This window comes from Modicisalibacter tunisiensis (assembly GCF_020148005.1).
GTDB lineage: Bacteria > Pseudomonadota > Gammaproteobacteria > Pseudomonadales > Halomonadaceae > Modicisalibacter > Modicisalibacter tunisiensis.
Window position 1 is genome coordinate 198,363 of record NZ_JAGXFD010000001.1, and the last position, 56,182, is coordinate 254,544.

Below are 56,182 nucleotides of genomic sequence, written 5' to 3' on the forward strand. Positions count from 1 at the left end.
AACCTGCTCCCGGATGAATTGCTGTAGAAGCTCTCTGGCTGCCAGCAGAGGATAACTCCTATAGCTCATTTGATCATCCGGGACCCGACAGCTAGGCGGTTTATCGACTACGTGAAAGCGTTGGTGATCGGGATGTCGGTCTCAAAGTAGGTCAGCATCTCTTCACGCCAGCCACTGACGGCGCTGACGAGATCCTTCCAAACCTCCTTCTGCCCCTGAGGGATGTTGTCAATCCAGGTGGCGAGAGCCTGTTCGGCACCACGCCGATTGGTACAGTCCCAGATATGGTAGAAGCGCTCCTTGTGCTCGTAAGCCGCCAAGAGCTGGGGGGAATGCTCCTGTCCAGGTCTCCATGATGAGCCGTTCGCGGTCTGAAACGTCGTGAGCGCGCTTCAGCAGGATTTTCCGGTCACCTTTGAGGGTCCGGCGCTGATTGGGCTTCAACTCCTTCCTTAGGCCTTTGCGGATCTTCTCTAAGGCCTCGTTGGCCATGCGCACGACGTGGAACTTATCGACCACGATACGGGCCTGTGGCAGCACCGTCTGGAAGGCGCGGCGGTAGGGCTTCCACATGTCCATGCTGACGATCTCGACCTGGTGGCGGTTGGCCATGCTCATGAGGCGTCTTGTCACCCTCTCTTGCTGACGACCGGGTAGCAGGTCCAGCAGGGTGCGCTCTTCCAGATTGGTTAGGATGCAGCAGAGCCCTTGGCAGCAGTCGTGCATCAGGAACGTACAGCTGGCTCATGAAGGCGTGCCGCCTTATCAAGGCCCAGGACGCGCCTATTCCGGAAGTCAAGCATGCGATAGCGAAGACGCTAGGCGATTCAGCGGCGGCGGCTGCCTGGTTGATGTCGTATTTCCGCCCAAATAAAGAGGGCGACACCGAGGAAGATCCATACGTCCGCTAGGTTGAACGATGGCCAGTGCCACTGGGCATAGTGAAAATCGAGAAAATCCTCTACGTAGCCTAACCGCAAGCGATCTGCGACATTGCCCAACGCGCCGCCGAGGATCGCACTGAGGGCGAGCCGATAACTCAGTACGCGTGGTGAACGCCAAAGCCAGTACACCAGTAATATCGAGATAACCAGGGCCAGTCCGATGAAAAGCGGCTGCTGCCAACCGCCGACATCCGCGAGAAAGCTGAAGGCCGCCCCCGTATTGTGGCGGTGGACCCAATTGAAGAAGGGTGCGGCAGGCACGCTTTCACCATGCGCTAGCATGGTGCTGGCAAGGTACTTGCTCGCCTGATCGACAAACAGTAACAGGAGCGAGAGCCACAGCCAGCGCATCGCCTTTCCCGGCTCGTGGGCTTTCTCTGCGAGCCGACTGCCATAAGTAGACATATCCCCTTCCTCCTGACCCAATCTAGAATTTGCTCGCTGCTAAATAACAAGCGTCATGTACCCAACCGATGATGCCGACGAATTCGACGGAGCAGGAGCAGGCCGAGTCCGAGTGCGGTCAGGCCAAGGACAGGCCAATCCCGCCAGCGCACATAAGGGGACGCGCCAGTTCGCGGTGTCACTTCGGCGCTGAGGGTGGCCACTTCGAACTGCGGAGCACGCTTGAGCACTTTGCCCTCATGATTGATGGCTGCTGTGATACCGGTGTTCGTGGCTCGAAGAAGGTCACGTCCGGTTTCGATGGCACGCATGCGTGCCATCTGGAAATGCTGGAGGGGGCCGAGCGAGCTGCCGAACCAGGCATCGTTGCTGACATTCACCAGTAACTGCGCTTCGGGCAGAAGCTCAGTGACTTCGGCACCAAAGACCGCCTCGTAGCAGATGAGTGCCCCTACGGGCACCCCTGCTGCATTCAGGACGTGCGCTTCCCGTCCCGGTGTGAAGTCGGACATGGGCGCCCCGAGCACGTCGAGGGCCGACCCCAAAAGATCCCGAAACGGAACATATTCACCGAAGGGCACCAGGTGGCGTTTGTAGTAGAAGCCTGAGGGATCGGAGAGGCTTACCACGGCGTTGTAGGTACGGCCCTCCGCCTCGCGTACCGGGACGCCAATCATTAACGATGTGCCTGCCTGATCGGCTAACGCCTCAAGCTCAGCAAGATACTCTTTGGCCTGGTCATGCCACATCGGGATTGCCGCTTCTGGCCAGATCACGATGTCGGCCCCGAGATGCTGCGCGGTAAGCGCCTGATAGCGCTCAAGTGTGATGTCCCGGTAGCTCGGGTCCCATTTCTTGTCTTGCGCGATGTTTCCTTGCAATAGGACGACATCGATTGGGTCAGCGGCTGGCTGCGTCCATTCACGATCCAGCAGTTGCAAGCCGGCGAGGGTAGCGACTAACACGGCACCGACTACCGCAGCACGGCGCAGGCTTGGCCCCAGGATAACCCAGGCAAGCCCGCCAGCGAGCAGCGCCACCAGAAAACTCACGCCAAGTACGCCAAAGACGGGGGCGATGGTGGCAAATGTGGTGTCGGTTTGGCTGTAGCCAATGAAGAGCCAGGGAAAGCCGGTCAAGAACCAGGTGCGCATCCATTCACTCAGCACCCATGCCGCCGGTAGTCCTAGCCAGAGCGTCATTGCGTCCATCTCAGGGCGCAGGCGGCGCACGAGATACACGACGCCCCATGGAAAGAGGGCGAGCAGCGAGACAAAGGCCGCCGTGGCTAACACCGCCACCACGGGGCCATTGCCGTACTGGCTGATGCTGATAAAGACCCAGGAGATTCCTACGCCGAAGTAACCAAGGCCAAAGAGGTAGGCCGACCATAGAGCTTGACGTCTTGAGGGCTGCGAGGTCAGGGCAAAAAATGCTGCCAGAGCAATTACCGCCAGCCATGCCCAGCCCACAGGGGCAAAGGCAAGCGGCATGGCGCCTCCGGCAAGCAGGGCCATCACCCCTGTTAGAAGCGACTTGTGGCGCACGCCAATGTATAGGCCAGAGGGTAGCGCGTATTTATCACCCGCCATTCTCGCCTCCGAATCCAGGATCAACCCTGTGGCTCATGCTTTCTTGCTCCGCTTAATCAAGCTGCGTCAATTCATTCGGCCGGCTGGCCAGGGTGGCAAAGTGAATGTTTCTGGACTCGACTAGGTGCGCCGTAAGCTGGGAGCTGCTTCGTATTCGGCCAGCACGACAGTGGCTGTGTTGGGGAGCAGTACGTTAGCTTTGCGATACCACCCCTTCCAAGCCCGCTGATACCAGAACGAACAGGACGAAGCCGCCTATGAAAGCCAGCGGTGAGATGTGCGTATCGTCACCGCTCTCGTGAGCCTCGGAGACCATATCTTCGATGGCAGCGACCGTGAGAAGGCCTGCCGTGAACGTCAGTGCCGCTAGCTTAAATGCCTCCGGCTGGTTCCTGAGTACGAAGTAAGCAAAGACGGCTGCCGAGAGTACGGGAACCGCTAAGGAGGCAGAGATCAGCAAGCGCTTGCTGCGGGGAATCCCTTTGTCTTTCATGTTGGCGATCATCGCGAACCCCTCAGGGCCATCCGCGAGCACCTGACCCGCCGCCAGGATTATCGCGACCGACGGTGAGACCGCCGACCCCGCCCCGATCAGGAGGCCATCGCTGAACAGGTCGATGGACACGGCGATATAGATCATCCAGACACTCGTCTGACCGCCTTCTCCCTGCTGACCTTGCCGCTTCTGGAGACTCTCAACGAGCTTCTCGATGCCTACGTAAGCAATGCCACCCAGCGCGAAAGCGAGGGCGATTACCCAGGCTGAAAGGCCCTCCAGCACGCGTGGCATGATTTCCACCGCCACTACCGCAATAACGAGGCCGGCGGCGCCATGAAGGGCGTAATTGAGACGGCGCCCGGTAGTTCGGGAGGCCTCCGCAGCGAGCCCACCACTGAAGTTTCCCAACGCGGGAAGCAGCGCCAGGCCGAGTACCAGCCAGATACTATCCATCATCTTCCTGGCTCCGGACCTCGCGCTACTCGTCGGCGTTCAGGCCTAGCGCATCGATCGTAAAGTCGCTTCGATCGAGAATTCTAATCGCGATAGCTACGCGCTGCGCAGCTTCACGCCTTGAGCGCCAGAATGCGCCTGGCACCGTTGAGCACAATGACCCCCGCGATGCTGCCGATAATCAGATCCGGATAATTGGATCCGGTCCACGCCACCAGGGCGCCTGCGGCGATGACGCCCATGTTGATCACCACGTCGTTGGCCGAGAATATCCAGCTTGCCTTCATATGCGCACCGCCCTCGCGATGCTTGGATATCATCAGCAGGCAGGTGGTATTGGCAATCAGTGCGACGAATGCAATCGCCATCATCATCAGCGATTCAGGCTCACTACCGAAAACAAAGCGTCGCACCACCTCGACGAGTACGCCGATAGCCAAAATCAGTTGCAGTACCCCTGCCAGATGCGCGGCACGCACCTGCATCTTCGCACTGTGCCCTACGGCATACAGGGCGAGCCCGTACACGGCCGCATCGGCAAAATTGTCCAGGGATTCTCCAATCAGGCCGGTGGAGTGCGCGATCAGGCCGGTCGTCATTTCCACCACGAACAGGACGGCATTGATACCGAGTAACCAACGCAGGGTGCCGGACTCTTGCGCGGCAGAAGCCGCCGAGCTCTCAGCGGCCCTGATTGTCTCTGGGTCGGCAATGACGGTTTCCTGAAGAGAGGCGCCTAGCCCCAAGGTCGCTAGTTTCGCGGTAATGGGCTCAGCCTCGCCGTCATGCACGACCTCCAACCGACGGTTCGACAAGTCGAAGGACAGCGTTCGAATCTCATCAAAGCCGTTCAGCGCCAAGCGGATCATCCGTTCTTCTGAGGGGCAATCCATCTTCGGCACGGCATACACGCTGACCCATTCCCCTGACGCTTCGGAAGAGACCGGCATATCGGTATCCGCTGCAGGCGTTGCATCGCAGCCACATGGGCCATCACAGGATTTACTCACGATACGGCTCCAGTTAACCAACATAGATTGCTAGTATTAAAAACCATATAGCCACCATAAGGTCAATGGGACAGATGATTCGTTGAGGAGAAAGCCTGATGCGCATTGGTCAGTTAGCACAGATAGCGGGTGTCGACCCCCAGACGATCCGCTTCTACGAGCAGCGGGGCCTGTTGCCATTGCCAGACCGGCAGGAGAATGGTTACCGTATCTACACGAAGCGGCATATCGAGCAGCTTGCCTTTATCCGTCGCTGCCGAATCCTGGACCTGTCACTGGCAGAGATTCGCGAGCTACAGAGCTATCAGGACGGCCCTCACCAGCCTTGTACCGCCGTCAACGCCATGCTCGATGACCACATCTCTCATGTGCGGTCGCAGATAACCGCACTGCAGACGCTTGAGAAACAGCTCGTTGCCCTGAGGGCGAGTTGCAATGATGGACGAGAAATCAGTGCCTGCGGCATCCTGGCGGGTATCAGCGAGGAGAGCAAACAACAACTATGTAGGGCTGGCTCAGGCAATAAGCGCTGAGCAGAGACACGCCGGACCTTGCAGCGACATTGTGAATGCATGGTGTGTTGGTCGCGGCGACTCATTGCGCTTCTCGGCATGCGAGCTTGGGTTACTGCTGCAACCGCAGTATCGCCCTGTCAGACGTTTCGCTTCCGCCATGCTTCGCTATTCCCGCTTATCCCAGCGTCGCCAGGGAGGGAAACAGGCCGATCATGAAGCTGGAGAGCCGTGTCATGGTGCCCGAGACGATGGCGATGCCCATGAGAATCAGGATTATACCGGCGACCGGCCGGGTGTAGGCGCTCCACCTGCCAAGCTTTTTGCTATGGCGGCTGAGGCTGTTGACGCAGAGCGTACTCGCCAGAAAGGGCAACGCCAACCCGGCGGAGTACACGCTCAGATAGATCATTCCATGCTGTGCACTGGCGGCATTGGAGGTAGCCATCAGAATCGCACCGAGGATGGGGCCGATACAGGGCGTCCAGCCAATGGCGAACGATACGCCGAAGGCCGTGGCCGACAGCGGCGATCCGCCCTGAAAACGAGGATTGAATTGTAAGGTACGCTGAAAGATCGGGACGTTGAACAGGCCGGTCATGAAGACCCCTAGCAGGATGACCACCGAGCCTGTGATCCAGTTGAGCTCCTGACGGTAGCCTCGCAGGAGCTGACTGAGTGAGCTGGCACCTAGCCCCAGGATGATGAATACCAGTGTGAAGCCAGTCACAAAGAAAACGCTCAGTATCAGCGCCTCGATTTTCTTGTCCCGTTTGTTGACGCTGCCGCCCGTGACGACGGAAAGGTAGCCCGGCAAGAGCGGCAACGTGCAGGGCGAGAAGAAGGAGATCAAGCCACCTGCAAACGCGCCAATCAGACCGATAGAAGAGAGAGATTCCAAGGGCTATCGCTTCCTGAGGTAGTGAGGGCCATGAGTCGGCCGGCTGAGTCCAGCCCTTGATTCTAAAACCCTAATCTGGCCCTAAGGCAAGCACATCGTTTGATTAGCTACACGCCAGACTGCTGGGCTGTAGCCTTTTCAAAAGAGGCTTGACCTTATGGTGGGTATAAGGATTAGCGTTTAAGCTGCATCTTCCAAATATCTAACCTGAGGATAGCGTGATGGCATTGCAACTTGGAGAGACAGCCCCCGATTTCACGGTCGAATCAACGGAAGGCACCGTCAGCTTCCACGAATGGCTTGGTGATAGCTGGGCCGTGCTATTTTCTCACCCGGCCGACTATACGCCTGTCTGCACGACAGAGCTTGGCGCGTTTGCCAAGCGCAAAAGTGAGTTCGACAAGCGTGGCGCCAAGCTGATCGGTGTGTCCGTCGATCCGCTGGATTCGCATACCGGCTGGGCCAAGGATATCGAGACCACCCAGGGTGCGGCGCTGAACTACCCGTTGCTGGCCGACGACGATCAGGTGGTCGCTGAGCTGTACGGGATGATTCATCCCAAAGCCGATCCCAAGGTGACGGTACGCACCGTTTTCATCATCGACCCCAGCAAGAAGATACGCCTGATGCTGACCTATCCGCCGAGTACCGGGCGCAACGTCGACGAGATCCTACGGGTTATCGACTCGCTTCAGCTGACCGACACGCACAAGGTGGCGACCCCCGTGGATTGGCAGAGCGGTGAGGACGTCATTATCTCCCCTTCACTATCGAGTGATGAAGCCAAAGAGCGCTTTCCCGAAGGCTGGGACGAGAAGACACCGTATCTGCGTGTTGTGCGACAGCCTAAATAACTAGCGGAATCCTTTGGCAGCCCGGGTAAGCCGGGCTGCCCGTTGTCTCGCTGAGGTAAGGTTTTGAGGAAGCGCATGGATGGCTAAGTTCCTGACTAGTTAAGGCGGGTATCCGGATTAAGTGGTAGATGGAGCCCCTTGCTCCTTCGAACCCTTAACTCTTCCAGAAGGTTGATAGATCGACGCCGTAGTTTTTCTCAGGCTCGGGAAGACCCATGCTGTAGGTCATGGTGGCCTTGCCCAGGAAGGGGGATTCCTTGGTCTGCGGCACCTTCTTCTTGTGCTTGGTGGTGTAGAGCATCCGGGCCCGCATCACCTCGAATGAGTAGCCACGGCCATCGCGGTTCTTATCCTTGGCCAGCCGGTTGATTGACTCCGTGAAGGCGTTGGTGATCGGGATGTCGGTCTCGAAGTAGGTCAGCATCTCCTCATGCCAGCCACTGATAGCACTGACGAGATCTTTCCAGACCTCCTTTTGCCCCTGTGGGATGTCGTCAATCCAGGCAGTCAGCGCCTTCTCGGCGTCACGCCGGGTTGTGGCGTCCCAGATGTGGAAGAACCGCTCCTTGTGCTCGTAGGCCGCCAAGAGCTGGGGGAATGCCCCTGTCCAGGTCTCCATGATGAGCCGTTCGCGATCTGAGACATCGTGAGCGCGCTTCAGCAGGATCTTCCGGTCACCCTTGAGGGTTCGGCGCTGGTTGGACGTCAGCTTTTTCCTGAGCCCCTTGCGGACCTTTTCCAAGGCCTCGTTGGCCATTCGCACGACGTGGAACTTATCGACCCTGGATTCATAGAATAACCGCAGCACTTTGGACCGCACGGTGGAGGGAGGAGGGCCAGCGCCGGTACCCTCCCTGCTTTACCGACCAAAGTGAAGCAGAGCATGGGATACCGACAGCTGACCCAGACCCAACGATACCAGATCCACGCCCGCTATGACTTGGGCATCAGCCAGCGCCAGATCGGCAGGGAACTGAGCATCCACAGCAGCACAATCAGCCGTGAGCTGCGCCGCAACGCCACTGCCAGCGGCTACGACCCCGAACAGGCCCAGGCCCGTAGTGATCACCGGCGGCGCACCGCCTGGAAGTGGACGAAGCGCTTGCCCAGCATGATCACCGCCGTTGCCGACCGGCTGCGTGAGGAGTGGAGCCCGGAGCAGATCAGCGGCTTCATGGCGCCCTTGGTCGGCATAGGCGTGAGTCACCAATGGATCTACTCCTTGATCTGGGATGACAAGGCCCGTGGTGGTGATCTCTGGCAATACCTCCGTCAGCCCAAGCGTCGCAGCAAGCACCGTGCCCAGGCCAAGAGCGCAGGGCTCGGCAAGATCCCCAACCGCGTGGGAATCGAACACCGTCCAACGGCGGTCAATGACCGGCGCTTCATCGGCCACTGGGAGGGCGACACCGTGATCCAGGGCCACAAACAATCGGGCTTAGTCACGCTGGTTGAGCGCCGCAGCGGCTATCTGCTGGCGGCGCGGCTGCCGAAAATTTCAGCGAAGCTGACGAAAGCCGCCATGATCCGCCTGCTGAAGCCTCGCCGGGGCGCTGTCCAGACCATCACGCTGGACAATGGCTCGGAATTCGCCGACCACGAAGCCGTGGCCAAGGCAGTGACAGCAGCGACGTACTTCTGTGATGCCTACTGCTCCGGTCAGCGGGGGACCAATGAGAACACGAATGGCCTGATACGGCAGTACTTCCCCAAGGGAACGGACTTCCGTCAGGTCACCGATGCCGAGCTGCGCAGGGTGGTCAGAAAACTGAATGACCGTCCACGAAAACGGCTCGGCTATCTGACACCGGCACAGGTGTTCCTGGGAGAATACTCAGGAGCCCTGGATACCGCAGGTGCTGCGCTTATTGATTGAATTCAGGGACCACAATGCGAGCCTGCGGCAGCACCGCCTGGACAGCACGGCGGTAGGGTTTCCACATATCCATGCTGACGATCTCGACCTGGTGGCGCTCGGTCATGCTCATGAGGCGCCTCGTCACCGCGTCCTGCTGGCGACCGGGCAGCAGGTCCAGTAGGGTACGCTCCTCCAGGTTGGTCAGGATGCAGCGGTAGCGGCGGTTCAGGTACAGCTCGTCGATCCCCAGGCAGCGGGGTGTCTCGAAGCGATGCCAGGCTGCCAGGAACTCAGCCTTCTTCTTGAATATCTCGCGGACAGTCTTCTCGTCGAGGCCCGTGGTATCAGCCACGTAGGCGTAGGGGTGATTGAAGGCTTCCTTCTCGACGTGGTTGTAAAGCCTCCGCGTCATGCGGTGATCGTCTACCATTTCCGGAAGAGCTGGCCGGAACGTCCTTCCACACGCCCGGCAGGTGTAGCGGCGACGGACCACCCAGAGGGTGACCCGCCTTCCGTGGATGGGTAGGTCGCGATAGGCCACATCGCGCTTGCCGAACCTGACAAACTCACTCTCAACGCCGCATTCCTCGCAAGCTAGAGGCTCAGGAGCTTCGACCTGGTAGTGGAGATCATGCTCTTCCATCTTGGTGGCTAGGACGTGGTACTCGGGAAGGTGCAGGATGTTGTCAGGCAAGCTGGTCATGCAAACTTTCCTTGTCGACATGGTCCATAGATGATTGCGACTCTTTGACCGCGTTGTTTTCTACGAACTGAAGGTGATTTACTCCCTTGGGTCTTCTGCTTCTCTGAGCCCTTCATGCAATGACGCAATTAGCGGGCAAGTGATATTGCCTTGTTGTGCATGGCATCGGTCGACCATTTCGCTCAGCACCTTCTCAATTCTTTCAAGCCTGTCGATCTTCTCGCGAACGTCCCCTAACTTGTGCTCTGCGAGAGCACTGGCTTCTTGACAGTGGGCGCCATCTTCCAGCCGAAGTAGGTCACTGATCTCATCCAGACTAAAGCCCAGCTGCTGCGCCGTTTTCACGAACGTCAACCTGTCGATATCGGCGGCACTATAGCGTCGAATACCTCCGGGAGGTCGTTCGGGCTCCGATAATAGCCCTCGTCGCTGGTAATAGCGGATTGTCTCGACATTGACGCCGGCCGCCTTGGCCAGGCCGCCAATGGTCATGGTGTCCGCCACTTTATCTGCATGTCTCTTCATGATGCTTGACTCCGTACCAAGCTACGGAAGTAACCTTATCGTAGCTCCCCCCATCCCGAAAGGAGAATCGTCAATGCGGACACCTAAAACGGGGCGAGGGCCCCTGGCCGCCGGAGGAGTCGCGGCCCTCCTGGCCTCGGCGTGTTGCCTCGGCCCGCTGGTTCTGATCACGCTGGGCGTTTCCGGCGCCTGGATCAGCAATCTGGCGTCGCTGGAGCCCTATCGCCCGCTCTTTATCGGCGTCGCGCTGGTGGCGATGTTCTTCGCCTGGCGTCGCGTCTTTCGGCCAGTGGAAAAGTGCCAGCCGGGAGAGGTGTGTGCCGTGCCACGGGTCAGGACGGGCTACAAGGCGATCTTCTGGCTCGTATCGCTGCTGGTGCTAATCGCCCTGGTATTCCCCTACGTCTTGCCCTTGTTCTATTAAAAGGAGATCTACCATGAAAGCTCGTTTCGCCTTCATCGCGCTACTCGCCCTGCTCAGCACGCCCGCCTTAGCGGCCTTGCAGACCGTGAAGCTGTCGGTGCCGGGCATGACCTGTGCCGCCTGCCCGATCACCGTCAAGGCCGCCCTCAACAAGGTGGACGGCGTCTCGCAAGTCGACGTGAGCTACGCGGATCTCGAGGCCGTGGTCACCTTTGACGACGCCCGAACGTCGGTGGAGGCATTGACCGAGGCCACCACCAACGCTGGGTATCCATCAACCCCGACATCCTCGCAAGCGGATCGAGAGTGATCATGAAGAATCCCAAGACCCTGCTGCGCGTGAGCGTGATCGGCACCGTCCTGGTGGCATTGTGCTGCTTTACGCCGATCCTGGTGATCCTGCTTGGCACGGTGGGCCTGGCGGCGCTGACGGGCTATCTCGACGTTGTGTTATTGCCGGCCCTGGCCTTCTTCATCGGCCTGACCATTTATGCGATTTGGCGTAAGAAGCAGTTCGACGCCTGTTGTGACAACGGCTCTATCAAATCAAGGAATACGCCCCCTGAGTGACATCAAGCAGCTGCACATCGCGGTCATCGGGTGAGTTGTTTACGAGCTTGTCCGTCACGGTGAAGGAATAAGCGTGAAAGATTCGCAGAAATTTATAAGCGTCGTGCTTGGCACCGGGTTGATGGTGCTGTGTTGCGCCGGGCCAATCGCCCTGGTGCTATTCGGTACGGCGGGCCTGGCCGCGTTGGCAGGCTATCTCGATTACCTGCTGTTTGCCGTCCTGGCCATCGTCATCGGCTTACCTCTCTACGCGCGATACCACAAGCGGAAGCAGGATGCCGGCTTTACTAATGAAGACTCGGAGAAACGTGATGATTGAACTCAACGTGAGCGGCATGACCTGTGACCGCTGTGCGGATCATGTCAGGGAAGCCTTGGAGAAGCTGCCCGGCGTGCAGTCGGTGGAGGTATCCTATCCTCAGAGGACGGCATCGGTAGCCGTTGATCCGGGGACACCGGCCTCGGCGTTGACGTTTGCCGTGACCCGACTTGGCTACCAAGCTCGACTGGCCAACAGTGGGCCCACTTCCCCGGCAGGCGCATCGGTGTCCAAGGGCCGTGATGAAGACGCCCCGCACATCGCGGTGATCGGCAGCGGCGGCGCCGCCATGGCGGCGGCCCTGAAGGCCGCCGAGCGCGGCGCCCGGATCACCCTGATCGAACGCGGCACCGTCGGCGGTACCTGTGTCAATACAGGCTGTGTGCCTTCGAAGATCATGATTCGCGCGGCCCATATTGCCCACTTGCGTACGGAAAGTCCCTTCGATGCAGGCCTGAGCGCCCAGGCGCCGGTGGTGGATCGGGCCAAGCTGCTCGAGCAGCAGCAGCGACGTGTCGAGGAACTGCGTGACGCCAAGTACGAGGGGATTCTGCGCGACCACCCGGCCATCACTGTCCTGCACGGCGAGGCCCGGTTTATCGATGCCCATAGCCTGATGGTCAAGCTGAACGAGGGCGGCGAGCAGGTCGTCCACTTCGACCGCGCCTTCATCGGTACTGGCGCCCGACCGGCAGTACCGCCGATCCCGGGTCTTGCCGACACCCCCTACCTGACCTCTACCAGTGCTCTGGCCCTGGACACTCTTCCCGAGCGGCTGATTGTGATCGGCGCCTCGGTGGTGGCCCTGGAACTGGCCCAGGCCTTCGCCAGGCTGGGCAGCCGGGTCACGGTGCTGGCCCGCAGCCGCCTGCTCTCCCAGGAAGACCCGGCGGTAGGGGATGCGGTGGAGGCGGCGTTTCGCCGCGAGGGCATCGAGGTCCTCAAGCAGACCCAGGCGAGCCGTGTGGACTACACCGACAATGAATTCATTGTCGACACCAACGCCGGCACCTTGCGGGCGGATCAACTGCTGGTGGCCACCGGACGGACACCCAATACCGAGGCCCTGAACCTGGCGAGCCTCGGCGTGGAAACCGCACATGGGGCTATTCTGGTCGATGAGCATCTGCACACCACGGTGCCGGGGCTCTATGCCGCCGGTGACTGCACCGATCAGCCGGAGTTCGTCTATGTCGCCGCCGCCGGGGGCAGCCGGGCTGCCGTCAACATGACCGGGGGCGAAGCCACCCTGGACCTGAGCGCCATGCCGGCGGTGATCTTCACCGACCCCCAGGTGGCCACCGTCGGCCTGACGGAAGCCGAGGCCATCGAGCAAGGCTTCAGCGTCGATACCCGTGAGCTGGACCTGGAAAACGTGCCGCGTGCGCTGGTGAATTTCGACACCGGTGGTTTCATCAAGCTGGTGGCCGAACGCGACTCGGGCCGGTTGCTGGGGGTGCAGGCGGTGGCGGGGGAAGCCGGTGAGCTGATCCAGACGGCGGTGATGGCGCTACGCGCACGCATGACCGTACACGACATCGCCAATGAGCTGTTTCCCTACCTGACCATGGTGGAAGGGCTCAAGCTCTGTGCCCAGACTTTCACCAAGGATGTGACGCAGTTGTCCTGCTGTGCCGGGTGAACGATATGAGCGCGACCGTGGTGCCACTGGGCGGCGGCACCACGGGTTTTGGGCATGGACACCACAGGGAGCCCTGTCACGATGAACACGACACTACCAGATTGCGGGATGATGGGGGCGATGGGCTGGATAATGCCAGTGATCGGAATTGCCCTACTATTGCTACTGGTCCTGGGCATCGCCTGTTTGGTGAAGTATCTGCTCTCTAGCAAGTGAGCGTACTCAGCGAGCCATCAACCAGCTAATCCGTTGTGGGTTGAGTTTGTCGGCCACCTTTCGCTCTCGCATACCAACCAGATAATCCGGATACCCGGAAATCCATACCGGCGACGTCTCGGACGGCTCGGGCGAGTTGCCTGCCACAGTCTGGTCGGCGACGCCCATCTTCGCCAACGACACGCTGTACATCGGCACGCCGTTCTACCGCATCCTGGCGCTCGACCCGGCCACCGGCGAGCAGAAGTGGAGCTTCGACACCCAGTCCAAGCTCGAGGCCATGACCCAGCCCGCGCTCAAGAACCGCGGCGTCGCCTACTGGCAGGCGGAGGACCCGGTCGCCGGCGAACCGTGCCAGAAGATCGTCTACATCGGCACCATGGATGCGCGCCTGTTCGCCGTGGACGCGGACACCGGCAAGGCCTGTCAGTCGTTCGCCGACAATGGCGTACTCGACATCAACCAGTGGAACGACACCCACGCCAAGTGGCCGCTGTCGGTGCTGCAGCCGCCGACCGTGGTCGGCGATCACCTGATCCTCGGCTGGGCCGGCAAGGACTGGGCCTTCGAGCAGGCACCGCCGGGCACGGTGTTCTCCATCAATGCCCGCACCGGCGAGCGTGAATGGACCTTCCAGGCACTCTCCGACGCGATGCGCGAGAAGAGTGGCACCGCCAACGTCTGGACGCAGATGTCGGCCGACGAGGAACACGGCCTCGTCTACCTGCCGGTGTCCTCGCCCTCGCCCAACTACTGGGGCGGCAACCGCACCGAAAAGGCCCCGCTGGCCACCTCCACGACGGCGCTCGATGTCGACACCGGCAAGGTGGTGTGGTCACGCCAGTGGGTACACCATGACGTCTGGGACTATGACATCAACGCCGCGCCGACGCTGATGGACATCACCGTCGACGGCAAGCGGATTCCGGCGCTGATCCAGTCGACCAAGATGGGCTTCCTGTTCGTCGTCAACCGGCTGACCGGCGAGGACGTGTGGCCCATCCAGGAGCGCCCGGTGCCGCAGGGCGACGGTTCCGTGAAGGGCGAGAAGTACGCGGCGACCCAACCCTTCCCCACCAAGCCCAAGCCACTGCTCGACCAGTCGAAGAAACCCGAGGTCTGGTGGCTGGCCGATGCGGTCGGCGGCGGTGAGTGCTCGGCGCTGTGGGACAAGCTGACCTACCAGGGCATGTACACGCCGCCCACCACCCGGGGCGAAGGCACCCTGGCCTATCCCGACAGCGCCGGCGGCATCCAGTGGGGCGGCGTGGCCTTCGACCCCGAGAGCCAGACCGCGATCGTCAACACCTCGCACATCGTGCAGACCATCAAGCTCTATGACCGCCAGGCCTACGAGAAGGCCGACAGCGGCTCCGGCAACGAGAGCGGCTTCGCGCCGCAGACGGGCGCGCCCTACGGGCTGCGGCTCGAGGTGGCCCGCAACTGGCTCGGCATGCCCTGCTGGGAGCCGCCCTACGGCGAACTGGTCGCGCTGGACATGACCACCGGTGACGTGAAATGGCGCCGGCCCGTCGGCGCCTCCCAGCAGTACGGCTTCTTCATGCCCGAAAGCTGGGGATCGCCGACCATCGGCGGACCGGCGGTCACCGCCGGCGGCGTGGTGTTCATCGGCGCCTCGATGGATGCCAGGGTCCGGGCCTACTCGCTCGAGAGCGGCAAGGAACTGTGGTCGGACCAGGCCCAGGCGCCGTCCGTATCGAACCCGGCGGTCTACGAGTACCAGGGCCGCGAATACGTGGTCTTCATCGGCGGCGGCAACACCATCCTCAAGCAGCAGGTCGGCGATCAGGTGGTCGCCTACGCGCTGCCCGAGGAGTAAGGCCCGGGACTGAAGCCGACACTAGGCACTGTCTGAAAAGTCGACGAGCGAAGGTCAGACAAGGCAAAAATCAGCGAAAAGGCGGAGTTTACGGGGTGTAAATGAGCATTTTGAGCTGATTTTTAACGCAGTATGGCCGAGCGCAGACAGTTTTCAGACAATGCCTAGCCAACGCCGGGCGACTCGCCCGGCGTTGGCATGTCAGGGGAAATGAAAGGACGCCACCGCCTCGCGCCGCCCCAGCAGGCAGGCGTCGGCGACGTGACGCAGCGGGGCCGGGTCGACGTCGGACGCGCCGCTATCGAGCAGCTCGGCGAAACGCGCATACAGGGCCGGGTACTCCCCGGCCGGGCCCACGGGTACCGACTCGCCGGCGATCGTCAGCTCGCTGCCGCCCTTCGTCAGCGTCAGCCGGCCGGCGTCGGTTTCCACGTAAATGTCCCAGGTCTGGGGCCCGGTCTGCAGGAAGTCGAGATCGGCCTCGACCGGCGCTCCCGCGGTGTCCATGAAGCGCAGCTGCGCGGCGATCGGCGCCTGGCGGTTGGCCGGCACCTGCAGCAGCGCATCGCGCAGGAAGAACGGCCGCGGGAGGATCGCGGTGACGATCGACAGGGCGTTGATGCCGGGATCGAACACGCCCATGCCGGCGGGCTCGAAGATCCACTCCTGACCGGGGTGCCAGACGCGCACGTCCTCCTTCCACACGATCTGCACACGGTGAATCTCGCGGCCGGCAAGCCATTCGCGGGCCGGCGCCACCCCCGGCGCATGGCGGGAATGCCAGCTGGCGAACAGGGTCAGGCCGGCGCTCTCGGCCTGCCGGGCCAGCAGCTCGACCTCGCCGAGCGTGGCGCCGGGCGGCTTTTCCAGCATCACGGGCTTGCCCGCGGCGAGCGCTTCCGCCGCCAGCGCATGGCGCACGCCCGGCGGCGTGCACAGGGTGATCGCGTCGAGGTCGGGGCGTGCCGCGAGCATCGCCGAGAGCGACGCGAAGCCGTCGACGCCGTCCAGGCTGGCGCCGTGGCCGGCCACCGCCACCAGCTCGAGATCGGGGTTGGCGGCAAGCGCCGGCAGGTGCTGATCGCGGGCGATCTTGCCCAGGCCGACGAGGCCGATCTTGCGTGCAGTCATGAGAAGCGCCTCGTTGATTGGCGAGAGGAGCCACACCATAACGGGGCGCCGTCGCGGCTGCCAGTCGGCACCCGGGCCTGCCGAGATAACGATTCGGTTATCGGTCAGATCGTGGCCTACAGCCGCTCGAGATAGGCCGTGCCGCCCAGCTGGCGCATCTGCTGACGAATCCAGCGGCTGCGACGCGCGACATGGGCGGAGGGTCGCGAGGCGCTCCAGCCGCGCGGATTGGGCAGGATCGCCGCCAGCCGGCTGGCCTGCAGCACGCTCAGGTTGTCGGCGGACACCCCGAAGTAGTGCTGGGCCGCCGCCTCGAGGCCGAACACGCCGTCATCCCATTCGACGATGTTGAGATAGACCTCGAGAATGCGCTGCTTGGGCCACAGCGTCTCGAGCAGCACCGTGAACCAGGCCTCGAGCCCCTTGCGAACCCAGCTGCGTCCGGTCCACAGGAACAGGTTCTTGGCGGTCTGCTGGCTGATGGTACTCGCGCCGCGCAGATCCCCGCCCGACTGCCAGGTGGTGAGTGCCTTGCGCAGCTGGTTGAAGTCGAAGCCGAAGTGGTCGGGAAAGCGCTGGTCCTCGCCGGCGATCACCGCCAGCTTGGCATTGTCGGAGAGCCGCTCCCAGGGCATCCAGGACTGGCGAATGTCGAGCGACTCGCCCGCCGTCCAGGCCTGCACCTGACGCTCGACCATCACCATCGAGCCGAATACCGGCACCACGCGAAAGAACAGGACCATCGCCAGCGAGGCCAGCACGAAGGCGGCCAGGGCCAGCAGGATGTAACGCAGCAGCCTGCGCGACCAGTCCCTTGTCATGCAATCGCGTTCCCGGGTAATGAGGATCGCGCCAGTATACAGGGCCGTGCCGGATCTCCGGCAAGGGCTCTCTTCCGTGCCCCCCCTGCCGGGGGTCTCGCATTAGCATGTGCAGCCACGCCGGTCAGCCTGACCGGAAGGCGTGCGGGAGAGGATTCCCCCCCGACACCGACGGCCCGGCGGCGCCTTCATCGCGACTGAAGTCGCTCCCGCGGCCAGGCGCCGGATGAACGACCTGCCGCGAGATCACATCTAGAGCGGCACGCTGGCGTAGGTCGGCTCGCCCTGCGCCTGGTTCAGCGCCAGCACGGCACTCGACATGGGTTCCGGGGACGTCTCCAGCAGGGCACGACGCACCACCCGGGATCGCTCGCCGTCGTCGCCGCGCCCCTGCCGCGTGCCGATGCCGCCCCGCTCGTCGCGCGGGGGCATGCCGAAGTACTCCCGGTAGCACTTCGAGAAGTGCGGCGTGGACACGAAGCCGCAGGCCGAGGCCACCTCGATGATCGACATCGAGGTCTGCTTGAGCAGCTGCCGGGCCCGGGTCAGGCGCAGCTTGAGGTAATAGCGCGACGGCGAGCAGTTGAGGTACTTCTGGAACAGCCGCTCCAGCTGGCGTCGGGACACGTCCACGTAGGTGGCCAGTTCATCGAGCGCGATGGGCTCCTCGAGATTGGCCTCCATCAGCGCGACGATCTCCAGCAGCTTGGGCTGGGTGGTGCCCAGTACGTGCTTGAGCGGCACGCGCTGCTGGTCCTGCTCGCCGCGCACCCGGTCGTAGATGAACATCTCGGAGATGCCGGCGGCCAGCTCGCGACCGTGGTCCTGGCCGATCAGGTTGAGCATCATGTCCAGCGGTGCGGTGCCGCCGGAGGCGGTGAAGCGGTCGCGATCGATCGAGAACAGCCGGGTGGTCAGCGGCACCCGCGGGAAGGCCTCCTGCATCGCGGCCAGGCATTCCCAGTGGATGCTGGTCTCGTAGCCATCCAGCAGGCCGGCCTTGGCCAGGGCCCAGCTGCCGGTGCACACCGACCCCAGGCGACGGGACTGGCGGGCCTGGGCCTGCAGCCAGGCGATATGCTCGCGGGTCACGCTGCGGTGCGGCGCCACGCCCCCGCAGACCACGACCCAGTCGAGCGACAGCGGAATCGACGTCGAGGCATCCGGCGTGACCTGCAGCCCGTCACTGGCACGCACCGGCTCCCCGTTGAAGCTCAGGGTATACCAGCGATACAGCTCGCGCCCCGCCAGCTGGTTGGCCATGCGCAACGGCTCGATCACCGAGGCCAGGGAAATCAGGGTAAAGTTGTCCAGCAGCAGAAACCCCAGGGTCTGGGGAGCGGGGGTGCGGCCGACCGTCGGTGATGCGCTTGCTGTCCGGGAGGATGCCATGCGGGTTCTCTCCTCTGTCCACGGATTCACCCCGGAACAGGCCGGGGAGTCTTGTGCTTGTTGTGGGTTGTGGAGCGGTTGCCAATGGCCGACATGGAGAGAGTACCTGCCGACCCGAACAGGGTTAAATGGCCTCCGCCTGTCGGTCATTCTTGCGGATAGGCAGGGAGGAACGCACGCAGAAACGACATCGATGTCGCAAATTGGCATTGCGACGTCGCTTCGTCTGTCGTGATGAGACAGTCGTCATGACAGACGACACGGCCCGACGCCGCAGAGCGCCGGGCCACATTGCACAGAAGGTTAGCGATCACTTCGATTCAGAAATCGAAGAAGACCGTTTCCCCCTCGCCCTGCAGGCGGATGTCGAGACGATAGCGCACCTTGCCATCGGCCTCCTCGCGCCGGGCGATCAATGTCTCGCGCCGGGCCGGCGACTCGACGGCGTTGAGGACCGGGCAGGCGGCATTGGCCTCGGCCTCGTCGTCGAAGTACAGCCGCGTGTTCAGCTGGATGTTGATGCCGCGGGCGAACACCGCCAGGCAGACGTGCGGCGCCATCGGCTTGCCGTTGGCGGCCGGCACACGCCCCGGCTTGACGGTGGTGAAGGACCACTCGCTGTCGCCGTCGGCGGTGGTGGCGGACCGCCCGAAGCTGTTGAACGGTTTTTGCAGGTCGAAGTCCGGCTGGAAGTCGCCGTTGGCGTCGGCCTGCCAGGCTTCGATGAAGGCATCGCGCACCGGATCGCCGTTGCCGTCGATCACCGTGCCGACCAGCTCGATCAGCTCGCCCTCGGCCTCCGGCGCGGCCATGCGGCTCCAGATCTCCTCGTCGCGCAGCGGCAGGCCGGCGACATCCAGCGCCAGGCCGATATGCACGTAGGGGCCTGCGGTCTGTGACGGTGTCTCGCGGTACAGCAGGCCGCCTTCATGGGTCGGTTGTTGGCTCATGATGTCACCCCTGATTCTCGAAATAGGTCTGCAGCTCGCCGCGCGTGACGATGTCGAAACGATAGGCCAGATAATCCATCGGCCGGCTGCGCGCCATGTCAAGGCGGCCGGTCAGCGTATCCACCGCTTCCGGATCAGCGAGGGTCTGGACGATCGGGCAGCGCGGAATCAGCGGATCGCCCTCGAAATACATCTGGGTGATCAGCCGCGTGGCAATCGCCGGGCCCATCACCGAGACGTGGATGTGCGCCGGGCGCCAGGAGTTGGGATCGTTGGGCCAGGGGTACGGCCCCGGACGCACGGTGCGGAAGTGATACCAGCCCTGGTCATCGGTCAGACAGCGGCCGACGCCGCCGAAATTGGGGTCGAGCGGCGCCAGGTAGCCATCCTTCTTGTGCCGGTAGCGGCCACCCGCGTTGGCCTGCCACATTTCCACCAGAGTATGCGGCACCGGCTTGCCGAACTGATCGACGACGCGGCCGAACATGACGATGCGCTCGCCGACCGGTAGGCCGTCCTGCCCTTGGCCCTCGCGGTAGTTCATCAGCAGGTCGTTGTCGTGCAGCCCCAGGCGCAGCGCCTTGAAGCTGGGGCCGGTCAGCTCGCTGCGGCTGGGATGCTGCAGGCTGACCAGCGACTGGCGCGGCGAACGCGCCACGGTGGTCTTGTAGCCCGGCGCATAGGCAGGCGGGTGCCAGTTGCGATCGCGGGGCACGAAGCGCTTGTTGTCGGAGTCTTGCATGGCTGGCGTCTCGTGAAGTCGGTGGAGTACCCCTCGGGGTACAGGCGTCGCCCAGTCTCGCCGCGGCCTCGCCCGAGGGGAAATGAAATCTCGGGCCGCCACCATAACCCATGGGTTATGGCCCGATGCACAAGACCCCTCGTCAGCGCCGCGCCGGCCTGCTAGACCTATCGCTGACAGCGTGAAAATCCGATCGGGAGACGACCCTCATGCCCCATCACGAGAAAACCATCATGGCCTTCGACGACCTGGGCCGTGAGTACATGATCGACGTGTTCGACGATGCCCGCGAGCTCGGCCCCCTGCATGCGCATGGCGCCACCCGGGGCGGGCTGCCGAGCTTCCGCACCCATGACGGGCATGTCGCCACCTACCTGGGCAACGGCGAGTTCTCGATCACGGTGCCGGGCGAGGCGGAAGCCGTGACGGTGAGGACGAGCGATCCCGAGTACGTGTGACGCGACGCCCCGGGCACTCAACGATACGCTGCCGCCACCTCGCGCAGCATCTCGCAGAACGCCTCCAGGGCCAGCGAGGGGCGCAGGCTGGCGTTGATGCACAGGCCGACCGAGCCGCCCTGGCGTTCCAGCCCCACCTCCAGCACCGCCAGTCGCCCGGCCGCGACGTCCTCGATCACCGCCTCGCGAGGGGCGACCCACAGGGCGTCGCTGTCCAGCACGTAGCGGCGGCTGACGGCCAGCGAGAGCGTCTCCAGCACCCGGCCCGGCAAGGCCAGCGCCTGGCGCACGCAGAAGCTGTCGACCTGCTGACGCAGCGTGGTCTGCGGCGGCGGCAGCACCCAGGGAAACTCGCCGAGCCGCTGCAGCGGCGGCGTCCGGCTGGACGACAACGCATGGCCGGCGCGCACCACCACCACCAGCGGCTCGTAGTAGAGGTGTTCGAAGGTCAGGTCGCGGATCTCCCGGGCCTCGGTCATGCGCCCCACCACCAGGTCGAGCTCGCCGGCGCGCAGTCGCGACAGCAGGTAGGCGCTGGGGCCGTCGACCACCCGCACGCCGATATCGTCGTGCCGGGCATGCAGGCGCTCGATGGCCTGCGGCAGGAAGCGGCTCTCCACCGTGGACAGGGCGCCGACCCGGATGCGCCGCTCGCCCCCCTGAGCGTCGCCGATCGCCGTGATGCCCTCGTCCAGCGCACGCAGCGCCGGCCCGGCGTGGCGCAGCAGGGTCAGCCCGGCCTGATTGAGCGACACCCCCTGCGGGCTGCGCTCGAACAGCGGCGTGCCGAGGTGATCCTCGAGCTCGCGAATCGCCTTGGAGAGCGCCGGCTGCGAGATCGACAGGCTCTCGGCGGCGCGCACGAAGCTGCGCCGCTTGGCCAGCTCGAGAAAGGCCTGCAGGTGACGCAGCTTGACGCGCGGATTGAGCATGAGCGACGAGCCCCTCGACGGACGGGCCCCGACTTTACCCCAGCCGCGGGGCCGGGTCAGCCGACCGAAAACCGCCGCGACCCGGAGGCCGGCGGCGGCAGAGTGGCGACGACAACCGGCTACACGGTCAACAGGTAGGTCGTCAGGGCCGGGAACAGGATCAGCAGCGCCAGGCGCACGAAGTCGGAGGCGATGAACGGCGACACGCCGCGGAAGATCTCGCCGAGCCGCACATGCGGCGCCATCGCCTTGATGACGAAGACGTTCATGCCCACCGGCGGCGTGATCAGCCCCAGCTCCACGGTCAGCACGGTGACGATGCCGAACCAGATCGGGTCGATGCCCAGCGTCTGGATGATCGGGAACACCACCGGGACGGTGATCACCAGCATGGCGATCGAGTCCATGAACATCCCCAGCACGAAGTACAGCAGCAGGATGCACAGCACGACCAGCATCGGCGACAGCGACAGCCCGTAGATGAAGTCGCTGATCGAGAACGAGATCCGCGATACCGAGATGAAGTAGCCCAGGGTATCGGCGCCCACCAGCATGAAGAACACCACCGTCGACAGACCCAGGGTCTCCTGGATCGCCGTCCACAGCTCCCGGCCGCGCAGCCCCTTGACCACGGCGTAGACCAGGGTGGCGAAGGCGCCGACGCTGGCCCCCTCGGTGGGGGTGAACAGGCCGAAGTAGATGCCCAGGATGATCACCAGGAAGACCCCGAAGAACGGCAGCAGCCCCGCCAGCGAGGCCAGCTTCTCGCCCCAGGAGGTCGGCTCGCCCGGCACCGCCAGCGACGGCTTGACATGCACCACGATGCTCACCGTCAGGGCATAGAACAGCAGCCCCATCAGCCCGGGCACGAAGCCGGCGATGAACATGTCGCCCACCGACTGCTCGGTGAGGATGGCGTAGATCAGCAGGGCGATGCTCGGCGGAATCATGATGCCCAGGGTGCCGCCGGCGGCCAGCGCGCCGGTGGCCAGGCCGCGGTTGTAGCCGAGGCGTTCCATCTCGGGCAGCGCCACGCGGGTCATGGTGCTGGCGGTGGCCAGCGACGAGCCGGAGATCGCCGAGAACATCCCGCACGAGCCGACCGCGGCGATCGCCAGGCCGCCCTTCCAGCCGCCGCACAGGGTGCGCGTGGAATCGAACAGCTTGCCGGCCATGCCGGAGTGCGCCGCGAGCACGCCCATCAGGATGAACATGGGAATCGCGCTGAAGCTGTAGTTCGACAGCACCTCGACGGGCACCGACTTGACCATCGAGACGGCGGCCCCCCAGGAGATCACCTGGGAGAAGCCGCCGACGCCGACGATCAGCATGCACAGCGCCACCGGCACGCGCAGCACCATCAGCACCAGCAGCAGCCCCAGCCCCAGCGCCCCGATCATTTCACTACTCATTCGACGCTCTCCACCTGGTGAGCGAACACCGTGCCGAGCACGGCGTGCAGCAGACAACGCAGGCTGAGCAGGGCGCACAGCCCGGCGGCGACGTAATAGATGGGCGCCATGGGAATGCGCAGATCCTGGGTCGTCTCACCATGGGACGCCGCGCTCGCCGCCGAGTCCCACAGGCCCACGCACAGCACCGCGCCCAGCGCCACGAAGCCCAGCAGATAGACGCCGGCAACGCGCGCCTTGACGGTCTCGCTCAGCCCGTGACTGAAGGCCTCGACCACCACCTGGCCCTTCTCGACGTTGGCGGCCATGGCCGCCAGCAGCGCGAACAGCATCAGGTAACTGACCAGCTCGACACTGCCCGTCACGCTCAGCGACAGCGCGCCGTCGCTGAGGCGATAGAGGTAGCGCAGGGCGACGTCGATCACCGTCACCGCCAGCATGCCGACGAGCGCGGCGCCGGCGATGACCCGGCACAGACGCTCCAGCCAGCGACTGGTTCTCAGAAGCGCTTGCATGCTGCGTCTCCGGATTACTGGCCGCAGGCCTGGCTGGCATCGAGTGCCGCCTGATAGACATCACGCGCCTGATCGAGACCGCGCGATTCGAGATCGCTCAGGTAGCTGTCGATCCCGTCCTGCAGCGGCTTCTGCCAGGCGGAATCCTGCAGCGGATTGTCGATCACGCGAATGGTGTCGCCGGCCTTCTCGGCCTGCGCCTTGCCCGCCTTGTCCTGGGCGGCGAACACGTCACCGGCCTTCTGCGCCCATTTCATGCCGGAGTTGGCGTCGATCACCTTCTTGGCCTCGGGGCTGAGGCGGTCGTAGGTGTTCTGGTTCATGGTGGCGACGAAGATCAGCGTGTAGAACGGTACCTGGGTGTGGTAGTGGAGCTGCTCGCCGAGCTGGAAGCTCTTGATGCCTTCCCACGGGAAGCTCAGGCCATCGATCACGCCACGCTGCAGCGAGGTGTAGATGTCCGGTGCGGGCATGCCCACTGGCTGCGCGCCCATGTTCTTGAGAATCTCGCCGGCCACCGCCGTCGGGCGACGGATGCGCAGCCCCTCGAGATCGCCGGGCTTCTGGACGTCGGTGTCCTTGGTGTGGATATAGCCCGGGCCGGTGGTGAACATGAACAGCACGTGAGAATCGTCGTACTCGCTGGCGATCTTGTTCTCGTCGTAGAGCGTCTGCAGCACGCAGGCCCCCTGCGGCGCCGATTCGGCCACGCCCGGCAATTCGACGATCTGGCTCAGCGGGAAGCGGCCATTGGTGTAGCCCTGCGCGGTAATGCCGATATCGGCGATGCCGTTGACCGCGGCATCATAGGTCTCGTCGGCCTGGCTCAGGGTCTGCGAGGGGAAGTTCTGGACCTTGATCTCGCCGTTGGACTCCTTCTCGACGGTCTTGGCCCACTGCTCGAAGAGCTGCTTGTTGATCGCCGAGGCCCCGGGCCAGAAGTGCGACAGACGCAGGGTGGTCTCGGCCTGGGCACCGGTTGCCAGGCCGGCGACGGACAGCGCGAGAAGACAGCGTGCAAGAGTACGGTTCATGGCTAGCCCCTTGATTGTTGGTTGGATGATGAGTCGAGGCGACACGGCGGTCGAATTGACGTCAGGATTACCGAGGTCGAGCCTTTTATCCATTAGACGAACGTAAGTTCGTTTTGCGAACCTTCCTCGGTGCTGCCTATTCTGGCATGCTCGCCGGTCGTGAAAGCGGCAAATTGCAAGCGGTAACCTGTCAATTCCCAAGATTCGCCCCCGACCTTGGTCGTAATGGCGGGTCACCTCAAACAGAACGCCCGACCATCGGGTCGGGCGTCGCGTCTGGCGTGAAGCGCCAGGGCATGGCTAAGCCATCAGCACGGCTCGCCGCCCCAGCCCAATTGCTTGGCCAGCGCGAAGGCGTGGTTGGCCGCCGGCACCCCGGCGTAGATCGCCACGTGCATCAGCACCTGCCGCAGTTCGGCCTCGCTCAGGCCGATACGCTTGGCGGTCTTGAGGTGCAGCTCCAGCTCCTCGCGACCCAGCGCGGCGAGGATGCCGGTGGTGATCATGCTGCGCTCGCGACGCGTCAGGTCGTCGTTGCTCCACAGCTCGCCCCAGGCCAGCCGGGTGATCATCTGCTGGAAGGGCGCATCGAGACTGGTGGCGTTGTCGGTCGAGCGCGCGACGTGCGCCTCGCCGAGGACCTGCTTGCGCGTCTCCAGGCCAGTGGCATAAGCGACGCCGTGGGCGCCCACGTCACCCAGGTCCACCGCCAGCGCCGCGCGCAGCGAGGCGGCGAAGCGCTCGGGTGCCTCCACCGAGGGCACGTGGCCGACGCCGTCGAAGATCGTCAGCGGCGCGCCGTCGCACTCTCCGGCGAGCGTCTCGAGGGTCGCCGGCGGGGTCGCCGCGTCCTCGCTGCCGCCCAGCAGGTGGATGGCCACGCCCTTGCCGCTCAGCTGGCCGGTGAAGGTGTCGCGGCCCAGCATCTCGCACAGCCGCGCGTAGGACTCGCCGTCGCCGCGGCCCATCTGCACGCACCAGCCGGCCTTCAGGGCCGGCTCGGCCTCGACCAGGGCGGGAGCGAACCAGCGCGGCACGATCTCGCCGGCCATCGCCGCCAGCCCTTCCTCGCGCACGCGCCGGGCGCGGGTGTTCCACAGCTCGGCGTTGCCGATCACCGCGCCGGTGTTGGTCAGGGTCGCCGACAGCAGGCGCTTGCCGTGGGCGGCGATCAGCTGCTGGCCGACCACGCCGCCGATCGAGGTGCCGACGAAATGAAAGCGCTCGGCACCGGCGTGATCCGCCAGGGCCAGCGCCTCGAGGGCCAGGTCGGCAGGCGTGATGTCGCCGCCGTCGACCGGCCAGGCCTGGCTGGCGCCGTGCCCGGGCAGATCCCAGGTCAGCACCCGGTAACGCGGCAGCAGACGCGGCAGGATGTCGTCCCACACCGCCTGGGTCATGCCCAGCGGATGCGCCATCACCACCAGTGGATCGGCCTCGGCGCCCAGCAGACGGTAGGCGACGCTGCGGCCATTGATCGTCAGAAAAGCCATTTCACACTCTCCATTCGTAGCAACGCGAAAAGCCGGCGAGTCGCAATCGCCGGCTTTCTCTCAACTCGACATGACGTCGTCTTACACTCTCTCGATCACCGTGGCGATGCCCTGCCCCACGCCGATGCACATGGTGCACAGCGCGAAGCGCTTGTTGCTGCGCGAGAGCTCGTAGGCCGCCGAGCTGATGATCCGTGCGCCGGACATGCCCAGCGGGTGGCCGAGCGCGATGGCACCGCCGTTGGGGTTGACCCGCGGGTCGTCGTCGGCCACGCCGAGCTCGCGCAGGCACGCCAGCACCTGGGCGGCGAAGGCCTCGTTGAGCTCGAGCACGTCCATCTGGTCGATACTCATGCCCAGCTTGTCGAGCAGCTTGCGCGTCGCTGGCACCGGGCCGACGCCCATGATCCGCGGCTCGACGCCGGCGGTGGCCATGCCGTGGATGCGCGCGATCGGCTCGAGGTCGTAACGCTTGAGCGCCGCTTCGCTGGCGACGAACATCGCCGCCGCGCCGTCGTTGACCCCGGAGGCGTTGCCGGCGGTGACGGTGCCGTTCTCACGAAACGGCGTGGGCAGCCTGGCGAGCTTCTCGAGGGTGGTCTCGGGGCGCGGGTGCTCGTCGCGATCGAAGATCAGCGGCTCCTGCTTGCGCCGCGGGATCTCGATCGGCACGATCCCCTCGCCGAGCCGGCCGGATTCCTGGGCGGCCTGGGTCAGCTGCTGCGAGCGATAGGCGTAGCGGTCCTGGTCCTCGCGCGAGATCTTGAACTGCTCGGCGACGTTCTCGGCGGTCTCGGGCATCGAGTGGGTGCCGTAGCGCTTCTCCATCAGCGGGTTGACGAAGCGCCAGCCGATGGTGGTGTCCTCCATCTGCTGGCCGCGCGAGAAGGCGGAGCCGGCCTTGCCGATGACGTAGGGCGCCCGCGACATGGATTCCACGCCGCCGGTCAGGATCAGGTCGGCCTCGCCGGCACGGATCGCCCGCGCCGCGGTGCCAATGGCGTCCATGCTCGAGCCGCACAGGCGGTTGACGGTCGAGCCGGGCACCGAGGTCGGCAGCCCGGCGAGCAGCGCCGCCATGCGTGCCACGCTGCGGTTGTCCTCGCCCGCCTGGTTGGCGCAGCCCATGATCACGTCGTCGATCGCCGCGGGATCGACCCCGGGGTGCTGGGCCAGCACCGCCTCGAACAGCCGTGCCGCCAGGTCATCGGGGCGCACGCTGGCGAGGGTGCCGCCGAAGCGGCCGACCGGCGAACGCAGCGGCCGGCAAAGGTAGACGTCGTTCATCGTTCACTCTCCTGAATGATGGCGTTCGGTCCGCGCCTTCAGCTCGCGCAGCACCTCGAGCTCCTTCTCGCTGGGCTCGGCAGTGGTCTCGAGCTGCTCGGCGAAGCGGATCTCCCAGCCGGTGGCCTCCTGGACCTGCTCGGCGGTGACGCCCGGATGCAGCGAGACCACCACCAGCTCCTTGGTCTCGGGGTCGGGCTTCATCACGCACAGGTCGGTGATCACCCGGGTCGGGCCCTTGCCGATGTTGGGCACGCCGTCGCGGCCCTTGCCGTCGCGGCCGAAGCCGAGCGTGGTGACGAAGTCGACCCCGTCGACGAAGGTGCGCCTGGAGTGCTTGAGGGTGATGAACACCTCGCCCGCGTTGGTGGCGATCTCCGGCGCCCCGCCGCCGCCCGGCAGGCGCACCTTGGGCGCGGTGTAGTCGCCGATCAGGGTGGTGTTGAGGTTGCAGTAGCGGTCGATCTGCGCGGTGCCCAGGAAGCCCACGTCGATCTTGCCGCCCTGCAGCCAGTAGCGGAACATCTCCGGCACCGAGACGGTGGTCAGCGCGGTCTCGCACAGCTCGCCGTCGCCGATCGACAGCGGCAGCACGTCGGGCTTGGTCTGCAGCGTGCCGGACTCGTAGATCAGCACCACGTCCGGGGCGTGGGTCAGACGCGCCAGGTTGGCCGCCTCAGAGGGCAGGCCGATGCCGACGAAGCAGGTGGTGCCGTTTTCCAGCGCCCGCGCCGCGGTGACGGTCATCATTTCCGCAGAGGTGTATTCGAGACTCATCAGGACGCTCCTCCGGCGTTGTAGACGTTTTCCTCGAGCCAGGCGTTGAAGCTGTCGCGGTCGCGGGCGATGGTGTCCCACTCCTTGTAGAAGCGGTTGTGACGCGGGTAGTAGCCGTGCGCGTAGGACGGATAGGCGCCCTTCTCGGCGACGGCGATGGCGTCGATCGCCCAGCCGGGGATCACGCAGGCGTTGGGCGTGGCCTCGAGGTCATCGACGATCTCCTCGACGGTGACGATGCTGCGCCTGGCTGCCAGTACCGCTTCCTTCTGCACACCGACGATGCCCTCGACCAGCACGTTGCCCTTGCGATCGGCCTTCTGGGCGTGGACCACGCTGACGTCGGGGCGGATCGACGGCACCGCGGCGAGTCGCTCGCCGGTGAACGGGCATTCGATGAACTTGATCTGGTCGTTGACCTTGGGCAGGTCGCTGCCGATGTAGCCGCGCAGCACCGCCAGCGGCAGGCCGGCGGCGCCGGCCTCGTAGGCGCAGGCCATGGCGGCGTGGCTGTGCTCGAGGATCTCGACCTTGTGCGGCCAGCCCTTCTCGACGGCGTCGCGCAGGCGGTGCAGCGAACCCACGCCGGGATTGCCGCCCCACGAGAAGATCAGCTTCTTCACGCAGCCGGCGCCGATCAGCTGGTCGTAGATCAGGTCCGGGGTCATGCGCACCAGGGTCAGGTCGCGCTTGCCCTGGCGGATGATCTCGTGGCCGGCGGCGAAGGGAATCAGGTGGGTGAAGCCTTCCATGGCGACGGTGGCGCCGTCATCGACGTAGCGTGCCACCGCGTCATGCAGGCTGAGAACTTCGGCCATGATGTCGCCTCTCTCGATGCTAGATGTTCGCTGCAAATGTTCGCTGAGTGAACATGGGTTTGTGATACGAACAAAATAATCCCACGAGCGCGATGCGTCAAACCTGCCGACGGCACCCGCCCTGCCGGTGCCGCCCGCAAGCCTCGCCGAACTCCAGGAGGAACAGGCACTTGTCAGCCGTCGAGCCGCTCCAGAACACGGTCGACGAGTTGCCGACTACTACCAATGTAGGATTCCGGACGCACCGCCTGACGCAATGCCTCGGCGTCGATGCCGCTGCCCGCCACCCGCTCGTGGGCCAGCAGCGCCTCGGCGTAGGCCACCCCGTCACGGCGCGCGACCTCCGAGGCCTCGCGGGCGACACGGCGTGCCTCGTCGCTGGCCAGCACGCCCTGCAGCACGCGCGCCGCCGGCTCGGCCATGATCGCCCCGCCGGTGACCGCCAGGTTGCGCGCCATCGCCTCGGGGTGGACCTCGAGACCGTCGAGCAGGTGACGCAGGGTCTCGAGCGCGCCCTCGAGCAGCAGCGTCGCATCGAGCAGCGGCGCCCACTCGGCGTGCCATTCGCCCAGTCCGCGCTCGAGCGGCGGCGCCCCCGCGTTGGCCAGCACATTCAGTGCGCCGTGAATCTGACGCGCCGCGGCACGGATGCGGGCGCAACCCACCGGGTTGCGCTTGTGAGGCATCGACGAGGATTCGCCGACCCCGGCCTCGGCGGGTTCGGCGAGCTCGCCGATCTCGGTCTGGGTCATCAGGGCGATGTCGAGCGCGACCTTCTCGGCGGCCACCGCCACGCCATCGAGGGCGCAGCCCAGCGCATGGATCGGCTGACGGTCGGTGTGCCAGGGCAGCCACGGTTCGGCCAGCTCCAGGCGTCGCGCCATGCCGGTCATGATCGCCACGCCGCTGTCGTCGAGGCCCGAATGCACGCCCACCGCGCCGCCGAACTGCACGTAGAGCCCCTCGGCGAGCACCGCGTCCAGGCGCTCGCCGGCCTGGTGCAGCCCCCACAGCCACTGGCCGACCTTGGCGCCGAAGGTGATCGGCAGCGCCTGCTGCATCAGCGTGCGACCGACCATCGCCGTGCCACGGTGATCCATCATCAGGGCCCGGCCGGCGGCGGTAGCCTCCGTCAGCAGGTGGCGGCAGCGCGTCAGGCGCGGCTTGAGCACGAGCATCAGCGCGCTGTCGACGATGTCCTGGCTGGTTGCCCCGCGGTGGAAATGCGGCTTCAATGCATCGGGCAGCGCGGCCTTGGCCTGCTTGACGAAGGGAATCGCCGGATTGCCGCCCTTGACGGTGTCGGCCGCCAGCGCCTCCAGGTCGAAGACGTCGCTGGCCAGATGTCGGTCGAGCGCCTCGGCCGTTCCCGCGGGCAGCAGGCCCAGGCTTTCCTGCTCGGCGGCCAGCGCCAGCTCCACCGCGCGCATCGCCGCGACCAGGTCCTCGGCCCGGCAGTGACCGCGCCCGGTGGCGCTCGTGAAGGGATGACGCAACAGCTGTTCGTACATGTCGTACATGGGGGTATCTCCGTCGGCTGGCATCCACGCTCTACCACCAATGGCGCATCGGCGGACACGTGTTCGCATTTCGAACTCTATGCTAGAGTCAGGCTTCCAACCGAGCAACGCAACAGGATCAAGGTGGCGCCACGACGATGACCACACAGCCGAAGGACGAACGCCTCAGCCCCGACGACCGGGACTTCGTGACCGCACTGGCCAGCGGCCTGGACGTGATTCTCGCCTTCGACCAGCAACATCCGCGCATGACGCTGAGCGAGGTCGCCGCGCGGACCGGCATGAACCGCGCCCGCGCCCGGCGCTTTTTGCTCACGCTCAACGCCCTGGGCTATGTGCGCAAGCAGCACCGCCACTTCGAGCTGGCCCCGCGCACGCTGCAGCTCGGCTACGCCTATCTGTCGGCCAACAACTACCGCACGGTGATCCAGCAGCATCTGGAGGACATCACCCGGGAAACCGGCGAGTCGTCGTCGCTGGGCGTTCTCGACGGCAGCGACGTGATCTATGTGGGCCGCTCGGCGGCGCCGCACCGACTGATGGCCATCACCCTGGCGGTCGGCACCCGCCTGCCGGCCGTGCTGACCTCGATGGGCCGCGTGCTGCTCGCGCAACTGCCCGACGACGAACTCGACGCCCTGCTCGAGACGGTGACGCTGGAGCGCCACACCGAGCACACCATCACCGACAAGGCCGAGCTGCGCGACTGCCTGCGTCGGGTCCGCGAGCAGGGCTACTGCATCGTCGACCAGGAACTCGACTCCGGCCTGCGCTCGCTGGCCGTGCCGGCCTTCGACGCCCACGGCCGGCTGCTCGGCGCGATCAATGTCAGCACCAACGCCGCCCGTATCGACCTGGCCACGCTGACCGAACGCTTCCTGCCCCTGCTGCAGGACAAGGCCCACCAGATCGCCACGCAGGTCAGCTGAGACTCACCACTCGCCTCGACCCTAAGGAAGAATAGATGGCAGGTAGCCTCATCGAACGTACGTTGCGGGTGCTCGAGACACTCTCGAGCGAACCCGAGGGGATCCCCCTGCAGCGACTGGCCGAGCGTCTGGAGATTCCCAAGAGCGCCGCACACCGGATCAGCAACGAGCTGATCCGGCTCGGGTATGCCCGTCAGGACACCCGGACCGGCCACTATCGGTTGTCGACCCGGCTGGTCGCCCTGGGCTTTCGCTACCTGGGCAGCACCGGCGCCAGCGACGTGCTGCAGCCGATCCTCGATCGCCTGGCGGCCGAGACCGGCGAGCTGGTACGCCTGGGCGTGATCGAGGGCGATCGTCAGACCTGGATCGCCAAGTCTCAAGGCACACGCACGGGGCTGCGTTACGACCCGGACATGGGACGCGAGGCACCACTGCGCTTCACTGCCTCCGGACAGGCCTGGCTGGCCAGTTTGGACGATGCAGCCGCCCTCTCGTTGCTGGCCCGCCAGTCAGATGTCGATCCTGCCGATTTTGGCCCGAATGCACCACGCACCGACCAGGCGCTGCTCCAGCGCCTGGCCGAAGCTCGACAACGCGGCTACACCTGCTGTGTCGACAGCTCAGCCTTGGGTACCTCCGCGTTCGGTGCCGTCATTCGTCACCCTATCAAGGGGCACACCATCGGGGTGATCAGCGTGGCCGGCCCCAGCGTGCGGCTCACAGAGCAGCGCATGCACGAACTTGCCCCCAAGCTGCTTGACGCCGTCGAGGAACTCTCGCAGTGCAGTCAGGCCTCGCAGCTGTTCCCGGAATGAGCTGTCCATGTCCACGTTGCTGAGCCACTGACCGCATGCTCGATATCCTCGCCATCACCACGCCCATCTTCCTGCTCATCGGCATCGGCTTCCTGGCGGTCATGCTGCGCCTGTTCAGCAAGGAGCAGGTCCAGGGCCTGAGCGGCTTCGTGATCAACTTCGCGTTGCCGGCGCTGATCTTCCGCGCCCTCGTCCAGCGGCCGCTGGACGAGGTCTTCAACCCGGTCTATCTCGCCGCCTACGGCGGTGGCTCGGCGGTGCTGTTCCTGGGTGCCTGGCTGCTCGCCCGCCATCGTGGCAAGCCGCTGGGCGAAAGCGGAATCCTGGCGCTGGGCATGTCGGCGGCCAACAGCGGCTTCATCGGCTACCCCGTGGCCGCGATGGTGGTGGGTTCCAGCGCGGTGATCGCGCTGGCCCTGAACATGATGGTCGAAAACCTGCTGATCATCCCCACCGCCCTGGCCCTGGGCGAGGCGGGCCGCCAGACCGGGGTCTCGTTCTTCACCGCCCTGCGCCGCACCGCGGTCCGGCTGACCCGCAACCCGATTCTGATCGGCATCTTTGCCGGCATCCTGGCAGCACTCAGCGGCATCAGCCTGCCCGCGCCGATCTCGCGCACCATCGACATGCTGGCCACCGCCGCCGCACCGACCGCCCTGTTCGTGATCGGTGGCACCCTCTACGGGCTGCGCATCGGCGGCATGCTCGGCGATGTCGCCCAGGTGGTGACCGGCAAGCTGCTGCTCCATCCGCTCATCATTTTCCTGCTGCTCTGGTGGCTGCCGCCCATCGATCCCGCCCTGGCCACGGCTGCGGTCGTGATCGCCAGCGCGCCGATGATCAGCATCTATCCGCTCCTCGGCCAGCGTTACGGCCACGGCGAGGTGTGCACTGCGGCCCTGATGCTGGGCACGCTGCTGTCGTTCGTCACCATCAGCGCCCTGCTGTGGCTGCTCGAGGCCTACCAGCTGCCGCTCGCCTGACAGGCGACGCCCCCCTGACTTCTTCATGACCCGGGCCGTATGCCGATACGCCTAGGCCCGCAAGCCCCATCACCCACGTCTACCGCGAATAGCGAACACCTGTGCGTATTGCATATTTTGGAACAAAGTTCTAATTTCTAGAAAATCACGAAAAAGGACTCTGTTCATGTCCCTGCGTATGGTGGCGATCGGTGACGGTGTCAGCCCCCGGAGAGCCGAGTCATGACGACACACGAACGACACTGTGACCTGGTGGTGGTGGGATCCGGTGCCGCCGGCCTCTCGGCGGCGGTGACTGCGGCGCATCACGGCCTCGAGGTGATCGTGGTGGAAAAGGATGACGTGCTGGGCGGCGCCACCGCCTGGTCCGGTGGCTGGATGTGGGTGCCGCGCAACCGCTTCGCCCGCCAGGCGGGCATCGACGAGGACCTCGAGACGATCCGCACCTACCTGCGCCACGAGCTCGGCGAACGCTACGATGCGGCAAGGATCGACGCCTTCCTCGACGCCGCGCCCCGGATGGTCGACTTCTACCAGGCCCACACCGCGCTGCAGTTCCACGACGGCAACGCCATCCCCGACATCCACGGCGACACCCCCGGCGCCGGCACAGGCGGGCGCTCGGTGATCGCCGCGCCCTTCGACGCCCGCGAACTGGGCCAAAGCCTTCACAAGGTGCGCCGGACCATGCCCGAGACCGCCTTCCTGGGCATGCCGATCCAGGCCGGTCCCGACCTGATGGCGTTCCTCACCGTGACCCGCTCGCTGCGCTCGGCCGCGCACGTGGCGCGTCGATTCACGCGCCACCTTTACCATCTCGCCCGCTACCAGCGCGCCATGCACTGGGTCAACGGCGTGGCCCTAGTGGGGCGGCTGCTCAAGTCCGCTGACGCCCTGGGCGTGGAGACCTGGACCGCCTCGCCCGCCAAACGCCTGCTGATCGACGATCGAGTCGCTGGCGTGACGGTGGCGACCCGCGACGGCGAGGTGGCCCTGCACGCCCGGCGCGGCGTGGTGCTCGCCGCCGGCGGCTTCCCCCACGACATCGAGCGGCGCCGGCGCCACTTCCCGCGCACCCCGACCGGCCGCGAGCACCTGGCGCTGCCGCCCGAATCGGCGAGCGGCGACGGCACTGCCCTGGGCGAATCCGCCGGCGGCCGGGTGAGTTCCAACCTGGCCTCGCCCGCCGCCTGGTGCCCGGTCTCGGCGGTGCCCTACCCGAACGGCCGCATCGGCCACTTCCCGCACATCATCGACCGCGGCAAGCCGGGCATCATCGGCGTGCTGGCCGACGGCCGGCGCTTCGTCAACGAGGCCCACGGCTACTACGACTACGTGGCGGCGCTGCTCGAGGCGGTGCCGGAGGGAGAGGCGGTCGCGTCCTGGCTGATCTGCGATCACCGCTTCCTGCGCCGCTACGGGATGGGCATGGTGCGACCGGCGCCGGTGCCGTTTCGGCACTGGATCCGCCGCGGCTACCTCCGGCGCGGCCGCAGCCTCGAACAACTGGCCACGCAATGCGGCATCGACCCGGCGGGGCTGGCCCGGACCGTCGCGGCCTACAACCGCCACGCCCGCCACGGCGAGGACCCCGAGTTCGGTCGCGGCTCGACGCCCTACAACCGCAAGCAGGGCGACCCGGCGCAGGCGCCCAATCCCTGCGTCGCGCCGATCGAGCGCGGGCCGTTCTACGCCATCAAGGTGGTGCCGGGCAGCTTCGGCACCTTCGCCGGACTCGAGACCGACGCGCACGCCCGAGTGCTCGATGCCGACGACCGGCCGATCCCCGGGCTCTACGCCGCCGGCACCGACATGGCCAGCATCATGGGTGGCTTCTACCCGGCGGGCGGCGTCAACCTGGGACCGGCGATGACCTTCGGGTATATCGCCGCCCGGCACGCCGCCGACCTCGGCGATGCATCGCAACCGAGCGAAGCCACTGCACAGCGAGACACGCCATGACCGAACGCCTCTTCTCCCTCGCCGCCTTGACCGTGCTCGAGCTTTCGCCGCCCGAGATGGTCGAGGTCGCGGCTCGCGCCGGCTATGACCGGGTCGGCCTGCGGCTGATCCCCGCCACGCCCGAGGAGCATCACTTCCCGCTGGTCACCGATGCAAGCCTGCGCCGCCGAACCCGGGCAAAGCTGCGCGACACCGGCGTCTCGGTGCTCGATGTCGAGATCCTGCGCCTCAAGCCCGACACCGACGTCAGGCGCCACTTCACCCGCGTGCTCGAGGCCGGCGCCGAACTGGGTGCCAGCGAGGTGCTGATCGCCGGCAACGACGACGACGAAGCGCGGCTCACCGACCACTTCGCCGCGCTCTGCGACCTGGCGGCCGGCTTCGGCCTCCACCCGCACCTCGAGTTCATGCCCTGGACCGGCGTCCGCGACCTGAGCCAGGCCCGGCGCATCGTCGCCGCCGCCGACCGGCCCAACGCGGGCCTGCTGATCGACGCCTTCCATTTCGACCGCTCGGGAAGCCGCCTCGACGAACTCGCCGACGTGCCCCGTCACTGGATGCGTTACATCCAGCTCTGCGACGTCGCCGGCCCGAGACCCGACGACATGCAGGCGATCATCCACGAGGCGCGTCAGGCACGCTGCTTCCCCGGTGAAGGCGACATCGACCTGACCGGCCTGCTCGCGGTGTTGCCCGACGACGTGCCGCTGAGCTTGGAGATCCCCACCCAGGCGCTGTGCGACCGGGGCGTGAGTGCGCTCGAGCGGGCGCGACTGGCACTCGAGGCGAGTCGCCGCCTGCTCGGCTGACCCGCACGGCTCGCGGCATTCACGCAAAAAAACCGCCATGGCAAATCGCCATGGCGGAAAACGCGCAATAAGCGCTGAAGGGGTCAGTCCAGGGTATCGAGCGCCAGCAGATAGCCGCGGCTGCCCAGCCCGGCGATCACGCCGTCGGCACGGTGCGAGACATAGGAGTGATGACGGAACGTCTCGCGCTTGTGGATGTTCGACAGATGTACCTCGATGACCCGACCCTCGTAGGCGTTGAGGGCATCGAGTATCGCCACCGAAGTATGGCTGTAAGCGGCCGGGTTGATGACGATCAGGTCGGTACCGTCGGTCCGCGCGGCCTGGATGGCATCGATCAACTCGCCCTCGTGATTGCTCTGCCGGCAGGCAATCTCCCAGCCATTGACCGCGGCCTTTTCATACAGCCGGTTGTTGATGTCGTCGAGCGTCTCGTGGCCGTAGATCTCCGGCTGGCGGGTGCCCAGCAGATTGAGGTTGGGGCCGTGCAACACCAGGATCTTGTGTGCGCTCATGCGTTCGTCTCCTGCAGCAGGGTCTGTCGGTAGTGGTCGAACAGGGTCGCGGCCTGGGCATCGGCCAGCGCCCGCTTGTCGGCATCCTCGCAGAAGAACTTGAAGGCATCCACGCCCTGGAAGACGAACAGGCTGACGCCGCTGATCACCTGCGCGCCCGCCGCCCGGGCGGCGGCGATGAACTCGGTGACCGCGGGCACGTAGACGGCGTCGAAGATCCACTGATCGGCCCGGATCAGCGATGCGGGCAGCGGGCAGCCCGGGCTCTTCTCGTGGCCGATCGGCGTGCAGTTGACCAGTCCATCGCAGCGCGCGGCGGTCGCCTCCAGCGTCTCGGGCGCGACCGCCGAGGCCGGGAAGCCGGCATTGCCGAGCTCGCGGGCGAGGCGTTCGGCCTTCTCGGTGTCGAGATCCATCAGCAGCACTTCCTCGGCACCCAGCTTGCCCAGGCCGAAGGCGACCGCCTTGCCCACCCCGCCGGTGCCGATCAGCAGCACGCGCCCGGGGCGGCGATCGCCGACGGTGGCGCGATAGCCGCTGATGAAACCGGTGAAGTCGGTGTTCTCGGCCTGGATCTCGCCGTCATGGAAGATCAGGGTGTTGGCGGCGCCAACCAGACGCGCGCCCTCGCCGATGTGGGTCGCCAGGCTCACCGCCTCCTCCTTGTAGGGGAAGGTCACGTTGACGCCGCGATAGCCGGCCGCCACGACCTCGCGGACCTGGCTCTCCAGTGAGTCGATCGGCGTCACCAGCGTGTCGAAGAGATCGTAGCTGGCGGGAATGCCGGTCAACTCGCCCAGCCGCACGTGCAGGTCAGGCGAGCTGGAATTCATGATGCCCTTGCCGATCAGCCCAAGGCGCATGGCTCACTCCTTCAAAGTCAGGTCAACTCGGCGCCCCCTGGGCGCCGATGGAATCAACGGTGCTGGCCGGCCTGGGCCGCCAGGCGGATCGGCGCATTGACAGCACCGAACTGGGAATAGCTGCCACGCCGCTCGACCACCTCGAAGAAGAAGCGGCCCATGAAGGTCTCGGTATAGGCGTGGAAGAAGTCGCCGTCGTCGTTGCGGTCGAAGAGGATGTTGCGGCTTTGCATCGCCTCGAGCAGGTCGTCGTCGAGGTCAAAGCGTGCCGCCAGGTCGTCGTAGTAGTTGGCGGGGATACGCAGCATCGGCAGCCCCCGCGTGCGCATCGCGTCGATGGTCGCGAAGATGTCGCGGGTGGCGAAGGCGATCTGCTGCACGCCCCCCTGATGTTCGGAGAGGAAGCGACCCGGCAGGGTCTCGCGGGCCGAGGACACGGTCAGCGGAATGCGGATCGAGCTGTCGGGGCTGGTCACGGTCTGGCTGACCACCATGCCGTGCGGGTCGGCGATCTCGTGCTCGGTCCCGGCATCGAAGCCGAACACCGTGCGATGGAACAGCAGCCAGCTCAGCAGCTGCGTCGGCGGCAGTACGTAGGAGATGTGGTCGATGTTGACCAGCCCGGCACCGTCGTCCTGGCCATCCTCGAAGAGGTGGAAGTCGGTCTTCCACTGCATCTCGCGCGCCTGGGCGTCGTCGACCAGGTAGACCAGGCTGCCCTCGATGCCGCGCAGCGCCGGGATCTCCATCTCGCCCTCGCCGACCGGGCCCTGAAACAGCTGCGCCTTGTAGTGCTGTGCCCGGGTCACCGCGGCGTCCAGGTCGCTGACCCGGAAGCCCACGGCACACACCGAGGTGCCGTGCAGCAGCCGGAAGGTATGCGCGAAGCTGTCGGTCTCGAAGTTGAGCACCAGATGAATGTCGCCCTGGTGCCAGAGCTCGACGTTCTTCGAGCGGTGGCGGCCGATATGGCGAAAGCCCAGCGCCGAGAGGAACTCGCCGAGCGGCGCGGCGCTTTCCTCGTCGAGGGTGAACTCGATGAAGTGCACCCCGTCGTAGCCGACCGCGGGCGGCGATGCCTCGGACCAGGGCGCCCCCTGGGCGAGCTCCTCGATCCAGACCAGCGAGCGCAGCCCGTCGACCGCGGTGGCCTCGGTGGGCGCCGCGCGGAAGGCGTCGTTGAATATCTCCAGAGACAGCGGACCGCTGTAGCCGGTGCGTGCCAACGCCTGCATGAAGGACGCCAGCGGCAACCGTCCCTGGCCGGGGAAGCAGCGGAAGTGGCGACTCCACTGCAGCACGTCCATGTCGAGCAACGGCGCGTCGGCGATCTGCACGAAGGCAATCTTCTCGGCGGGGATGTCGGCCATGGTTTTCAGCTCGTGGCCTCGCGCGAGAATATGGAAGCTGTCGAGTACCACCCCGAGGGCCGGATGATCGGCGCGTTGCACGACGTCCCAGGCGACCCGGTAGTCGCTGATATGTCGTCCCCAGGCGAGCGCCTCGAAGCCGATGCGCAGCCCACGACGCGCAGCGCGCTCGGCCAGCTCGCGCAGGTCCTCGGCGGCGCGATCGAGATCGTCGTGGGATTGCGGCGAGACGTTGCTGCACACCAGCAGGAAGTCGGTGCCCAGTTCCTCCATCAGGTCGAACTTGCGCTCGGCACGCTCGAAGTTGCGCCGACGCTGGGGCTCGGGCATCGCCTCGAAGTCACGGAACGGCTGGAAGGCGACGATCGCCAGGCCCAGCGACTCGCAGAGGCCGCGCACGTCGCTCGGCGAGCCGTCGAAGGTCAGCAGATCATTCTCGAAGATCTCCACGCCGTCATACCCGGCCCGGGCGACCGCTTCCAGCTTGCTACGAAGATCACCACTCAGGCATACGGTGGCAATGGCGCGCATGACAACCTCCTGATTGTCGGGCAAGGTACCGTCGTCGCTTTCAGCGCTTCCTTGCAGGATAGCGGTCGCTGGACGACACGACGTTCGCATAGCGTTCATTGGTTCGCATTATGGACTTTTCGCGCACAAGCTTGTCAAGCACGCCCACCCCGCAACCCCAGGCAAACCGGGGCCTCTAGCGCCTGCAGCCCAGTTCCGGCACGGTGTTCCAGATTTGCTTCGACATTGGTCGTAGCCGGGCGTTCGGCGATTGACAGCGCTGCACGCCGGCCCTAGCTTTGTTCGCAGATAGGACGGTAATTCGCCTATCGAACACAAAATTATCAGCCATGCTGACGGCGTCAGCCGCCGCTACAACAACCAATCGCTTGGAGGACAACGCCATGATCAAGCAGATTCTGGCAACCCTGGCCGTCTCGGCCGGGGCTCTGGCAGCCGCCTCGCCGGCCCTAGCCGACTACCCGGAGCGCAACGTCCAGGGCATCATCCAGTGGGGCGCCGGCGGCGCCACCGATACCGTCGCGCGCAGCCTGACGCCGCACGTCGAGGACGCGCTGGGCACCAGCATCATCCTCAACAACCGCCCCGGCGGCACCGGCGTGATCGGCATGAACGCCGTCATGCAGCAGCCTGCCAACGGCTATACCGTGCTCTACGGCGCCGAGAACCCGCAGCTCTACCCGATCATGGGCCTGGCCGACTTCGACTACAGCGACATGACCCCGGTCAACGTGATCGGCCAGGGGCTGGTGGTGATCGCCGCGCCGGCCGACAGCCAGTTCGACAGCTTCAAGGACCTGCTCGACTACGCCCACCAGCACCCGGGCGAGCTGCGCATGGGCGGCACCGGCGCCGGCGGCCTGCCGAGCACCGTGCTGGCGATGGTCAACTCGGTCGACAGCCTCGACGTGCGCAACGTAACCTTCGGCGGCGACGGCCCCGGCATCACCGCGTTGCTGGGCGACCACATCGACTTCATGCCGCTGAGCCTGGCCGCCGCTCAGGACCAGATCGCCGCCGGCCGCCTCAAGGGCCTGGCGGTGTTCACCAAGGAGAAGATCAAGGAACTGCCCGACACGCCGCCGATCACCCAGGCGCTGCCCAAGATCGAATCCTACCTGCCGTGGGGGCCGTTCTGGGCCGTGGCGGTTCGCAAGGACACCCCGGACGACATCGTCGCCACCCTCAGCGACGCCTATCAGAAAGGCGTGGCCAATGAGGACTTCCAGACGTTCCTCTCCGAGAACGGCGGCAAGTCGCTCAACCTCCAGGGCGAAGAGGCCGAGAAATTCCTCAAGCACTGGCAGTCGGTAACCGCCTGGGCCCTGCAGAAGGCCGGTGGCGCCAAGGTATCCCCGGAGGAAGTCGGCATTCCCAAGCCGTGATTCCGACCTGATCCGACCCGACGACGCGATGGCGGGGTCACGACGCCGCCATCGCTCGCATGGAGACTCCCATGTCCAATCATCCACCCCTCAAGGCCGGCGAACGCGCCTTCAATGCCCTGCTGCTGCTGCTCAGCGTGGGCGTGCTCTACGAGGCCTATCAGATCGCCGGTTTCGATCTGCCCAACTCGGCCGGGGCCTTTCCCATCCTGCTTGGCGTGATCATGATCGGCTCGATGATCGCCATCCTCTGGGGCCAGCGTCATCATCCCAAGCCGGACACCCGCGGCGTCCTCGACGAAGCTCGCCAGTTCATCCACGAACACTTTCCGCTGACCATCGTCGTCTTCTCGGCCATGGCCATCGCCTATCTGCTGCTGCTGCGCCCGCTGGGCTTCATCATCGCCACGGCGCTGTTCCTGTTCGTCTCGCAGGTCTACCTGCGCCGCGGTCGTTTCCTGGCGGCCCTGATCATCACCGCGGTGGCGACCGGCGTCATCTACGCCCTGTTCAAACTGCTGTTTCAGGTCTATCTCCCCTGACCGAGGTATTTCCCCATGGGTGACACCCTTTCCTACTTCCTGATGGCGTGGCTCGACCCGTCGCTGCTGATGCTGACGGCCATCGGTACCCTGGCGGGCATCTACGTCGGCGCGATTCCCGGCCTGTCGGTCACCATGGCCACGTCGATCCTGATCTCCTTCACCTTCTCCTGGGACGTCAACGACGCCCTGGCCCTGATCGTGGGCATCTACACCGGCGGGGTCTACGGCGGCTCGCGCACCGCGATCATGCTCAACATCCCCGGCGCGCCCTCGTCGGTGGCGACCTCCTTCGACGGCTATCCGCTGGCCCAGCAGGGCGAGGCTGGCCGCGCCATCGGCCTGAGCACCGTGATGTCGGTGATCGGCGGCCTGCTGGGCACCCTGGTCCTGGCCAGCGTCGCGCCCTTTCTCGCCGACATGGCGCTGGAGTTCGCGCCGCGCGACTACTTCCTGATCGCCGCCCTGGGCCTGCTGCTGGTCGGCAGCCTGGCCGCCGAGTCGCTATCCCGCGGCATCTTCGCCGCCGCCATGGGGGCGGTCATCGGCCTGGTGGGGCTCGACCCGGTCACCGCCGACCCGCGCTTCACCCTGGGCAGCATGCAGCTGATGGGCGGCATTCACTACGTGGTGGTAATGATCGGCATGTTCGGCGTCGCCGAGGCCTTCTTCCAGCTGCATCAGCTCAACGCGAAGCCGGTGCGCCAGAAGGTCGACAAGATCATTCCCTCGCTCAGGCTGGTGCTCAAGTACCTGCCGCTGTCGATTCGCACCTCACTGATCGGGGTGATCGTCGGCGCCCTGCCGGGCACCGGCGGCGACATCGCCTCACTGTTCGCCTACGACCACGCCAAGCGCTCGGTCAAGAACCCCAGCAAACCGTTCGGCCAGGGCGCCTACGAAGGCCTGGTGGCCCCCGAGACCGCCAACAACGCCGCGGTGGGCGGGGCCTACGTGCCAATGCTGACACTGGGCATGCCGGGCGACGCGGTGACCGCGATCATCATCGGCGCGCTGATCATCCACGGTCTCAACCCGGGCCCGATGCTGATGATCCAGACGCCGCACATCTTCTGGTTCACCGTCGGCAACCTGGTGCTGGCCAACATCTTTCTGCTGATCTTCGGGCTGACCGGCATCAAGATCTTCGCCAAGGTGGTGGAACTGCCCAAGGCGATCCTGATCCCGCTGATCCTGGTGCTCTGTGTGGTCGGCAGCTACTCGCTCAACAGCAGCATGACCCAAGTCTACTGGATGCTCGGCTTCGGCCTGCTCGGCTACTTCATGAAGATCTTCCGCTTCCAGATGGGCCCGGTGATCCTCGGCGTGATCCTCGGCCCGCTGATGGACCAGACCTATCGCCAGGCGATGTCCTCGGTGGGCGACGACAGCGGCGCATTCCTCCTGTCGCTGGTCACCAATCCGCTGTCGCTGGTGCTGACCATCGCCGTGGTCCTGCTGCTACTGAGCAACACCCCGCTCAAGCGCGTCTTCCGGCGCCGCGGTCAGGCATAATGGTCGAGGCCCGGGTTCGCCCGGGCCTGTTCACGGATCCGCTCGCGAGTTGTTCATGCCCGATACCCTCGAGTCCCGCTTCGACGCCCTGGTCTTCGACTGCGACGGCGTGATTCTCGACTCGGCGCGACTCAAGCGCAGTACCTTCGCCGATTTCTACCATGATCAGCCGCCTGCCCTTTACCAGGCGGTGCTCGCCTACCTGGCCCGTGGCGGCGGCCAGCCCCGTGACGTCAAGTTCCACCACATCGAGGCGCACATACTCGGCCGTCCGGTCGACGACAAGCGCATCCGCGAACTCTCAACGGCCTTTGCCGAACGCATCGAAGCCCAGGTGGCCGAAACGCCCGCGCTGCCGGGCGCGGTCGCGTTCCTCGAACGCTGGCGGGGCCGGCTGCCGCTCTACCTGCTTTCCGCCACGCCGCAGGCGGAACTGCGGCGAATCATCGTCGCCCGCGGTCTCGATGCCCTGTTCGATGACGTCCTGGGGGCGCCCCCCGACAAGGTCAGCGGCCTGCGCAACCTGCTCGATTACCGAAATCACGAGCCGGCACGTACGGTGATGATCGGCGACTCCTACAACGACTATCGGGCGGCGCGCTCCAATGGCACCCATTTCGTGGGTATCCTCTCGGATGGCGCCGAGCACTCGCCGTTTCCGGCGCATGCGGTAATCCAGCCCAATCTGGTCGACCTCGAAGCCAGTCTGGCCCGGCTGCTCGAGACACCATGAGCCACGCTCACTTCTCGGCCTGCTGGAACGACGACGACACGCTGAAGTTGGTCGAGTTGAGCTGCTGCACCTCGCGGCGCAGCTGGCGACGCTCGCGCCGCGAGGCCAGGCGCCGGGTATCCCAGGAGGTGGGGGTCAGCGAGCAGTAGCGGTCGTTGTCCTGCAGCCGGAAGGAACGCACGGCGCCGATCGGCATGTCCTCGGGCCCGTAGATGCCGATCAGCCGGATCGTCAGGCTCTTGAACTCGAGGTCGCCGCAGGGCCTGTGGCCCTCCATCTCGATTCCCTCGTCGCGCGCCATGCGGCGAATCAGGCCGTCGAAGGTACCGATGTGCAGGAAGTCCCCCGAGCCCAGCGGGCCCTGGCGCGTGTTCTCCGCCAGCGGCCGGTCATGCGCGGACGGCCGTTCGCCGTCCTTCTCGACCGACTCGCCTTCGCTGTACTGCATCTCGAAGTCGGTGACATCCATCACGACGGTGCCCCGGTTCGTCTCCAGCTCGGCGATGATGTACTCGATGAAGATCGACTCGGCGCTCATGTTGCTGATGATGCACAGCGCATTGATGTCCTTCTGCTTGCCGCGGTTGATGATCAGCCGCGGGCGGCGCTGGCGACGGAACCCCCAGTAGAGCAGCTGCGCGTAGACCAGCCAGATGCACAGCGTGCCCAGGTTGGTGAAGACGGTCAGCACGGCCTTGTGTTGCGCGATCCACTCGAACATGGCTTCTCCCTTTGCCCGGTAACCTGAAAAACGCGCCTCCCGCGCGTTCGTGGCGAAGTCGCGAGACTAACGGCTCCTGCCCGCGACGACACTAGCCTGCATCAAGCCTAGCCAATGCGCCGAAGAACCGGTCGCCCTCAGTCATCGCCGCCGGGCTCCAGCCAGGCCCGCCACAGGGCCTTCACCGCTTCCCGATGGACGTGGAAGGGCGCCTCGTCGACGGTGCCGCTCGCCTTGGCCAGCGCCCGCCGGTGGCTGGTGTCCCGGTAGGCCAGGTAGGCATCGTGCAGCTGGCGGGCCTGGTCGCCGCTCAGGTGGCGCGTCGCCTCGAGCGTCTCGATCAGGCGCATGTTGTCGCTCCACTCGAGCAGCGCCGGCTCGGCATGGCTCAACGCCAGCACGGCGTACTGGCAGAGGAACTCGATGTCGACCATGCCGCCGGCATCCTGCTTGATATCGAAGCGCCCCGCCTCGCGGTCGTCGGCACGGCTGCCCAGGTGCTCGCGCATCTTGTGGCGCATGGCGACCACCTCGTCGCGCAGCCTCCCCGGATCGCGTTCCCGTCCCAGCACCTCGCCGCGAACCGCCGTGAAGCGCTCGGCCAACCCCTCGCTGCCGGCGACCACCCGCGCGCGGACCAGCGCCTGATGCTCCCAGGTCCAGGCCTCGTGGCGCTGGTATTCGGCGAAGGCGTCGAGGCTGGTGACCAGCAGCCCGGCGTTGCCCGAGGGGCGCAGGCGCATGTCGACCTCGTAGAGGGCGCCGGCCGGCGTGACGGCGGTGAGCAGATGGATGATGCGCTGCCCCAGCCGGGTGTAGAAGACGCTGTTGTCGATCGGCCGCGGCCCGTCGGTGGTGCCCTGCAGGGCGCCGTCGTGCAGGAACACCAGGTCGAGATCCGAGCCGTAGCCCAGCTCGATGCCGCCCAGCTTGCCGTAGCCGACGATCAGGAAGGCCGGCGCCTCGGCCGCGGCCCGCGAGCCGTCGTGGCGCTGCGGACAGCCGTGCTTGCGGACCAGGTGACGCCAGGCCATGCCCAGCACGCGCTCCAGCACCACCTCGGCGATGAAGGTCAGGTAGTCGCTGACCTTCATCAGCGTGCGTGCCCCGGCGATGTCGGAGGCCGCCACGTGCAGCACCTGGGCGTGCTTGAAGACGCGCAGCGCCTCGAGCCGGGCCTCCTCGTCGTCCTCGGGTAGGCGCGTCAGGGCCTGGCGCAGCTCGTCGGCCAGCCGCGCCTTGTCGGCCGGCGAGTAGAGTGTCGCGGGGGTGAGCAGTTCATCGAGCAGCACCGGATGGCGGGCCAGCTGCTCGGCGATCCACGGGCTGGCCCCGCACAGGTGCATCAGGTGCTCCAGCGCATCGGGGTTCTCGCGCAGCAGGGCCAGATAGGCGGTACGCCGCAGCACCGCCTCGATCAGCGGCAGCACCCGCTCCAGGGCGACCGTCGGCGCCTCGCTGTCGGCCGCGGCATCGAGCAGCAGCGGCATCAGGGCATCGAGGCGCTCGAAGCCGATCCGCTGCATGCCCTGCACGGCCCGGGACTGGCGTAGCGCCGCGACCCGGCGCAGGGCGCCCGCCACATCGTCGAAGCCGGCCTCGGCAAGCTGTTCGCGGGCTTCGTCGTCGTCCAGCTCGCCACGCCACAGGGCCCGCCATTCGCTAAGCGGCACACGCCGCGACGCCGCCTCCCTGCCCTCTGGGGTCTCGGCCGGAGCGTCCTCCTCGTCGGCCTCGGGCTCGGCGATCACCGCATCGAAGTGGCGGCGGATCCGCTCCCGGGTCTCGCCGAGATGCGCCATCAGCGCCGGCCAGTCCTCGAAGCACCAGCCGTCGTGGCTCATCCCCAGCGCCACCCGCTCCTGATCGATGGCCGCCGAGGGCAGGGTCTGGGTCTGGCGGTCGTCGAGCGCCTGCAGGACATGCTCCAGGTCGCGCAGGAAGACGTAGTCCGGCTCGAGCTCGTCGACCACCGCCTGGGGCAGCAGCTCCAGCTCGGGCAGGTGCGCCAGCGCCTGGCGCAGCGAGGTGACCTGCAGTTCGGTGTCGCGCCCGCCGCGGATCAGCTGGAAGGCCTGGACCACGAACTCCACCTCGCGGATGCCGCCGGGGCCGAGCTTGATGTTCTCGTCCATCCCGCGGCGGCGCACCTCGCGGTTGATCAGCGCCTTCATCTCGCGCAGCGACTCGATGGCCCCGAAGTCCAGGTACTTGCGATAGACGAACGGCCGCAGGCTCTCCAGCAGCTCGCGTCCGGCATCGAGATCGCCGGCCACCGGGCGCGCCTTGAGCATGGCGTAGCGCTCCCACTCGCGGCCCTGGTCCTGATAGTAGCTGGCGAGCATGGCGAAGCTGCCCACCAGCGGCCCGCCGTCGCCCAGCGGACGCAGGCGCATGTCGACACGGAAGACGAAGCCGTCGGCGGTGGGCGCATCCAGCGCGGCGATGAGCTTCTGCCCCAGCCGGGTGAAGTACTCCTGGTGGTCGTATTCGCGCCTGCCGCCCTGGGTGGTGCCCTTCTCGGGAAAGGCGAAGATCAGGTCGATGTCGGAGGACAGGTTGAGCTCGCCGGCCCCCAGCTTGCCCATGCCCAGCACCACCAGGCGCTGCGGGGTGCCGTCGGCACAGGGCGCGGGCAGCCCCCAGCGCGGCGCCAGGTGCTGCTCCAGCCAGCCGAGGGCCCCCTCCAGGCAGCACTCGGCCAGCCGCGAGACGCTCGCCGCGGTATCCCACATGGTGTGGCCCGCGGGGCGCGCCAGATCCCGCCAGACGATGCCCAGCAGGCGGGCGTTGCGGAACCGGCGCAGTGCGGCGTGCAGCTGCTCCTCGCTGTCGACCCCGTCCAGTGCATCCGCCAGCCAGCCGTCGAGTGTCGCCCGGTCGGGCGCGGCATCGAGCTCGGCATCGGCATCCAGCTGCAGCAGCCAGGCCGAATGCCGAACCAGCACATCGGCGGCGAAGTCGGACACGGCCAGCACCCGCGCCAGCTGGGCGCGGCGCGACTCGGACAGCGCCGCCCAAGCCTCGCCGGGCGGATCCATTTCCTCCCGGCCGGCCCGCTCGTCGGCCTGCACGAGAGCATCCCGGCAGCGCGTCTCGATGTGTTGCAGGCGCTCCTGCAGCGACGAGGGAAGGTCCATCAGGGGCAGAAAGGCGTCGGGCAGCGCCATGGCAGGGCTCCGTGCGGTCGGTGAAGATACCCCCAGCATAACCAAGCGCCCGGCGACACTGAACCGCCGCACACGGACAAAAAAACGGCGGCCCGATCGCTCGGGCCGCCGTCGTTGACGTTGGCCGTGAAAGGCCGACGGTCGGGCGTTACAGCAGCAGGCGACGGATATCCGTGAGCACCTGGCCGAGGAACGCGGTGAAGCGCGCCGCGTCGGCCCCGTTGACCGCCCGGTGGTCGTAGGACAGCGACAGCGGCATCATCAGCCGCGGCTGGAAGGCCTGACCGTCCCAGACCGGTTTCATCTGCGACTTGGAGACGCCGAGAATCGCCACTTCCGGCGCGTTGACGATCGGCGTGAACGCCGTGCCACCGATCGAGCCGAGGCTCGAGATGGTGAAGCAGCCGCCGGTCATCTCCTCGCGCTTGAGCTTCTTCGACTGCGCCTTCTTGGCCAGCTCCACGGACTCCTTGGCCAGGTCGACCAGCGACTTCCTGTCGGCGTCGCGGATCACCGGGACCATCAGGCCGTCCGGGGTGTCGACGGCGATGCCGATGTGGACGTACTTCTTCCACACCACCGTCTCGCCGTCGCTCTTCAGGCTGACGTTGAACTGCGGGAACTTGCGCAGCGCGAAGGCGGCCGCCTTGATCAGGAACGGCAGCGGCGTGAGCTTGGCACCCTGTGCCTCGGCCTCGGCCTTCATCGACTTGCGGAAGGCTTCCAGCTCGGTGATGTCGGCCTCGTCGAACTGGGTGACGTGCGGCAGGTTGACCCAGCTGCGGTGCAGATTGGTGGCGCCCATCTTCATCAGGCGGCCCATCGGCTTCTCTTCGACCTCGCCGAACTGGCTGAAGTCCTGATCGGGGATCGGCGGAATGCCCGAGCCCCCGGCCGCCGGCGCGGCCGCCGCGGGTGCGCCGCCCGCCGACTTCTGGCTCATCGCCTGCTTGACGTAGGTGTGCACGTCCTCCTTGAGCACGCGTTCCTTGGGCCCGGAGGGCTTGACCTGCGCCAGGTCGACGCCCAGCTCGCGGGCCAGCATGCGCACCGCCGGGCCGGCGTGAACCAGCTTGCCGTCGCGCGGCGGCTCGTTGGCCACCTGGGCCTCGGGGCTCGGCGAACCGGCAGGGGCCGCCGCCGGCTTCTCGGCCTGGGCCGCGGGCTTGCTGCCGCTCTTGGAGGCCTCGGTCTTCTTCGGCTTGGGCTTGGCACCCGCCACCTCGATGTAACCGATCAGGTCACCCTCGGAGACGGTATCGCCCACCTTGACGCTGATCTCGACCAGCGTGCCCTTGTAAGGGCTGGGCACGTCCATGGAGGCCTTGTCGGACTCCAGGGTGATCAGCGGGTCTTCCTCGTCGATCGCATCGCCGGCCGACACCGCGACCTCGATGATCTCGACGTTCTCGCTGCCGCCGATGTCGGGGACGCGGATCTCCTTGCGCTCGGGCTCGCCCGAGGCTTCCTCGGCGTCGTCGTCCTGCGGCGCTTCCGCCTCGGCGCTCTCGTCGGCCTGCGCCGACTCGTCATCGGCCGGGGTGGACTCGGCCTCGTCGCCGCCCTCGCCCTCGATCTCCATGGTGCCGATCAGGTCGCCCTCGGAGACGGTGTCGCCTTCCTTGACCGCCAGCGACACCAGCTTGCCGGTATGCGGGCTGGGCACATCCATGGAGGCCTTGTCGGACTCCAGGGTGATCAGCGCGTCCTCGGCGTTGACGCTGTCGCCCTCGGCCACGGCCACCTCGATGATCTCGACGTTCTCGCTGCCGCCGATGTCGGGGACCTTGACCTCCACCGTGCGCTTGCCGCCGCCCGAGGATTTCTTCGCCGCCTGGCCGCCGCCGCCCTTCTTGTCGGCCTTCTCGTTGTCGGCCTTCGCGGCCGGCTGGTCCTCGGCCTTCGCGGGGGCCTCGTCCTGGTCGGCGTCGCCGCCGCCCTCGGCTTCCAGCTCGAGGATGTCGTCGCCCTCGGAGACGGTATCGCCTTCCTTGACCAGCACCTTGACGACCTTGCCGCCCTTGGGCGCGGGGACGTCCATGCTGGCCTTGTCGGACTCCAGCGTGATCATGGTGTCCTCGGGGGCGATGACGTCGCCCTCGGACACGGCCACCTCGATGATCTCGACGTCTTCGCTGCCGCCGATATCGGGAACTTTGATGATTTCGCTACTCAAGGTCGCGCTCCTTCCAAATCGTGCTCGGCGCGGACGGGCCACGGCTACCTTCAGCGTAGCCCGTCCGGCGTCAGATCAGCCGCCTGAACGGTCTCAGGAGACCAGCGGGCTGGGCTTGTTCGGATCGATGCCGTGCTTCTTGATGGCATCGGCCACGACCTTGCGGTCGAGCTCGCCGCGATCGGCCAGCGCCTTGAGGGCGACCACGGTGACGAAGTGGCGGTCGACCTCGAAGAAGTGGCGCAGCTTCTCGCGGGTATCCGAACGGCCGAAGCCGTCGGTACCGAGCACGTGATAGTCGGTCGGCACCCAGGCGCGGACCTGATCGGCGTAGAGCTTCATGTAGTCGGTCGAGGCGATGACCGGCCCCTTGCGACCCTCCAGGCACGCCGTGACGTGCGGCCTGGCCGGCTCCTGCTCCGGCTTGAGGAAGGCCTGACGGTCGATCTCCAGCGCCTCGCGACGCAGCTCGTTGAAGCTCGGCACGCTCCAGATGTCGGCGCCGATGCCGTACTCCTCCTTGAGGATCTCGGCGGCCGCCTCGACCTCGCGCAGGATGGTGCCGGAGCCCATCAGCTGGACGTGGGCCTTGTCCTTCTTGCCCGGAACCTCGCGCAGCAGGTACATGCCCTTGATGATGTCGTCCTCGACACCCTCGGGCATTTCCGGATGCTCGTAGTTCTCGTTCATCACGGTCAGGTAGTAGAAGCAGTTCTCCCTGTCCTGGTACATCCGCTTCAGACCGTCCTGAACGATCACCGCCAGCTCGTAGGAGTAGGTCGGGTCGTAGCTGCGGCAGTTGGGGATGGTCGAGGCCTGGATGTGGCTGTGACCGTCCTGGTGCTGCAGGCCTTCGCCGTTGAGCGGCGTGCGCCCGGCGGTGCCGCCGACCAGGAAGCCGCGGGCCTGCATGTCGCCGGCCAGCCACGCCAGGTCACCGATGCGCTGGAAGCCGAACATCGAGTAGTAGATGTAGAACGGCAGCAGCGGCATGTGGTGGTTGGAGTAGGAGGTCGCCGCGGCGATCCACGCCGACATGGCGCCCGCCTCGGTGATGCCTTCCTCGAGGATCTGCCCGGCCTTGTCCTCGCGGTAGTACATGATCTGGCCGGAATCCATGGGCTCGTACTTCTGCCCTTCGGAGGTATAGATGCCGAGCTGACGGAACATGCCCTCCATGCCGAAGGTCCGCGCCTCGTCGGGGATGATCGGCACCACCTGCTTGCCGAAGGCCTTGTTCTTGACCAGGCCGTTGAGGATGCGCACGAACGACATGGTGGTGGAGACCTCGCGATCCCCGGAGCCCTTGATCTGGGCGGCGAAGGTCTTGTCGTCCAGCCCCGGAATCTCGATGCTCTCGAAGTCGTGCTTGCGCGCCGGCAGATAGCCGCCGAGCTGCTCGCGACGCATGTGCAGGTACTTGATTTCCGGGCTGTCTTCCGACGGCTTGTAGTACGGCATGACGCCGCTGTCGAGCTGCTCGTCGGAGACCGGGATGGCGAAGCGGTCGCGGAACTTCTTGAGCGCCTCGGTATCCATCGACTTGATCTGGTGCGCTTCCATGTCGGCTTCACCGGAGCCACCGCCCATGCCATAGCCCTTGACGGTATGCGCCAGGATTACCGTCGGCTTGCCGTTGGCGTTGCTGACCGCCTCCTGATAGGCCGCATACACCTTGTAGGGGTCGTGACCGCCACGGTTGAGCTTCCAGATGTCCTCGTCGGACATGTTCTCGACCATCTTGGCGGTCTCGGGATACTTGCCGAAGAAGTGCTCCCGGGTATAGGCGCCGCCGTTGGCCTTGTAGTTCTGGTATTCGCCGTCGACGGTCTCGTCCATCAGCTTCTGCAGCACGCCCTTGGAATCCTGCTCGAACAGCGGGTCCCAGAAACGGCCCCAGACCACCTTGAGGACATTCCAGCCGGCGCCGCGGAATACGCCCTCCAGCTCATCCATGATCCGCGAGTTGCCACGCACCGGGCCATCGAGACGCTGCAGGTTGCAGTTGACCACGAAGATCAGGTTGTCGAGCTTCTCGCGGCTGGCCAGGTGCAGCGCGCCCAGCGATTCCGGCTCGTCGCACTCGCCGTCGCCGAGGAAGGCCCAGACCTTGCGATCCTGCATCGGCTGCAGGCCGCGCGAATCGAGGTACTTCATGACGTGGGCCTGGTAGATCGCGGTGATCGGCCCCAGGCCCATCGACACGGTCGGGAACTGCCAGTAGTCCGGCATCAGCCAGGGGTGCGGATAGGAGGACAGGCCATTGCCGTCGACTTCCTGACGGAAGTTGTCCATCTGCTCCTCGGTCAGCCGGCCCTCCAGGAAGGAGCGCGCGTAGATGCCCGGAGACACGTGGCCCTGGATATAGATCAGATCGCCCTTGAAGTCGCCCTGCGGGGCACGGAAGAAGTGGTTGAAGCCGACTTCATAGAGCGTGGCACTGGACATGTAGCTGGCCAGGTGGCCACCCAGTCCCTTGTGCTTCTTGTTGGCCCGGATGACCTGCGCCGCCATGTTCCAGCGGACCAGCGAACGGATCTTGCGCTCCATGAACAGATCGCCCGGCATGCGTGCCTCACGGTGCACGGGGATCGTGTTGCGATGGGGCGTCGTCACCGAGAAGGGCACCTGACGACCGTCGCGACGGAATCGATCGGCCAGCCGGCTCATCAGGTACTGGGCGCGCTCTTCGCCCTCTCGATCCAGGACCGATTCCAAGGATTCCAGCCATTCCAGGGTTTCGGTCGGATCGATATCTTCTCTTGCCTCCAGACTCATAGACGTCTCTCCGAATGAAGATAGGGTGTCGGTCTGCCCTCCCGCTGGATCACAGCATCGGGGCATGTAGCGCTCTTCAGTGCGGGCCGACCTTCTGCGGGTCGTGTCTCCGTGTCCTTCGCGGTGTAATGAAACTACAGACACGCATGCGAAAGTGACAGATTCTGGGTTCGAAGATACCGCAAACACTGCAATCTGCCAATTGAGCTTAACCTGGAAATCTTTTCCAAAGTCTTCATTGCGCTGCAATATTAGCCACTTCCATGACAGTCGTCATCACCGCGGCTGCCGTGTAGTGCAGCTACCGCAAGGTCGGCCGGGGCGACGCCAGGCATTGGCGGAAATAGGCCCAGTCGAACGCCGGCCCCGGATCGCTCTTGCGCAGCGGCGCGATGCGCGCATGACTGGTGATGCGCCGCGCATCCAGGGCCGGATAGACGGCCAGCAGAGCGCGGGTCACCTCGGCGAGGCAGCGGTACTGGCGCTCCCGATAGGGGGTGATTTCGTCACCTTCCAGCTCGATGCCGATGCTGAAGTCGTTGAGCTCGACACGCTCGCGTTCGCCGTCGAACCAGCGCGAGCGCCCGGCATGCCAGGCCCGCCGCGTGAAGGGCACGAACTGTACGCACTCGCCGTCACGGCGGATCAGCAGGTGCGCCGACACCCGCAGGCCGGCGATGGTGGCGAAGAAGGGGTCGCCCGCCGGGTCCAGGGTGTTGGTGAACAGCCGCTCGATGGCATCGCCGCCGAACTCGCCGGGCGGCAGGCTGATGGAATGCAGCACCAAGGCCGAGATTTCCCCCGCCGGCCGCTCGTTGGCATTGGGCGACACCACCTGCCGCGCCGGCACCAGCCAGCCATTCTCGATTCTCACGCGCGTCTCCCCTGCCGTATCGGATGGGCTTTCCCTATAATGACGGCATTGTCGCCTATCACTAGCAAGGACAGCCATGCACTACCATGAGGCCCTCGCCGAGGAGATCCGCACCAGCACCGCCCGCCTGCTCGCCGAGGACGTCGGTCCCGGCGACATCACGGCGCAACTGATTCCCGAGCGCCAGTGGGCTCGCGCGCGGGTGATCACCCGCGAGGCGGCCGTGCTGTGCGGTGTGGCCTGGGTCGACGAGCTGTATCGCCGGCTCGACCCCCGGGTCAATCTCACCTGGCACGCCGCCGACGGCGACCGGCTCGCGCCCGATCAGGTGTTCGTCGAGCTGGAAGGCCCCGCCCGCAGCCTGATGACCGGCGAGCGCGCGGCGCTCAACCTGCTGCAGACGCTGTCCGGCACCGCCACCCGCGCCCGGGCCTATGCCGACCGGGTCGCCGACACCGGCGTGCGCCTGCTGGATACCCGCAAGACCCTGCCGGGACTGCGCCTGGCCCAGAAGTACGCCGTGACCTGCGGCGGCTGTCACAACCACCGCATCGGGCTCTACGACGCCTTTCTGATCAAGGAGAATCATATCGCCGCCTGCGGCGGCATCGCCGCGGCGGTGCGCGAGGCGCGCAGCATCGCCCGTGACCTGCCGGTGGAAGTGGAAGTGGAGAATCTCGAGGAGCTGGACCAGGCACTGACGGCCGGTGCCGACGTGGTGATGCTCGACAACTTCTCGCTCGATGACCTGCGCGAGGCGGTGGCGCGCACCGCCGGCAAGGCGACGCTGGAAGCCTCGGGCAACGTCAGCGACACCACCCTCGAGGCGATCGCCGCCACCGGCGTCGACTGCATCTCGATCGGCGCGCTGACCAAGGACGTCAAGGCCATCGACCTGTCGATGCGCGTCGAGCACGTCGAGAGCCGCTAGGACACCCCCCGACGCGGCCCGGCCGGCGCCGCGTCGAGTTCGCGATCCATGCGCACCCGCGGCAGTGACTCGCCCTGGCGCTCGACCCATTCGTCACCCAGGCGCCGCCAGCCGCGGCGCGCCAGGCCGTCGGCCAGCACCAGGCTGGCCTCGATGGTCACCCGGCTCAGGCCGCGCTCGCGCAGCAGGCTTTCCCCGAGTTCCAGCAGGCGTGCGCCGATGCCGCGACGCGCCAGCGACGGCCAGACATAGAGCGTCACGATCCGCCCTTCCGCGACATCGAGCTCGCAGAACCCCACGCAGCGCCCGTCGCATTCGGCGACCAGGGTGGCGTACAGCGCCTGCCGCGCCGACCAGGCACTGGCCTCGCGGGGCAGCGCGCTGACCCAGGCCTCGCGCTGGACCAGCGTGTAACGACCGGCGGCCCCCTGCATCACGGCATGATGGAAGACCTCGGCCTGGTCCGCCGCGTCGCGGGGCAAGGCCTCGCGAAAACGAATCCGTTCATCCATGGCTTGCTCCTCGCCGGCCTGTGTCCGTCGACTTCATTCATCACCGGCCCCATTGTGCCCGGCCACGCCTCGCTCGTCGCCGGGCGCGACAGCGGGCATAATGGCGCCATGCACGATCATGATCCCGCTCCGCCCGAGGCCTTCACCCTGACGCCCATCGGCCGCATCGTCAGCGACTACCCCGACAAGTTCGGCATCCCCCGCCAGCCGGGGCTGGCGCCGGAGGCCCGCGGCCGGCTCGAGCTGCTGGCGCCGTTCGACGACCCGCTGACGGTACGCGGCCTGGAAGACGTCAGTCATCTGTGGCTGACCTTCCTCTTCCACCGCAGCCCCGAGCGCTGGACGCCGCTGGTGCGGCCGCCGCGACTGGGCGGCAACGCCCGCATCGGGGTGTTCGCCACCCGCAGCACGCACCGCCCCAACCGGCTGGGGCTGTCGCTGGTCGAGCTCGCCGGCATCGACACCCGCAACGGGGTCTGCCTGCACCTGCGCGGTCACGACCTGGTCGACGGCACCCCGGTGCTCGACATCAAGCCCTACCTGCCCTGGGCCGAATCGCCGCCCGCGGCACGCGCCGGGTTCGCCCCGGCCCCGCCCGTCCGGCTGCCGGTGCGCTTCAGCGACCGTGCCGCCGGCCAGCTGGCCGAGCGCGCCGATGGCGAGTCGCTGCACCGGCTGATCGCCCAGGTGCTCGCCCAGGACCCCCGTCCCGCCTACCGTCGCGGCGCCGAGGCGCGACGCTACGGCGTCCCGCTGCGCGACGTCGACGTGCGCTTCCGGGCCGTCGCCGACGCGGACGGCGGCGGCGTGGCCCTCGAGGTGCTCGAGATCGTGCCGCTGGCCACGCCGCGTCCCTGAGCCGCCGGCGCTCTCCCCGGAATCAGTCGAAGGCGATGCCCAGCCGGCGGCCGACTTCCTCGTAGGCCTCGATCACGCCGCCCAGCCCCTGACGGAAGCGGTCCTTGTCCATCTTCTCGAGGGTCTCGGCGTCCCACAGGCGGCAGCCGTCGGGGGAGAACTCGTCGCCCAGCACGATCTCGCCGTGGAACAGGCCGAACTCCAGCTTGTAGTCGACCAGCAGCATGCCGCCGTCGAGGAACAGCTGCTTGAGCACTTCGTTGACCTTGAAGGTCAGCTCCTTCATCCGCGCCAGCTGTGCCGCCGTGGCCCAGCCGAAGGTGATGGCCAGCGACTCGTTGATCATCGGGTCGTGCTGGGCGTCGTTCTTGAGGAACAGTTCGAAGGTGGGCGGATCGAGCTCGATGCCCTCCTCCACGCCGAGGCGGCGCACCAGGCTGCCGGCGGCGCGATTGCGCACCACGCACTCGACGGGGATCATGTCGAGCTTCTTGACCACGCACTCGGTATCGGAGACCAGGCCGTCGAAGTGGGTGGGAACGCCGGCCTCGGCCAGCTTGCCCATGATGAAGGCATTGAACTTGTTGTTGACCAGCCCCTTGCGTGCCAGCGACTCCATGCGCTCGCCGTCGAAGGCGCTGGTGTCGTCGCGGAAATG

Annotated in this window: 51 protein-coding genes and 3 pseudogenes (1 of these 54 running past the window's edge); 21 read left to right on the top strand and 33 right to left on the bottom strand. The window is 65.9% G+C overall.

Features of this window, described 5'->3' with window-relative positions; genetic code table 11:
* Nucleotides 1-110 precede the first annotated feature (110 nt).
* The 5 genes and pseudogenes from KGQ91_RS00890 to KGQ91_RS00910 form a co-directional block, all read right to left on the bottom strand.
* A pseudogene (locus KGQ91_RS00890) lies at nt 111-699 on the bottom strand (ISL3 family transposase); the annotation flags it as partial.
* A gap of 128 nt (nt 700-827) precedes the next feature.
* A complete protein-coding gene (gene lspA, locus KGQ91_RS00895; RefSeq protein ID WP_008930575.1) occupies nt 828-1,349 on the bottom strand; it encodes a signal peptidase II in 522 nt (173 codons plus the stop codon).
* A gap of 53 nt (nt 1,350-1,402) precedes the next feature.
* Complete coding sequence (lnt, locus tag KGQ91_RS00900) at nt 1,403-2,842, bottom strand: apolipoprotein N-acyltransferase (protein WP_263478928.1); 1,440 nt, start codon at nt 2,840-2,842, stop codon at nt 1,403-1,405.
* Between the two features lie 292 nt (nt 2,843-3,134).
* Complete coding sequence (locus KGQ91_RS00905) at nt 3,135-3,896, bottom strand: ZIP family metal transporter (protein ID WP_224420027.1); 762 nt, start codon at nt 3,894-3,896, stop codon at nt 3,135-3,137.
* 110 nt (nt 3,897-4,006) lie between these two features.
* Entirely contained in the window at nt 4,007-4,903 is an 897-nt protein-coding gene (locus KGQ91_RS00910) for a cation efflux transmembrane domain-containing protein (RefSeq protein WP_152478301.1), read from the bottom strand.
* A gap of 98 nt (nt 4,904-5,001) precedes the next feature.
* Here KGQ91_RS00910 and cadR point away from each other — a divergent pair, with 98 nt between their 5' ends.
* Nucleotides 5,002-5,436: a Cd(II)/Pb(II)-responsive transcriptional regulator gene (cadR, locus tag KGQ91_RS00915; RefSeq protein WP_152478302.1), complete on the top strand. Its 435-nt coding sequence runs from the start codon at nt 5,002-5,004 to the stop codon at nt 5,434-5,436.
* A gap of 157 nt (nt 5,437-5,593) precedes the next feature.
* Here cadR and KGQ91_RS00920 read toward each other — a convergent pair whose 3' ends face one another.
* Nucleotides 5,594-6,316: a cytochrome c biogenesis CcdA family protein gene (locus tag KGQ91_RS00920; protein ID WP_224420028.1), complete on the bottom strand. Its 723-nt coding sequence runs from the start codon at nt 6,314-6,316 to the stop codon at nt 5,594-5,596.
* 221 nt (nt 6,317-6,537) lie between these two features.
* Between KGQ91_RS00920 and KGQ91_RS00925 the strand changes: the two genes are divergently transcribed.
* A complete protein-coding gene (locus tag KGQ91_RS00925; RefSeq protein ID WP_152478303.1) occupies nt 6,538-7,170 on the top strand; it encodes a peroxiredoxin in 633 nt (210 codons plus the stop codon).
* Between the two features lie 154 nt (nt 7,171-7,324).
* Here the strand turns inward: KGQ91_RS00925 and KGQ91_RS00930 are convergent.
* Nucleotides 7,325-7,951: pseudogene (locus KGQ91_RS00930) on the bottom strand (ISL3 family transposase); the annotation flags it as partial.
* 102 nt (nt 7,952-8,053) lie between these two features.
* On the opposite strand from KGQ91_RS00930, the gene KGQ91_RS00935 reads away from it, so the two are divergent.
* On the top strand, nt 8,054-9,046 hold the full coding sequence (locus KGQ91_RS00935; RefSeq protein WP_224414865.1) for an IS30 family transposase: 993 nt from the start codon (nt 8,054-8,056) through the stop codon (nt 9,044-9,046).
* On the opposite strand, the pseudogene KGQ91_RS00940 reads toward KGQ91_RS00935, so the two are convergent.
* Both KGQ91_RS00940 and merR read right to left on the bottom strand, forming a co-directional pair.
* Nucleotides 9,042-9,731 (bottom strand): annotated as a pseudogene (locus KGQ91_RS00940) (transposase); the annotation flags it as partial. The gene KGQ91_RS00935 and the pseudogene KGQ91_RS00940 sit on opposite strands and share 5 nt — an antisense overlap.
* Nucleotides 9,732-9,809: 78 nt before the next feature.
* On the bottom strand, nt 9,810-10,256 hold the full coding sequence (merR, locus tag KGQ91_RS00945; protein ID WP_006911920.1) for an Hg(II)-responsive transcriptional regulator: 447 nt from the start codon (nt 10,254-10,256) through the stop codon (nt 9,810-9,812).
* A gap of 73 nt (nt 10,257-10,329) precedes the next feature.
* On the opposite strand from merR, the gene merT reads away from it, so the two are divergent.
* The 6 genes from merT (at nt 10,330) to KGQ91_RS00975 (ending at nt 15,267) form a co-directional block, all read left to right on the top strand.
* Nucleotides 10,330-10,680 carry a mercuric ion transporter MerT gene (merT, locus tag KGQ91_RS00950; RefSeq protein WP_008957404.1) on the top strand — a complete coding sequence of 117 codons (351 nt, stop codon included), beginning with the start codon at nt 10,330-10,332 and terminating at the stop codon, nt 10,678-10,680.
* Nucleotides 10,681-10,693: 13 nt separating this feature from the next.
* On the top strand, nt 10,694-10,990 hold the full coding sequence (gene merP, locus KGQ91_RS00955; RefSeq protein ID WP_006911918.1) for a mercury resistance system periplasmic binding protein MerP: 297 nt from the start codon (nt 10,694-10,696) through the stop codon (nt 10,988-10,990).
* 2 nt (nt 10,991-10,992) lie between these two features.
* Nucleotides 10,993-11,250 (top strand): mercury resistance system transport protein MerF, encoded by a 258-nt coding sequence (gene merF, locus KGQ91_RS00960; protein WP_008957403.1) that lies wholly within the window; start codon nt 10,993-10,995, stop codon nt 11,248-11,250.
* Nucleotides 11,251-11,323: 73 nt separating this feature from the next.
* Nucleotides 11,324-11,569, top strand: coding sequence for a mercury resistance system transport protein MerF (gene merF, locus KGQ91_RS00965; RefSeq protein ID WP_008957402.1), 246 nt, complete (start codon nt 11,324-11,326; stop codon nt 11,567-11,569).
* Nucleotides 11,562-13,211, top strand: a complete 1,650-nt coding sequence (gene merA / locus KGQ91_RS00970) for a mercury(II) reductase (RefSeq protein WP_008957401.1) — start codon at nt 11,562-11,564, stop codon at nt 13,209-13,211. The genes merF (KGQ91_RS00965) and merA overlap by 8 nt, the downstream gene beginning before the upstream one ends.
* A 316-nt stretch (nt 13,212-13,527) precedes the next feature.
* Nucleotides 13,528-15,267 carry a pyrroloquinoline quinone-dependent dehydrogenase gene (locus KGQ91_RS00975; protein ID WP_455429896.1) on the top strand — a complete coding sequence of 580 codons (1,740 nt, stop codon included), beginning with the start codon at nt 13,528-13,530 and terminating at the stop codon, nt 15,265-15,267.
* 201 nt (nt 15,268-15,468) lie between these two features.
* Here KGQ91_RS00975 and KGQ91_RS00980 read toward each other — a convergent pair whose 3' ends face one another.
* The 5 genes from KGQ91_RS00980 to pcaH all read right to left on the bottom strand — a co-directional run bounded on the left by KGQ91_RS00980 (nt 15,469) and on the right by pcaH (nt 20,303).
* Nucleotides 15,469-16,398, bottom strand: a complete 930-nt coding sequence (locus tag KGQ91_RS00980; RefSeq protein ID WP_224420030.1) for a Gfo/Idh/MocA family protein — start codon at nt 16,396-16,398, stop codon at nt 15,469-15,471.
* A gap of 116 nt (nt 16,399-16,514) precedes the next feature.
* Entirely contained in the window at nt 16,515-17,219 is a 705-nt protein-coding gene (mtgA, locus tag KGQ91_RS00985; protein WP_224420031.1) for a monofunctional biosynthetic peptidoglycan transglycosylase, read from the bottom strand.
* 252 nt (nt 17,220-17,471) lie between these two features.
* On the bottom strand, nt 17,472-18,611 hold the full coding sequence (gene gbdR, locus KGQ91_RS00990; protein ID WP_224420032.1) for a choline metabolism transcriptional regulator GbdR: 1,140 nt from the start codon (nt 18,609-18,611) through the stop codon (nt 17,472-17,474).
* A 320-nt stretch (nt 18,612-18,931) separates the two neighbouring features.
* Nucleotides 18,932-19,561, bottom strand: coding sequence for a protocatechuate 3,4-dioxygenase subunit alpha (gene pcaG / locus KGQ91_RS00995; RefSeq protein WP_224420033.1), 630 nt, complete (start codon nt 19,559-19,561; stop codon nt 18,932-18,934).
* Between the two features lie 4 nt (nt 19,562-19,565).
* A complete protein-coding gene (gene pcaH / locus KGQ91_RS01000; RefSeq protein WP_224420034.1) occupies nt 19,566-20,303 on the bottom strand; it encodes a protocatechuate 3,4-dioxygenase subunit beta in 738 nt (245 codons plus the stop codon).
* 209 nt (nt 20,304-20,512) lie between these two features.
* Between pcaH and KGQ91_RS01005 the strand changes: the two genes are divergently transcribed.
* Nucleotides 20,513-20,761: a hypothetical protein gene (locus tag KGQ91_RS01005; RefSeq protein WP_163649256.1), complete on the top strand. Its 249-nt coding sequence runs from the start codon at nt 20,513-20,515 to the stop codon at nt 20,759-20,761.
* A 17-nt stretch (nt 20,762-20,778) separates the two neighbouring features.
* Here KGQ91_RS01005 and pcaQ read toward each other — a convergent pair whose 3' ends face one another.
* The 9 genes from pcaQ to KGQ91_RS01050 all read right to left on the bottom strand — a co-directional run bounded on the left by pcaQ (nt 20,779) and on the right by KGQ91_RS01050 (nt 30,549).
* Entirely contained in the window at nt 20,779-21,693 is a 915-nt protein-coding gene (pcaQ, locus tag KGQ91_RS01010) for a pca operon transcription factor PcaQ (protein WP_163649257.1), read from the bottom strand.
* 119 nt (nt 21,694-21,812) lie between these two features.
* Complete coding sequence (locus KGQ91_RS01015) at nt 21,813-23,105, bottom strand: TRAP transporter large permease (RefSeq protein ID WP_163649258.1); 1,293 nt, start codon at nt 23,103-23,105, stop codon at nt 21,813-21,815.
* A complete protein-coding gene (locus KGQ91_RS01020) occupies nt 23,102-23,620 on the bottom strand; it encodes a TRAP transporter small permease (protein ID WP_163649259.1) in 519 nt (172 codons plus the stop codon). The genes KGQ91_RS01015 and KGQ91_RS01020 overlap by 4 nt, the downstream gene beginning before the upstream one ends.
* 14 nt (nt 23,621-23,634) lie before the next feature.
* Nucleotides 23,635-24,654 carry a TRAP transporter substrate-binding protein gene (locus KGQ91_RS01025; RefSeq protein WP_163649260.1) on the bottom strand — a complete coding sequence of 340 codons (1,020 nt, stop codon included), beginning with the start codon at nt 24,652-24,654 and terminating at the stop codon, nt 23,635-23,637.
* Between the two features lie 308 nt (nt 24,655-24,962).
* Nucleotides 24,963-26,147: an alpha/beta fold hydrolase gene (locus KGQ91_RS01030; protein WP_224420035.1), complete on the bottom strand. Its 1,185-nt coding sequence runs from the start codon at nt 26,145-26,147 to the stop codon at nt 24,963-24,965.
* 81 nt (nt 26,148-26,228) lie between these two features.
* On the bottom strand, nt 26,229-27,434 hold the full coding sequence (pcaF, locus tag KGQ91_RS01035; RefSeq protein WP_224420036.1) for a 3-oxoadipyl-CoA thiolase: 1,206 nt from the start codon (nt 27,432-27,434) through the stop codon (nt 26,229-26,231).
* A gap of 3 nt (nt 27,435-27,437) precedes the next feature.
* Nucleotides 27,438-28,211, bottom strand: coding sequence for a CoA-transferase subunit beta (locus KGQ91_RS01040; protein ID WP_224416614.1), 774 nt, complete (start codon nt 28,209-28,211; stop codon nt 27,438-27,440).
* Nucleotides 28,211-29,029, bottom strand: coding sequence for a CoA transferase subunit A (locus KGQ91_RS01045; protein ID WP_224416613.1), 819 nt, complete (start codon nt 29,027-29,029; stop codon nt 28,211-28,213). Before KGQ91_RS01045 ends, KGQ91_RS01040 begins: the two co-directional genes overlap by 1 nt.
* 173 nt (nt 29,030-29,202) lie before the next feature.
* Nucleotides 29,203-30,549 carry a class-II fumarase/aspartase family protein gene (locus KGQ91_RS01050; RefSeq protein WP_224416612.1) on the bottom strand — a complete coding sequence of 449 codons (1,347 nt, stop codon included), beginning with the start codon at nt 30,547-30,549 and terminating at the stop codon, nt 29,203-29,205.
* A gap of 137 nt (nt 30,550-30,686) precedes the next feature.
* Between KGQ91_RS01050 and KGQ91_RS01055 the strand changes: the two genes are divergently transcribed.
* The 5 genes from KGQ91_RS01055 (at nt 30,687) to KGQ91_RS01075 (ending at nt 36,050) form a co-directional block, all read left to right on the top strand.
* Nucleotides 30,687-31,478 carry an IclR family transcriptional regulator domain-containing protein gene (locus KGQ91_RS01055; RefSeq protein ID WP_224420037.1) on the top strand — a complete coding sequence of 264 codons (792 nt, stop codon included), beginning with the start codon at nt 30,687-30,689 and terminating at the stop codon, nt 31,476-31,478.
* Between the two features lie 35 nt (nt 31,479-31,513).
* The gene (locus KGQ91_RS01060) at nt 31,514-32,296 is read left to right on the top strand and encodes an IclR family transcriptional regulator (RefSeq protein WP_224420038.1); all 783 of its coding nucleotides are present in this window, start codon (nt 31,514-31,516) and stop codon (nt 32,294-32,296) included.
* Between the two features lie 35 nt (nt 32,297-32,331).
* A complete protein-coding gene (locus KGQ91_RS01065) occupies nt 32,332-33,279 on the top strand; it encodes an AEC family transporter (protein WP_224420039.1) in 948 nt (315 codons plus the stop codon).
* 222 nt (nt 33,280-33,501) lie between these two features.
* A complete protein-coding gene (locus KGQ91_RS01070; RefSeq protein ID WP_224420040.1) occupies nt 33,502-35,241 on the top strand; it encodes an FAD-dependent oxidoreductase in 1,740 nt (579 codons plus the stop codon).
* The gene (locus KGQ91_RS01075) at nt 35,238-36,050 is read left to right on the top strand and encodes a sugar phosphate isomerase/epimerase family protein (protein WP_224420041.1); all 813 of its coding nucleotides are present in this window, start codon (nt 35,238-35,240) and stop codon (nt 36,048-36,050) included. Before KGQ91_RS01070 ends, KGQ91_RS01075 begins: the two co-directional genes overlap by 4 nt.
* An 83-nt stretch (nt 36,051-36,133) precedes the next feature.
* Here the strand turns inward: KGQ91_RS01075 and aroQ are convergent, their stop codons facing one another.
* Genes aroQ through KGQ91_RS01090 form a run of 3 tightly spaced genes read right to left on the bottom strand, consistent with a single transcriptional unit; the run spans nt 36,134 to nt 39,329 of the window.
* Nucleotides 36,134-36,565: a type II 3-dehydroquinate dehydratase gene (aroQ, locus tag KGQ91_RS01080; protein WP_224420042.1), complete on the bottom strand. Its 432-nt coding sequence runs from the start codon at nt 36,563-36,565 to the stop codon at nt 36,134-36,136.
* Nucleotides 36,562-37,428: a shikimate dehydrogenase family protein gene (locus tag KGQ91_RS01085; RefSeq protein ID WP_224420043.1), complete on the bottom strand. Its 867-nt coding sequence runs from the start codon at nt 37,426-37,428 to the stop codon at nt 36,562-36,564. The genes aroQ and KGQ91_RS01085 overlap by 4 nt, the downstream gene beginning before the upstream one ends.
* Nucleotides 37,429-37,481: 53 nt before the next feature.
* On the bottom strand, nt 37,482-39,329 hold the full coding sequence (locus KGQ91_RS01090; RefSeq protein ID WP_224420044.1) for a bifunctional sugar phosphate isomerase/epimerase/4-hydroxyphenylpyruvate dioxygenase family protein: 1,848 nt from the start codon (nt 39,327-39,329) through the stop codon (nt 37,482-37,484).
* A gap of 383 nt (nt 39,330-39,712) precedes the next feature.
* Between KGQ91_RS01090 and KGQ91_RS01095 the strand changes: the two genes are divergently transcribed.
* From KGQ91_RS01095 to KGQ91_RS01110, 4 genes are all read left to right on the top strand, one after another.
* Nucleotides 39,713-40,714, top strand: coding sequence for a tripartite tricarboxylate transporter substrate binding protein (locus KGQ91_RS01095; protein WP_224420045.1), 1,002 nt, complete (start codon nt 39,713-39,715; stop codon nt 40,712-40,714).
* A 71-nt stretch (nt 40,715-40,785) separates the two neighbouring features.
* Nucleotides 40,786-41,256: a tripartite tricarboxylate transporter TctB family protein gene (locus tag KGQ91_RS01100; RefSeq protein ID WP_224420046.1), complete on the top strand. Its 471-nt coding sequence runs from the start codon at nt 40,786-40,788 to the stop codon at nt 41,254-41,256.
* Nucleotides 41,257-41,271: 15 nt separating this feature from the next.
* On the top strand, nt 41,272-42,771 hold the full coding sequence (locus tag KGQ91_RS01105; protein ID WP_224420047.1) for a tripartite tricarboxylate transporter permease: 1,500 nt from the start codon (nt 41,272-41,274) through the stop codon (nt 42,769-42,771).
* A 55-nt stretch (nt 42,772-42,826) separates the two neighbouring features.
* A complete protein-coding gene (locus KGQ91_RS01110; protein WP_224420048.1) occupies nt 42,827-43,504 on the top strand; it encodes an HAD family hydrolase in 678 nt (225 codons plus the stop codon).
* A gap of 7 nt (nt 43,505-43,511) precedes the next feature.
* On the opposite strand, the gene KGQ91_RS01115 is transcribed toward KGQ91_RS01110, so the two are convergent.
* The 5 genes from KGQ91_RS01115 to ampD all read right to left on the bottom strand — a co-directional run bounded on the left by KGQ91_RS01115 (nt 43,512) and on the right by ampD (nt 53,223).
* Nucleotides 43,512-44,225: a hypothetical protein gene (locus KGQ91_RS01115; protein WP_224420049.1), complete on the bottom strand. Its 714-nt coding sequence runs from the start codon at nt 44,223-44,225 to the stop codon at nt 43,512-43,514.
* 137 nt (nt 44,226-44,362) lie between these two features.
* Nucleotides 44,363-47,395, bottom strand: a complete 3,033-nt coding sequence (glnE, locus tag KGQ91_RS01120; RefSeq protein ID WP_224420050.1) for a bifunctional [glutamate--ammonia ligase]-adenylyl-L-tyrosine phosphorylase/[glutamate--ammonia-ligase] adenylyltransferase — start codon at nt 47,393-47,395, stop codon at nt 44,363-44,365.
* Between the two features lie 148 nt (nt 47,396-47,543).
* Nucleotides 47,544-49,571 carry a dihydrolipoyllysine-residue acetyltransferase gene (gene aceF, locus KGQ91_RS01125; protein WP_224420051.1) on the bottom strand — a complete coding sequence of 676 codons (2,028 nt, stop codon included), beginning with the start codon at nt 49,569-49,571 and terminating at the stop codon, nt 47,544-47,546.
* Nucleotides 49,572-49,664: 93 nt separating this feature from the next.
* Entirely contained in the window at nt 49,665-52,349 is a 2,685-nt protein-coding gene (aceE, locus tag KGQ91_RS01130) for a pyruvate dehydrogenase (acetyl-transferring), homodimeric type (RefSeq protein WP_224420052.1), read from the bottom strand.
* 301 nt (nt 52,350-52,650) lie between these two features.
* On the bottom strand, nt 52,651-53,223 hold the full coding sequence (gene ampD, locus KGQ91_RS01135) for a 1,6-anhydro-N-acetylmuramyl-L-alanine amidase AmpD (RefSeq protein ID WP_163649291.1): 573 nt from the start codon (nt 53,221-53,223) through the stop codon (nt 52,651-52,653).
* A gap of 76 nt (nt 53,224-53,299) precedes the next feature.
* On the opposite strand from ampD, the gene nadC reads away from it, so the two are divergent.
* On the top strand, nt 53,300-54,154 hold the full coding sequence (nadC, locus tag KGQ91_RS01140) for a carboxylating nicotinate-nucleotide diphosphorylase (protein ID WP_163649292.1): 855 nt from the start codon (nt 53,300-53,302) through the stop codon (nt 54,152-54,154).
* Here nadC and KGQ91_RS01145 read toward each other — a convergent pair.
* Nucleotides 54,151-54,666, bottom strand: a complete 516-nt coding sequence (locus tag KGQ91_RS01145) for a GNAT family N-acetyltransferase (RefSeq protein ID WP_163649293.1) — start codon at nt 54,664-54,666, stop codon at nt 54,151-54,153. The two genes, nadC and KGQ91_RS01145, sit on opposite strands and share 4 nt — an antisense overlap.
* Before the next feature lie 108 nt (nt 54,667-54,774).
* On the opposite strand from KGQ91_RS01145, the gene tsaA reads away from it, so the two are divergent.
* The gene (gene tsaA / locus KGQ91_RS01150; RefSeq protein ID WP_163649294.1) at nt 54,775-55,524 is read left to right on the top strand and encodes a tRNA (N6-threonylcarbamoyladenosine(37)-N6)-methyltransferase TrmO; all 750 of its coding nucleotides are present in this window, start codon (nt 54,775-54,777) and stop codon (nt 55,522-55,524) included.
* Between the two features lie 22 nt (nt 55,525-55,546).
* On the opposite strand, the gene purC is transcribed toward tsaA, so the two are convergent.
* Nucleotides 55,547-56,182, bottom strand: the 3' portion of a protein-coding gene (gene purC / locus KGQ91_RS01155; protein ID WP_163649295.1) for a phosphoribosylaminoimidazolesuccinocarboxamide synthase. It continues 78 nt past the right edge of the window; the window shows 636 of its 714 coding nt (coding positions 79-714); the start codon falls outside the window, past its right edge; the stop codon is at nt 55,547-55,549.

Bases quoted from the DNA above. Each gene is read 5' to 3' on its own strand.
- lspA (WP_008930575.1), bottom strand. From the start codon at position 1,349: ATGTCTACTTATGGCAGTCGGCTCGCAGAGAAAGCCCACGAGCCGGGA.
- lnt (WP_263478928.1), bottom strand. From the start codon at position 2,842: ATGCCGCTTGCCTTTGCCCCTGTGGGCTGGGCATGGCTGGCGGTAATT.
- KGQ91_RS00905 (WP_224420027.1), bottom strand. From the start codon at position 3,896: ATGATGGATAGTATCTGGCTGGTACTCGGCCTGGCGCTGCTTCCCGCG.
- cadR (WP_152478302.1), top strand. From the start codon at position 5,002: ATGCGCATTGGTCAGTTAGCACAGATAGCGGGTGTCGACCCCCAGACG.
- KGQ91_RS00925 (WP_152478303.1), top strand. From the start codon at position 6,538: ATGGCATTGCAACTTGGAGAGACAGCCCCCGATTTCACGGTCGAATCA.
- KGQ91_RS00935 (WP_224414865.1), top strand. From the start codon at position 8,054: ATGGGATACCGACAGCTGACCCAGACCCAACGATACCAGATCCACGCC.
- merR (WP_006911920.1), bottom strand. From the start codon at position 10,256: ATGAAGAGACATGCAGATAAAGTGGCGGACACCATGACCATTGGCGGC.
- merT (WP_008957404.1), top strand. From the start codon at position 10,330: ATGCGGACACCTAAAACGGGGCGAGGGCCCCTGGCCGCCGGAGGAGTC.
- merP (WP_006911918.1), top strand. From the start codon at position 10,694: ATGAAAGCTCGTTTCGCCTTCATCGCGCTACTCGCCCTGCTCAGCACG.
- merF (WP_008957403.1), top strand. From the start codon at position 10,993: ATGAAGAATCCCAAGACCCTGCTGCGCGTGAGCGTGATCGGCACCGTC.
- merA (WP_008957401.1), top strand. From the start codon at position 11,562: ATGATTGAACTCAACGTGAGCGGCATGACCTGTGACCGCTGTGCGGAT.
- KGQ91_RS00980 (WP_224420030.1), bottom strand. From the start codon at position 16,398: ATGACTGCACGCAAGATCGGCCTCGTCGGCCTGGGCAAGATCGCCCGC.
- mtgA (WP_224420031.1), bottom strand. From the start codon at position 17,219: ATGACAAGGGACTGGTCGCGCAGGCTGCTGCGTTACATCCTGCTGGCC.
- gbdR (WP_224420032.1), bottom strand. From the start codon at position 18,611: ATGGCATCCTCCCGGACAGCAAGCGCATCACCGACGGTCGGCCGCACC.
- pcaG (WP_224420033.1), bottom strand. From the start codon at position 19,561: ATGAGCCAACAACCGACCCATGAAGGCGGCCTGCTGTACCGCGAGACA.
- pcaH (WP_224420034.1), bottom strand. From the start codon at position 20,303: ATGCAAGACTCCGACAACAAGCGCTTCGTGCCCCGCGATCGCAACTGG.
- KGQ91_RS01005 (WP_163649256.1), top strand. From the start codon at position 20,513: ATGCCCCATCACGAGAAAACCATCATGGCCTTCGACGACCTGGGCCGT.
- pcaQ (WP_163649257.1), bottom strand. From the start codon at position 21,693: ATGCTCAATCCGCGCGTCAAGCTGCGTCACCTGCAGGCCTTTCTCGAG.
- KGQ91_RS01015 (WP_163649258.1), bottom strand. From the start codon at position 23,105: ATGAGTAGTGAAATGATCGGGGCGCTGGGGCTGGGGCTGCTGCTGGTG.
- KGQ91_RS01020 (WP_163649259.1), bottom strand. From the start codon at position 23,620: ATGCAAGCGCTTCTGAGAACCAGTCGCTGGCTGGAGCGTCTGTGCCGG.
- KGQ91_RS01025 (WP_163649260.1), bottom strand. From the start codon at position 24,654: ATGAACCGTACTCTTGCACGCTGTCTTCTCGCGCTGTCCGTCGCCGGC.
- KGQ91_RS01030 (WP_224420035.1), bottom strand. From the start codon at position 26,147: ATGGCTTTTCTGACGATCAATGGCCGCAGCGTCGCCTACCGTCTGCTG.
- pcaF (WP_224420036.1), bottom strand. From the start codon at position 27,434: ATGAACGACGTCTACCTTTGCCGGCCGCTGCGTTCGCCGGTCGGCCGC.
- KGQ91_RS01040 (WP_224416614.1), bottom strand. From the start codon at position 28,211: ATGAGTCTCGAATACACCTCTGCGGAAATGATGACCGTCACCGCGGCG.
- KGQ91_RS01045 (WP_224416613.1), bottom strand. From the start codon at position 29,029: ATGGCCGAAGTTCTCAGCCTGCATGACGCGGTGGCACGCTACGTCGAT.
- KGQ91_RS01050 (WP_224416612.1), bottom strand. From the start codon at position 30,549: ATGTACGACATGTACGAACAGCTGTTGCGTCATCCCTTCACGAGCGCC.
- KGQ91_RS01055 (WP_224420037.1), top strand. From the start codon at position 30,687: ATGACCACACAGCCGAAGGACGAACGCCTCAGCCCCGACGACCGGGAC.
- KGQ91_RS01060 (WP_224420038.1), top strand. From the start codon at position 31,514: ATGGCAGGTAGCCTCATCGAACGTACGTTGCGGGTGCTCGAGACACTC.
- KGQ91_RS01065 (WP_224420039.1), top strand. From the start codon at position 32,332: ATGCTCGATATCCTCGCCATCACCACGCCCATCTTCCTGCTCATCGGC.
- KGQ91_RS01070 (WP_224420040.1), top strand. From the start codon at position 33,502: ATGACGACACACGAACGACACTGTGACCTGGTGGTGGTGGGATCCGGT.
- KGQ91_RS01075 (WP_224420041.1), top strand. From the start codon at position 35,238: ATGACCGAACGCCTCTTCTCCCTCGCCGCCTTGACCGTGCTCGAGCTT.
- aroQ (WP_224420042.1), bottom strand. From the start codon at position 36,565: ATGAGCGCACACAAGATCCTGGTGTTGCACGGCCCCAACCTCAATCTG.
- KGQ91_RS01085 (WP_224420043.1), bottom strand. From the start codon at position 37,428: ATGCGCCTTGGGCTGATCGGCAAGGGCATCATGAATTCCAGCTCGCCT.
- KGQ91_RS01090 (WP_224420044.1), bottom strand. From the start codon at position 39,329: ATGCGCGCCATTGCCACCGTATGCCTGAGTGGTGATCTTCGTAGCAAG.
- KGQ91_RS01095 (WP_224420045.1), top strand. From the start codon at position 39,713: ATGATCAAGCAGATTCTGGCAACCCTGGCCGTCTCGGCCGGGGCTCTG.
- KGQ91_RS01100 (WP_224420046.1), top strand. From the start codon at position 40,786: ATGTCCAATCATCCACCCCTCAAGGCCGGCGAACGCGCCTTCAATGCC.
- KGQ91_RS01105 (WP_224420047.1), top strand. From the start codon at position 41,272: ATGGGTGACACCCTTTCCTACTTCCTGATGGCGTGGCTCGACCCGTCG.
- KGQ91_RS01110 (WP_224420048.1), top strand. From the start codon at position 42,827: ATGCCCGATACCCTCGAGTCCCGCTTCGACGCCCTGGTCTTCGACTGC.
- KGQ91_RS01115 (WP_224420049.1), bottom strand. From the start codon at position 44,225: ATGTTCGAGTGGATCGCGCAACACAAGGCCGTGCTGACCGTCTTCACC.
- glnE (WP_224420050.1), bottom strand. From the start codon at position 47,395: ATGGCGCTGCCCGACGCCTTTCTGCCCCTGATGGACCTTCCCTCGTCG.
- aceE (WP_224420052.1), bottom strand. From the start codon at position 52,349: ATGAGTCTGGAGGCAAGAGAAGATATCGATCCGACCGAAACCCTGGAA.
- nadC (WP_163649292.1), top strand. From the start codon at position 53,300: ATGCACTACCATGAGGCCCTCGCCGAGGAGATCCGCACCAGCACCGCC.
- KGQ91_RS01145 (WP_163649293.1), bottom strand. From the start codon at position 54,666: ATGGATGAACGGATTCGTTTTCGCGAGGCCTTGCCCCGCGACGCGGCG.
- tsaA (WP_163649294.1), top strand. From the start codon at position 54,775: ATGCACGATCATGATCCCGCTCCGCCCGAGGCCTTCACCCTGACGCCC.